Genomic DNA, 55,009 nt, shown 5'->3' on the forward strand with positions numbered 1-55,009 from the left:
TGCGATGCCCTACTCTAAAGAGGGCAATTTCCCCAGAGACGATGCGCACGATGACCGGCGAGATCAACCTTCCTCCACTGCCGCCAACCTCCGCACCCGGGCCCACTCCGCTGCCTGGGGCCGGCGCATTGCTCAAACTGCTGGAGCCGCAGGCCGGGTTGATCGACCCGGGGAAAACCGTGAACGCTGAGGTCATCGCGCTTAAACAAGGCGGCGAGGCCTTTCAGTTATTGCTCAAACTGACCCTCGCCGGCGGTCGCCAGACGCTGGTGCAGGCCAGCAGCTCCCAGCCCTTGCCCCTGGGCAGCAATGTGGCGGTGAGCCAGACGCCTGCGGGCAACCTGGCCCTTACCTTGCAGCAAGCCATGAGTGCCAACGTGGCCGCCCTCACCCGCCTCGACACTAACCAAATGCAGGTAGGTACGTTGTTGCAAGCCAAGGTGCTGACCACGCAGATGCTGCCCCAGGGCACGGCGCAACCGGCGATCTATCGCTCGCTGGTGAGTGTGCTCAATAACGCCCTGGCCGGTGCCACCCTGACCCTGGAAAGCCCTCAGCCGCTGAGGGTGGGCAGCTTGCTCAGCGCCGTGGTGCAGAACGCGCAGACCCTGAAATTCGTACCGCTAAGCGGCCTGAAGGACCAACTGGCCGTGACGCAGCAACTTGCCATTCAGCAAAGTCGCCAAGGCTCGCTGGATGCGGTGTTCACCGCCTTGCAAAACCTGCCCCGTGGCGACAGCACATCGGCCGAACTGCGGGCCGCCGCCGAGCGATTGTTGGCGGCCTTGCCCGATCTGGCACAGGTCAGCAATCCCAAGGTGCTGGCCCAGGTAGTGCAGAACAGCGGCGCCTTTCTGGAAGCCAAACTGCTCGCCGGCCAGAACCCGCAAATCCCACCGTTGGACATGAAAGGCGCGCTGTTACGCCTGGTCGCAGACCTGCTGCCCGCCCTGCCCGCCAGCACCAACCTGAATGCGATCCTCGCCGCCAATACCCTGGCCCAGGTGTTGCCGCACTTTGTGCGCAGCCCGCTGAACACCCTCGGCCAGGTCGGCGCCCGGCAGATACCCGCCGGCTTCCCGCTGCCCGAAAGACTGATGGCAAAACTGGAAGGTGAAGGCGACCTGGAAAACCTGCTACGCCTGGCCGCCGGGGCGATCTCGCGCTTGCAGAGCCATCAACTGTCGAGCCTGGAACAGACCGGCACCACCGCCGACGGACGCCTGCAAACGACCTGGCAGTTGGAGATTCCCATGCGCACCCTGCAAGACATCGTGCCGTTGCAGGTCAAGTTCCAACGCGAGGAGCCCGCGCCAGACAAGGACCAGCCCGAGCGCAAGGATAAAAAAGACCCGAAACAAATGCTTTGGCGCGTCGAACTGGCCTTTGACATGGAGCCGCTGGGGCCGTTGCAAGTTCAGGCGCAGCTGTCCCAGGGCAAACTGTCCAGCCAGCTATGGGCCAGCCGCCCTTTCACGGCCAGCCTGATCGAAAGCCACTTGGGCAGCCTGCGTGAGCGCCTGGTCTCATCCGGGCTCAACGTCGGCGACCTGGATTGCCATCTGGGCACCCCGCCACGCGGGCCAAAAACCGGACTGGAGCAACGCTGGGTGGACGAAACCGCATGAAAAACGCCGACCCGCCCCGCCAGGCCATCGCCCTCAAGTACGACGGCCAACAGGCCCCTACCCTGACAGCCAAAGGCGATGATGCCCTGGCCGAAGCCATCCTCAAGCTGGCACGGGAGAATGAAGTACCGATCTATGAAAACGCCGAGTTGGTGAAGCTGCTGGCGCGCATGGAACTGGGGGACAGCATTCCGGAAGAGTTGTACCGCACGATTGCCGAGATCATTGCGTTTGCCTGGACGTTGAAGGGCAAGTTCCCGGCCGGCTACGACCCGGAGGCGGGGCCGGTGGAGCGGGATGTCACTGAGCAGGGTGACGATTACTGATTGCTCATAGGGCACATACACATCCAAATGTGGGAGCCGGCTTGGCTGCGATAGCCATCGGTACCTACACAACTTCGGCGCGACGCTGGATCTGTGGCGAGGGAGCTTGCTCCCGTGACGGCCTACCAACCGACGCAAATCTCCCTGACGCACCACGATCCAAATGTGGGAGCGCGGGGCGGCAGGTAAATAAGCGTCGGCTGGTCGGTCGTCACGGTAGCGAGCTCCCTCGCCACAGGTTTTGCGTCGTTCAGAGGTTGTGTAAATACCTATGGCTATCGCAGGCCAACCAGCTCCCACATTTTTAGCGCGCGGTCAGTTAAGGACTTCGCTCAAAGGAATGAAGTTGACCCGGTCGCCGATGGCCAGCGTGGTCCCTTCCAGCACCTCCACAAAGCCTTCAGCCCACGCCGCACTGCGCAGCACCCCGGAGCTTTGGTTGCGGTAGATGATCGCCTTGCCCTGTTCGATCCGCCCGCGCAGGTACTCGCGGCGGTTGCCGGGCTTGGGCCAGACGAACCCTGCCGGCACTTCGAAGCGCAGCGGCTGCACCTCCTGCACCCCTTGACGGCGCAGCAGATACGGGCGCGCCAGCAGCGCAAAAGTCACCAGGGTCGAGGCCGGGTTTCCCGGCAGGCCGATCACCGGCACGCCACGAAAATGCCCGAAGGTCAGCGGCTTGCCCGGTTTGATCGCCAGCTTCCACAGCGCCAGCTCACCCTCTTCCCGCAAGGCAATGCCGAGGAAGTCCGCTTCGCCCACCGACACACCGCCGGTCGAGAGGATCAGGTCTACGCTGCCCAGCCCCGCCAGGCGCGCGCGGGTCTGTTCCAGGTCATCCGGAAGGATCCCGGCATCGATCACTTCGCAGCCCATGCGCACCAGCCAACTGCACAGCACGCGGCGGTTGCTGTTGTAGATCTGCCCAGGGCCGAGCGGCAACCCTGGCTCGATCAGTTCGTCGCCGGTCGACAACACGGCCACGCGTACGCGCCGCACCACCTCGAGTCGATCACGTCCAAGAGACGCGGCCAAACCGAGTTCGATAGGGCCCAGGCGGGTGCCGGCACTGAGTACGGTCTCACCGACCGTGGTCTCTTGGCCCTGAGGCCGGATGTTGTCGCCCATCTGCAATGGCTCGGTGAAACTCACGCGCTGGTCGGTATGCACCACGGCGTTTTCCTGCATCTGCACGCAGTCAGCGCCTTGGGGCACCGGCGCGCCGGTAAAGATGCGTGCACAGGTGCCGGCCGCCAAGGGTTCAGGGGCAGTGCCGGCGAAAATCCGCTGGCTCACCACCAAGGGCTCGCCGGTCCAGTCCGCCAGGCGCACGGCGTAGCCGTCCATGGCACTGTTGGGCCACGGTGGCAGGTCGAGTGTGGAGATCAGGTCCAGGGCCAATACCCGGCCATCACACTCAGCCAGAGGCAGTACTTCCTGCTCGCGGATCGGCGCGGCGGCGGCCATGTCGAGCAAACGCTGCAGGGCTGCTTCCACCGGCATCAGGGCGCCGGTCTTGCCGGGCTTATCCACGGGATTCACAAGGTTCGGCCTGCTTCAGATGCGGGACGAAGTTGCACGGGCGGTGACGGTTATCCAACTGCTCGGCGAGGATGCCGTCCCAACCGGTGCGCACGGCATTGGTGGACCCTGGCAGGCAGCACACAAGAGTGCCATTGGCCAACCCCGCCAAGGCGCGCGATTGCACGGTGGAGGTGCCGATATCGGCCACGGAGATCTGGCGGAACAGCTCGCCAAAACCATCGACCTGCTTGTCGAGCAGGCAGCTCACCGCTTCAGGGGTACTGTCGCGACCGGTGAAGCCGGTGCCGCCGGTAATCAGCACCACCTGCACCACGTCTTCGGCGATCCAGTGGGCCACCTGGGCGCGAATCTTGTAAAGGTCGTCCTTGAGCAGCACGCGCTCGGCCAGGCGGTGGCCGGCGGCGGCAAGACGATCGACGAAGACCTGGCCGGAGGTGTCGGTCTCCAGGGTGCGGGTGTCGCTGACCGTCAATACAGCAATATTCAGGGGTACAAAGGGCGCATCGGCCTTGGCTTTCATGGCACGGTCCGGTTGTCGAAGGAACAGCCCGATGTTATATCACAGGCCCCTGTTTCCCTGCCGCAGCGCAACCACCATGACGTTTGAATTTTCTTCCCTGCCGTGTTCGATCCTGTTGCTGGCCGGTGGTCGCGGCCAACGCATGGGCGGGCAGGACAAAGGGCTGCTGGAATGGCAAGGCCAGCCCTTGATCGCCCACCTGCACCAGTTGGCCCGGCCGCTCACCGATGACCTGATCATCTCGTGCAACCGCAACCATGAACGCTACGCGCTCTATGCCGACCAACAGGTGAGCGATGACAACCCGGGCTTCCCCGGCCCGCTGGCAGGTATCCGTGCAGGACTCTTCGCCGCACGCCATGAGCATCTGCTGATATTGCCTTGCGATGTGCCGCAGATCGATGCGCGACTGCTCGCCGACCTGCGTGCGACCGCACGACGCAATCGGCAGCTACCGGTGATGGTGCGCCAGGGTGACTTCTGGGAACCCTTGCTGTGCGTCATCCCCACTCGCCTGAAAAACCAGGTGGAACAGGCGTGGCAAGCGGGGGAGCGCAGCCCGCGCAAGCTGTGGCTGCAACTGGGTGCCGTGGCGCTGGAATGTCCGGCCGATGACCCGCGCCTGGCCAATCTTAATACGCCCGAGCTGTTGCACCCCGGGGCTGGCATGTCAGAATGAACCCTGCACAAGGAACTTTGCCGGCGTCCCGTACGTCACAAGGTCAGCAATTTAAAAGTATTCTCTCGGAGACAAACTCATGACTCAACGGACCATCGCCGCTCTCATGCTTGCACTGGGCCTCGCTACCCTCGCCGGTTGCGCTTCGCCAACAGTGATCACCCTGAATGACGGTCGCGAAATCCAGGCCGTCGACACCCCGAAGTACGATGAAGATTCGGGCTTCTACGAATTCGAACAACTGGACGGCAAGCACACCCGTATCAATAAAGATCAGGTTCGCACCGTTAAAGACCTGTAAGCCTCAGCGCTTGCACACAAGGCCCGCCTAGCGCGGGCCTTGTTGTTCCTGGGGTTTACCAGTCCAGGGTGATCTGGCTGCGAAAGCTGCGTTGTTCACCGCTTACCGGGTCGATAAAGCGCACGCCCTGGGCCAGTAGCTTGAGTGGCTTGGCGTAATCGTCCTCGGCATCCTTGATCACTTCGGGGTAGAACGGGTCATTACAGATGCTCGCCCCGAGCGCCGTCATATGCACGCGCAGCTGGTGCTTCTTGCCGGTCACCGGGAACAGGCCGTAGCGCCATAGATCAGCGTTTTTCTCGCGCACCTCTACCGCCGTCTCGGTGTTGCTGGCACCCGGCCCTTCCTGCATGCGAAAGAAAGGTTCGCCATCCACCAAACGGCTTTTGTGCACCAACGGGAAGCTGAGGTGCGGCAAGGCCGGAGCGATGGCTTCATAGAATTTGTCGATACGTCGCGTGGGAAACAATTGCTGATAGGCCGAACGGCTGTGCGGGTTGGCGGAGAACAGCACCAACCCCGCCGTATGTCGGTCGATGCGATGCAGGGGCACCAGGGCGGGATTGTCCAGGCGCCGGATCAAGCGTCGCAACAAGGTGTGCTCGACGTATTCGCCAGCGGGTGTCACTGGCAGGAAATGCGGTTTGTCCGCCACCACCAGGTGCTCATCCGCGTACAGGATGTTTTCCAGCACCGGAATCACTTTCTCGTTGGGCACTTCGCGAAAGTAATAGATGCACAAGCCTTCCTTGTAGCCCAGGCCCAGGCTGATCGGGCTGCCATTGACATCCAGCACCCGGCCGCGCGCAATGCGGTCCAACCATTGTTCGCGGTCGATGGCCGGAAAGTGTGCGCACAGGCAATCGAGCACCGTCACCCAGGAGCCCGGCGGCAAGTACAGGGTGCTGGCTTGGTGCTGGGAGGGGGAAAAAATGGAAGTGGGCATGCCGACGCTCAAAGCCTGGAAAACAGGCGGGCATTATCGCCCATGGCGCGCGATTGCCTAGGGCCTATCTCAGGCCTTGGCCAGTTGAGCTCGCAGCACCGGCGAGGCGCTTGCCGCCTCGGTGAATTCCTTGAGCCAGCGCAGCACGTCCACCGCATCCCAACGACCCGGGTCATACAACGCGTAGAGCAAGCCCTGATAACCCACCACATCCAGCTGCTTGTGATAACCGGCGCGCTGGAACAGCGCCTCGATTTCCGCGAAGCAGGTGTTGAAATGCACTTTGTTAAACGGCGTCTTGCCTTCCGTGACCAGGCCATCGAGGCGCAGTTCGTTCACCGCGTCACGCACCACATCGGCGGACATGCGATTGACGCTGCTTTTAAGTTGTTCAACATTCACCACGGGCGTTCCCTCTATTCAATCGCTGTACGAATATACAGTAACTTAATATTTGGAAAGCCGCCATCGCATAAATCTCAGCGCAGGAAGGTAACCACCTGCGCGGTGTCGAACGGCCAGTCCAGTTCCGCCCCGGTGTCCGTGCGGCGAAGCACCGGAATCCGCAGGCCGTAGATGTCTGTCAGGTCCTCCGGATCGGCGATATCCACCAACTCCACCAACAGCCCGTGTTCGACGAGCGGCATGACTTCGGCTTCGGCGATCTCACACAAATGGCAACCCAGGGTGCCGAACAGCTGGCATTCAGGAAGCATGATGAAAGGACTCGAACAAGAAACGAACATCCATTCTAATCCCAACAAGCCCCTGTAGGAGCGAGCTTGCTCGCGAAAAACTCCCGCGCGCCGCGTTCACTCAGGAACCCCGCGTTATCGTTGACGTTTTTCGCGAGCAAGCTCGCTCCTACGGCGCAAAAAGCCTGATCCAGATCACCATGGCCTATAACTGATTCAGCGATTCTTGCGGCTTTTTGCCGCTCGCCCTGCAACGGAGATGCCTGTGTTCGCCAACCTGCTGATTATTCTGGCCTCATCCCTGGTGGTGATTGCACTGTTTCGCCGGCTGCAGCTGCCGCCCGTGCTGGGCTACCTGTGCGTAGGCCTGGCAGTGGGCCCCACCGCGCTGGACTGGGTCAATGACAACGAAGACCTGCCGGACCTGGCCGAGATGGGTGTGGTGTTCCTGCTGTTTTCCCTGGGGCTTGAGTTTTCCCTGTCGAGAATGTTGGCGCTGCGCAGCGTGGTATTTGGCCTGGGCAGCCTGCAAGTGCTGGGGTGCGGGGCATTGCTGGGCGCGTTATTGATGAGCTTTGGCCTCGCACCTGGCGTCGCGTTGTTACTGGGCGCAGGGCTGGCGTTATCGTCCACCGCCATTGTCAGCAAGGAGTTGACCAGCCTGGGTGAAGTCTTCAGCAGTCATGGGCAGAATGCGATCGGCGTGTTGCTGTTCCAGGATGTCGTAGCGGTGTTGCTGCTGACATTGGTACCGGTATTTGCCGGCAGCAGCGACCAAGCCTGGTACTGGGCGCTGCCGCTGACCTTGGGCAAGACCGTGGTGCTGTTCGTGGGCCTGTTGTTCGCCAGCCGCTGGTTGCTGCCGCGCCTGTTCCGTGAAGTCGCCGCGTCTCATTCGGCGGAACTGTTTGTGCTGCTGGCGCTGGTGATTGTCTTGCTCACCGCCTGGCTCACCCACCTGCTGGGCCTGTCCCCTGCCCTCGGTGCATTCCTGGCCGGCATGCTGCTGGGGGAAAGTCATTACCGACACCAGATCGAAGCCGATATCCGCCCGTTTCGCGACATCCTGCTGGGGCTGTTTTTTGTCAGCATCGGCATGCTCATCGATCTGCAGTTGTTCGTCAGCCACAGCCTGTTGATCCTCGGCCTGACGCTCACGCTGATGCTGGTCAAAGGCAGCGTCGTCGCGGCGCTGGTCAAGTGGCGTAACAGTGACACCGAAACAGCCTGGCGCAGCGGTCTGGCGCTGGCCCAGGGCGGCGAGTTTTGTTTTGCGCTGATGGCGCAGATGCAGCAGAGCCGGTTGATTCCCGATGAGTTCAACGGCCTGCTACTGGCTGCCACCTTCTGCTCGATGCTGCTGACACCGCTGCTGTTACGTGCGGCACCGGCCATCGCGCTGCGCCTGCATCGCAAGCCCAACCAGCAAGTGCAACTGGAACACATCACCGCGCTCAACGCTCAATTGCACGGACACGTGGTGATTTGCGGGTATGGCCGGGTAGGCCAGTCCATCGGGCGCTTTATGCGCCGCGAACAACAGGCGTTTATCGCCCTGGATGATGACCCCGAACGGGTGCAGGAAGCCGCCACCGAGGACAGCAGTGTGCATTACGGCGACTGCCGCCGTGGTGCATTGCTCAGCGCCGTCGGCCTGGAACGGGCGCGGTTGGCGGTGATCGCGGTGGACAACAGCGATGTCGCCCTGGTGGTGCTCAAGGAGGCGCGGCAGATCAACCCAGACGTGCCGATCCTGGTGCGCACACGCGATGACAGCCAGTTGGCTGAACTCAAGGCCGCGGGCGCCAGCGAGGTGGTGCCCGAGTTGCTGGAGTCGAGCCTGATGCTCGCCTCCCACGCCCTGATCCTGCTGGGCCTGCCGGACCAACAGGTGCAGGCGCGAGTGAATGAAGTACGGCGCAACCACTATCGCCTGCTGCACGGTTTCTACCCACCGCCACACACTGACGAAGACGCGCCGATCAGTCCTGACTGACCGCGCCGATCTTGTGGATCGACAGGTCCGCACCGTAATACTCCTGTTCCTGGCTCAAGCGCAGCCCTTGCACGCGCTTGATCACGCCGTACACCAGCAAGCCGCCGCCAAATGCTACCGCCACGCCCAGCCCGGTGCCGATCAACTGGCTGATCAGGCTCACGCCGCCCAGTCCACCCAGGGCAGCCTGCCCGAAGATGCCGCAGGCAATGCCGCCCCACACGCCACACAAGCCATGCAACGGCCACACGCCCAGCACGTCGTCGATCTTCCAGCGCACCTGGGCAGCGATAAAGCACCACACGAACAAGCCGCCAGCGACCACGCCCGTGACCAGCGCGCCCACCGGATGCATCAGGTCGGAACCGGCGCAGACTGCCACCAACCCGGCCAACGGACCGTTGTGCAGAAAACCGGGATCGTTACGGCCAATTACCAGGGCAGCCACGGTGCCGCCGACCATGGCCATCAGCGAATTGACGGCCACCAGACCACTGACGCCATTGAGGGTTTGCGCGCTCATCACGTTAAAGCCGAACCAGCCCACGATCAGAATCCACGAGCCCAGCGCCAGGAAAGGAATGCTCGACGGCGCAAACGCCACCAGGCGCCCTTCACGATAACGCCCATTGCGCGGGCCCAGCAGCAACACCGCCGCCAGCGCCAGCCAGCCGCCCATGGCGTGAACAACCACGGAACCGGCAAAGTCGTGGAAGCTGGCGCCAAAGGTTGCGAGCAGCCATGCTTGCAGGCCAAGGTTGCCGTTCCATACCAGGCCTTCGAAGAACGGGTAGATAAACGCCACGATCAGCGCGGTGGCACACAGTTGCGGGGCAAACTTCGCACGCTCGGCAATCCCGCCGGAAATAATTGCCGGAATCGCCGCGGCAAACGTCAGCAGGAAGAAAAACTTCACCAGGCCGTAGCCATGATCGGCGCTGATCACCGCGGCCGGTTGCAGGAAGCTCACCCCGTAGGAGATCCAATAGCCTATAAAGAAATAGGCCAGCGTTGAAATCGCGAAATCACTGAGGATTTTCGACAAGGCGTTGACTTGGTTCTTCTGCCGTACCGTGCCAACTTCAAGGAAGGCAAAGCCGGCGTGCATGGCCAGCACCATGACCGCGCCAATCAGAATGAACAAGGTATTGGAGCTGTGGACGAGGGTGTCCACCGCGCTTTGCAAGTTTTCCATGGAGGTTGGCAGGCCTGCATCAAGGCAAAAAGCACCAAAGCGGTTCAAGCCAGGGTTAAGCGCACTAAATTGGCACCGCCGGCTCCGCCTTTCTTCAGAGGGCGTGAACCGCTTTAGCGCAGCGATCAACACAACAGGCCGTTGCCGAAAGGGTTTTTCCGCGAAATTAAGTGATTTAGGGTAAGGTTTTCCAAGGTTTTCACCTCGACCGCCCGGATTCAGCGCAGGCTCCAAGGCCTGCGCACCAAGGCAAAGCAAAAGCTGTACCACACAATTGCAATGAACCTTCAGCGAACGCCGCGACTCGAAACCACACGTACAGATCAGCTACCCACGGAGATAACCATGGCCGGTAAAACAGCAAAGACTGCTCAAGAGATACTGATGGAGGATTTTCAAACCCTGGTCAGCGATACCGAAAAGCTGCTGGACGACACTGCCGTGCTGGCCGGTGACCAGGCTGACGAGTTGCGCACCAAGATCCACGAGAGCCTGCTCAAGGCCCGCGAGACCCTGCAACTGACCGAAGACTCATTGCGCGAGCGCGGCCAGGCGGCAATCACCGCCACCGAAGACTACCTGCAAGCCAACCCATGGCAGTCAGTCGGCATTGCTGCCGGCGTAGGCTTTTTGATCGGTCTATTGGCTACAAGGCGCTAACCATGTCTATCGGCGAATCCAGCTCATCCACGAGCGCACATTCCTCAGCAAGCGGTTCAACTTCCCGACGCCTGGGCGCAGCTGTGCTGGGCTTGCTGCACAGTCATGTCGAGTTGTTCGGCATTGAATTACAAGAGCAAAAGGCCCGTACCGTCAGCCTTTTGCTATTTGCCGGCCTGGCATTGGTGTTTGCCCTGCTGTTGCTGGTGGGGTTGTCGACGCTGGTGATGATCCTGGTGTGGGACACGGGCTATCGCCTGACCGGCATCATCTGCCTCTGCGTGTTCTACAGCCTGGCCGCTGCGTTCTGCGGTGTGCGCTTGAAGGCGGCGGTATTCGATGAGTCCACGCCCTTCCACGCCACGCTCGAAGAACTGGCCAATGACCGGGAGCGCCTGCTGCCATGAGCATGACTGAAATCCCGCAAAATACTTCTCGCCGGGAAATGCGCAAAGCCTTGATTCGCCTGCGCATGGAAATGCACCGCCAGGAAATCCGTCATGAGTCCCAACAACTCATGGCGCCCCTGCACAAAATGCGCAACATGCGCCACAACTGGCAGGACAGCCTGGGCATCAAGCACGCGCCGTTGTGGGGTGTGGCGGCGGTTACGCTGATGGGCTTCTTTACCGGCAAGGGCGCCAAGGGCGGCAGTATCAGCAGCATCACGCGCCTGGTGCGGCTGGGTGCCGGCTTGATCCCCCTGATCAAGTTGGCCATGCAAGGCTCTTCGCGCAAAAGCTGACCCTCGTTAGCCGATGACCGCAATGACCAGACACCTGCTGGTCATTGCGGTTTTTTGCGCTGCCTGTTAATTGATACCGACGCGGCCGACCGCTGGATTCGCCTGCCCTTGAAGGCCGAACCGGGAAGCTGGAACTGTCATTCACACTACGGAGAGCCTGCGCCTTGGATTGGCCCACCCTGCTAACCCGCGAACGTCTTGGAAAACCCCTGCACAGCCCTGAAGAACTGGGCCGCAGCCCCTTCCACAAAGATCACGACCGCATTATTTTCTCCGGCGCATTCCGGCGCCTGGGACGCAAGACCCAAGTGCATCCGGTTTCGAGCAACGACCATATCCACACACGCTTGACCCACTCCCTGGAAGTCAGCTGCGTGGGGCGCTCACTCGGCATGCGCGTGGGCGAAACCCTGCGCAGCGCCCTGCCCGACTGGTGCGACCCCAGCGACCTGGGCATGGTGGTGCAATCGGCCTGCCTGGCCCATGACATCGGCAACCCGCCATTCGGGCATTCCGGCGAAGACGCCATTCGCCACTGGTTCCAACAGGCCGCCGGGCGAGGTTGGCTGGATGGCATGAGCAGCGCCGAACGCAATGACTTCCTTAACTTCGAAGGCAATGCCCAGGGCTTTCGGGTACTCACCCAACTTGAATACCACCAGTTCGACGGCGGCACGCGGCTGACCTACGCCACCTTGGGCACGTACCTCAAATACCCCTGGACTGCCCGTCACGCCGACTCGCTGGGCTACAAGAAACACAAGTTCGGCTGTTACCAGAGCGAGTTGCCAATTCTTGAGCAGATCGCCCACAAGCTTGGCTTGCCCCAGTTAGAGGAACAACGGTGGGCGCGTCACCCGCTCGTCTACCTGATGGAGGCAGCCGACGACATCTGCTACGCGTTGATCGACCTGGAAGATGGCCTGGAAATGGAGCTTCTGCAGTACAGCGAAGTGGAGTCGTTGTTGCTCGACCTGGTCGGTGATGACCTGCCACAAACCTATCGCCAGCTGGGCCCATTGGACTCTCGCCGACGCAAGCTGGCGATCCTGCGTGGCAAAGCCATCGAGCACCTGACCAATGCGGCTGCGCAGGCGTTTGTCGAACAGCAGGACGCCCTGCTGGCCGGCACGCTGCAGGGAGACCTGGTGGAGCATATGCACGGCCCGGCAAAGCGCTGCGTGCTGGATGCCAAAGACATGGCGCGCAAGAAAATTTTCCAGGACAAGCGCAAGACATTGCATGAAATCGGCGCTTACACCACCTTGGAAATCCTGCTGAACGCGTTCTGCGGCGCGGCCCTTGAACAACATGGCGGGCGAACACCGTCGTTCAAGAATCGGCGCATTCTCGATTTGCTGGGCAACAGCGCGCCGGACCCCGCCTGGCCACTGCACGCCTCGTTCCTGCGAATGATCGACTTCATTGCCGGTATGACCGACAGCTACGCCACCGAAATGGCACGGGAAATGACTGGGCGTTCCAGCCCTCAGTAACGCTTGCATCCGACCGCCTGTTCCCTGAAACGAATTGCCCTACGATGGGAACAGAGCGGACTGATCGAATTCGTACAAGCATCCGAAGAATAATCACGCGTTCCCAACCGACCGAGCAATTCTACTGCCCCCATCGACGCTTGCCTCACTGTGTGCTTTCTATGCCCAGATACTCTCTTCGTATTCTTTTGGTGGAGGATCACCCGTTTCAACTTCTGGCCACCCAATGCCTGCTCAACAGCTTCGGCTTCGATCAACTGACTGCGGTGGAAAACGCAGAGCAGGCCATACGCACAATGAGCCAGTCCGAACATCCCTTTGACCTGATGTTGTGCGACCAATGCCTGCCCGACCTGCCCGGACTTGAACTAGTGGAAATCGCCAGCCGTCGGCGCTTCATTACCAGCGCTATTCTGTTAAGCGGGTTACCCACGCCAGAACTGATGAGCCCGACAAAACAAGCCTCGCAACGAAGTCTTCCGTTTCTTGGCTATTTATCAAAACCGTTGAACAAGGACGAACTTGAAAAGTTAATCGGCTTAACTTTTACCCCCCCTACGTAGGACTTTAAACATCTTCTTCGACGAAATACGCTACGAAGCCCGCCGTAAAAACTCAAGCCTATCACCATGCCACGATTGCGTTTGAAACGCTCACATGCTCTGTCACGACTACCCATCAACTTGTAGGCGTATACCTTTTTAATTGTAGGAACTTTCCTGTTTTGCATCTACTGCTCGTGCGCTTCATGCCGTGCCCTTATCTTCTGAGCTAATGTGCCCGCTTTATTTGCACCTGCATGGAATGTGATTATGAACTCAGTTTTTATTATCGATGACCACCCCGTTATCCGGCTTGCTATTCGAATGTTGCTGGAGCACGAAGGTTACAAGGTCGTCGGCGAAACAGACAACGGGGGCGATGCCATACAAATGGTCCGTGAGTGCCTTCCAGACTTGGTGATTCTGGATATCAGCATCCCGAAACTCGACGGTCTCGAGGTGCTCTGCCGATTCAATGCCATGAACACCTCCATGAAGACCCTGGTGCTCACGGCCCAGTGCCCAACGCTATTTGCTACGCGGTGCATGCGTTCGGGCGCCGAAGGCTATGTGTGCAAGGAGGGTGACCTGAGCGAATTGCTGAGCGCCATTCGCGCTGTCCTGTCCGGCTACAACTACTTCCCCAGCCAGGCATTGAGTGGCCCCGGAGCCGAAGGCATGGATGTCCAGGAGCTGGAACTGTTCAAGTCAGTTAATGACCGAGAGTTGATGGTCCTGCAACTTTTTGCGCAAGGTCGCACTAACAAGGAAATTGCCAAAGGTATGTTTTTAAGCAACAAGACGGTCAGTACTTATAAAAAGAGACTCATGCAGAAACTCAAAGCCAAATCCTTGGTAGAACTCATCGAGATGGCAAAACGAAACGCGCTAGTGTGAGAAAGCGGATGCCCAGGCGTATAAAGGACTATCTGATTATATTAAGTGCCGGTTTGTACTTCAGCACTACCGTGCTGGCGGAGCACCAAACCAGCCCGGAACGTTTCACCCTCTTGAGTCGTGCGGGAGCTGTTCAACTGGACACTCATTTTGACAAGGCCCAGCGCCAGTGGCTGCAGAACAAACGTGAACTCACGCTGGGGACATCCACACCTGATTACCCGCCCTTCGACCTCACTTCCAGCGGCCATGACTACGAAGGCCTTACCGCCGACTACGCAGGATTACTGGCCAAGGCACTCTCCCTGCCAATCAATGTGATGCGCTACCCCTCCCGAGCGGCGGCCATTCGCGCCCTGGAAGACGGGGAAATTGACCTGCTGGGCTCCTCAAACGGGTTTGAAGCTGCGACGCCAAATCTTATCCTCTCCGAACCTTATGCCGTGGACCAGCCGGTGCTGGTCACGCGCGAGGGAGAAACCCGCAGCCTCAGCGAAGGCCTCGATGGGTTGCGCCTGAGCCTTGTCTATCACTACCTGCCGCTCAATGAGGTGGAGAAGCTGTACCCCAAGGCGAGCATCCGCGCCTACCCGTCCTATCAGAATGCCTTGAATGCAGTGGCCTTCGACCAGGCGGATGTGTTTCTCGGTGACACCATTTCCACCCATTACATGATCAACAAGGGCTATCTCAAGAACATTCGCATGGCCAACTTCGGCAAACATGAAGCTTATGGTTTCAGTTTTGCCGCGCGCCAGGACAACCGGATGCTCCTCAGCATTGTCGATTCAGCCCTGGCCTCAGTGCCCATCAACGAAAGGGACAGTATTGCCAAGCGCTGGAGCGCCGGCAGCGACATCCTGCTGACCGACAAGAAGCTGCAACTGACCCAGCGCGAAGAGCGCTGGCTCAAAGAGCATCCGGTGGTCACCGTGGTCGTCAACGAAACTTTCGCGCCCCTGACGTTCTTCGATGCAGACGGCAACTTTCGCGGCATCACCGCCGACTTGCTTGAGTTGATTCGCTTGCGCACCGGCCTGCGTTTTTCGGTGCAGCGCGGGCGCGATGTCAGCGCGATGATCGACCAGGTCGCGACCCAGAAAGTCGATATGATCGGTGCCATCGTGCCCAGCAACGAACGAGATTCGCAGCTTAATTTCAGCCGCCCCTACCTGGAAAACTCCTATGTATTGTTGACACGCAGAGAGCAAGGTGCCCCCTCGAACATGGAGCAGATGGCAGGAAAGCGTCTGGCAATCACCCGAGGCAACCCACTGGCCGCGACCTTGAGCAAAGACTTCCCGCAGGTTCAACTGGTGGAAACCAGTGATACGTTCAGAGCATCGGAGCTGCTAGCACAGGGACAAGTGGATGGGGCAGTGAATACCTTGGTGATCGCCAACTATTTCCTGTCATCCCAGGTCTTCCAGGATAAATTGCAAATAAGCGCCAGCATCGGCACGACCCCAGCGACCTTCTCTCTTGCTACCTCGCGCCAAGCCACGGAGTTGAGCTCGATACTCGACAAGGCGCTGCTCAGCATTGCCCCGGATGAAATGGGCGTAATCAACAGTCGCTGGCGTGGCTACACCGCCGCATCGGACAGCTACTGGCGTAATTACCATCAACTGATCGCGCGAATCATCATCGGCACCGGGCTGTTGCTGTTGATATCCCTAGCCTGGAACGCCTACATGCGTCGCCAGATCAAGCATCGAAAAATGGCCGAACGTGCCCTCAACGATCAGTTCGAGTTCATGCGTGCACTGGTCAATGAGACGCCCCATCCGATCTACGTGCGCGACCGCAATGGGTTGTTGCAGACCTGTAACGACAGCTACCTGCAGGTGTTCGACGTCAAGCGCGAAGAGGTGATCGGCAAAAGCGTGACCCAGATGACCATGGCGCTGGCGTCGGAGGCAGCCCAGTATCATGCTGACTATCTGCGTGTGGTGGCCGAGGGTAACCCGCTGATCCTCGATCGCAGCCTGCATATCCACGACAAGAAACTGACCATCTATCACTGGATCCTTCCCTACCGCGACTCTACGGGTGAAGTCCAGGGCATCATCGGTGGCTGGATCGATATCAGTGACCGACGCCAGCTATTCGATGAACTACGCGCTGCCAAGGAGCGCGCCGACGAAGCCAACCGCGCCAAGAGCACGTTCCTGGCTACCATGAGCCACGAGATTCGTACCCCGATGAACGCTGTGATCGGCATGCTCGAACTGACGCTCAAGCGCGCCGACCAAGGACACCTTGACCGTCCGGCGATCGAGGTGGCGTACAACTCGGCCAGAGACCTGCTGGAGCTGATCGGTGACATTCTCGACATCGCGCGTATCGAGTCCGGCCGCCTCAGCCTGGCGCCGGAGCGCGTCAACCTGCGGGAGGTAATTGAATCAGTGGTGCGCGTCTTCGACGGTCTCGCACGGCAGAAAACCCTCAGCCTGCTGCTGGAGTTCAAACCCGACCTGAACGATATCGAGGTGCTGATAGACCCGCTGCGCTTCAAGCAGGTGCTATCGAACCTTGTGAGCAACGCGATCAAGTTCACCGAACAAGGGCAGGTCAAGATCAAGGTCGAGCTGCAGCCTACCCAGGCCCCGGAGCAGATCGAGCTGAAACTGGTGGTGGAAGACACCGGCATCGGCATCAGCCGGGATGACCAACAACGCCTGTTCGAACCCTTTGCCCAGGCGGACAACTCAGGGCAACTGGCGCGCAGTGGCGCGGGCCTGGGTCTGGTGATCTGCCGCAGCCTGTGCGCGATGATGGGCGGCCAATTGAGCCTGAGCAGCGTGCCCATGGTCGGCACCCAGGTGCACGTCAACCTGAGCATGCCTCGCCTGCAAGCGATCCAGGCGGTGGGTGAACACACGCCGCCAACGCCGGCCACCGCACGGGTGCTTAACGTACTGGTGGTAGACGACCATCCGGCGAATCGCCTGCTGATGTGCCAGCAATTGGGCTACCTGGGGCATAAATTCATCGCTGCCGAGCACGGAGCCGCAGGGTTCCAGGCCTGGCGTAAAGAGCATTTCGACCTGGTAATTGCCGACTGCAACATGCCCATCATGAATGGCTACGAACTGAGTCGTTCAATCCGTGAATATGAGCAACGCGAACAATTGGTGCCCTGCGTGGTACTGGGCTTTACCGCCAACGCCCAGCCGGAGGAAAGGCAACGGTGCGTGCAAGCCGGCATGGATGACTGCCTGTTCAAACCCATCAGCCTTACCGTATTAGAGCGCCAACTGGCACATATCGCCCCTGAAACCGTGCCCCAACGGCTGGACCTCGAATGCCTGGAAGCGCTGACCGGCGGTGATCCACAGTTGAGCCGACGCTTGCTGGAGGAGCTGCTGAGCAGCAGCCTTCACGACCGCAAGGTCCTTATCGAACTGCGGGATCGACACGCGCCCCCCTCGGACATCATTGAGCAAGCCCACAAGATCAAGGGTGCCGCCCGCATCGTTCAAGCCCATTCGTTGGCGGGGCAATGCGAAGCCTTGGAGCAAACCTGTTCTCGCAATGAGGAGTGGGCCGTGATCGAAAGCGGCATCAGGGCCCTGGAACAGCTCATGCTGGAATTGGAGAAGATGCTGCGGGTTCAACTCGATGAACTGCAAGCCCCATAGCACCAGGGCCCGTCGTGGCGGGAGCGAGCAAATGCGCTCCTACCGCGACCAGCATAAGTACCCACTGCTTCAGCAGTCGGTCAACTGCAGGAAAATCTCCGCCAGCCGCTCAATCCCCTCCTGGTCCTGAGGGGTAAAGCGGCCCAGCAATGGGCTGTCGAGGTCAAGGACACCAATCAGTTGGCCGTCCTTGACCAATGGCACCACCAATTCACTGTTCGAAGCGCTGTCGCAGGCGATATGGCCTGGGAACGCGTGCACGTCCTCCACGCGCTGGGTTTTCCGTGAGGCCGCAGCCGCACCACACACGCCGCGACCAAACGGAATGCGCACACAGGCGATCTGCCCCTGAAAGGGCCCAAGCACCAGCTCTTCGTTACGATTGAGATAAAAGCCAGCCCAGTTCAAGTCATCCAACTGGTTGAACAGGAACGCGGAAAACTGCGCACTGTTGGCAATAAAATCGCGCTCATCAGCCAGCAATGACTCCAGTTGCGCGCAGAGCATGGCATAGCCATCAAGGCCGCTGCCGGCCTGTTGTAAATCGATCATGGTTGACGTTCCAGCAATTTAAGACCCACCCAGTAACGGGCGAATTGATAGGCGCACCGGCCATTGCGGTTGCCGCGCCCAGTGGCCCAACGCACCGCGAGAACGTCAAGCTGCTCATCGCGCTGCCACTGCAAGCCGGCCTTGCTGGCCAACTCACCGATCCAGTGTTCCACCACATCCAGGAAATGCTCCTGGGTAAAGGGGTAGAACGACAACCACAAGCCAAAACGATCCGATAAGGCAATCTTGTCTTCAACCGCCTCGCTCGGGTGCAATTCGCCGTCCACGCGTTTCCAGTTGTCATTGTCGCTCTGGTTTTCCGGCACAAGGTGGCGACGGTTGGACGTGGCGTACAGCAGCACGTTTTCCGGCGCCTGTTCCAGGGAACCATCCAGCACGCTCTTGAGCACGCGATAGTCACCTTCGCCGGCCTCGAACGATAGGTCATCGCAAAACAAAATGAAGCGTTGTGGTAGCTTGACCAGTTGCTCGACCACCCGCGGCAGGTCAGCCAGGTGGTCACGCTCGATCTCGATAAGACGCAGGCCGGCGTTAGCGTGCTGGGCGAGCAAGGCCCGGACCATGGAAGACTTGCCGGTGCCACGCGAACCCCATAACAGGGCGTGGTTGGCGGGTAACCCATCAAGGAACTGTTGGGTGTTGCGCGCCAGTTGTTCACGTTGTTTGTCGACACCGATCAGGTCCGACAGGCGCATGTCCAGGCTCACTTCCAACGGTAACAGGAAGCCATTGCGACCTTCGCGCTGCCAGCGGGCGGCCAGGCATTGGTGCCAGTCGATCGCCTGGCGTGGGGCGGGTAACAACGGTTCCAGGCGAGCCAGCACCGCATCGGCGCGCTCAAGAAAGGCATTCAATCGAGAATCCACAGCTATTCCTCTGGCAACTTCTTGCAAAAGATGGCGTATTGGCAACCCTGCGGCAAACTGTAGGGCTGCATCAAACAAACGATTCATGCCGGGCGAGCCAAAGCTTGTGGATGTTCAGCTATGCTTGCCGGGCGAAGGGAAACGCTAAGTGGTTCAACACTCGATGGATATCAAGTTCGCCCACCGCTTGTCTTATAAACAAGCCAGATTGACTGTGCTGGTCGGTTTCGTCTTGGGAACCCTGCTCAGTCTGATCCAAATCGGCATTGATTATGCCAGTGAAGACGCATCCATCAACCGTGAAATACGCTCACTGATTGAAATCAGCCATAACCCGGCGTCAAGAATCGCCTACAACATCGATGCCGAACTCGCCCAGGAACTGACCTTGGGCCTGCTGCACTCCCCCGCCATCATCCGCGCGCAGTTGATCGACAACAATGGCGTGGTGCTGGCCGACGTCAACCGTCCGCGCAAGGAAAGCAACTATCGGCCGGTCAGCGATTTTCTGTTTGGTGCCAATCGCCAATTCGAAGACCGACTGTTTCTCAGCCATATGCCCAACGACTCCCTTGGTGTGCTACGCCTGGACGTCGATACTTATGCCTTTGGCAGCCGTTTCCTGCATCGCGCCGAGATCACTCTGCTCAACGGCTTCGCCCGCAGCCTGCTGCTCACCGGGATTTTGCTCGGCCTGTTCTACGTAATGCTCACCCAACCGCTGGTGCGCATTATCCGCGAGCTGAGCACACGCAAACAGGCGCGCCTGGATTGCCCACCGGGGCATGAACACGATGAAATCGGCGTGCTGGTCAGCGTCGCCAACCAACAATTCGAAAACATGGAAACCGAGATCCAGCAACGGCGCCATGCCGAAGATCGCCTCACGGAGTATCTGGGGCAACTGGAAAATATCGTTTCTGCGCGCACCCTCGAACTCAAGGCCAGCAACCAACGCTTGAGCCAGTCCAACGATGAGCTGGAGGCGGCGAAAATGACTGCGCTGGGCATGGCTCAGGCACGGGCAGCATTCCTGGCCAATATGAGCCATGAAATTCGCACGCCGCTCAATGGGTTGCTGGGCATGATTGCCCTCTCACTGGATAGCCCGCTGACCGCCGAACAGCGCCAGCAACTGTCCATTGCCCATGACTCAGGCAAAGTGCTGGTGGAGTTGCTCAACGATATTCTTGACCTGTCCAAGTTCGACGCCGGCCAGCTGGAACTGGAGCATATCCCGTTCGACCTGGGTTCATTGGTGGAAGATACCGCCAACCTGCTCTCGCAAAATGCCGCTCCGAGCGTGGAGCTGACCTGCCTGATCGACCCGCAATTTCCCGCCCAGGTGGTCGGCGACCCTACCCGTGTGCGGCAGATCGTCAGTAACTTGCTCTCCAACGCCTTGAAGTTCACCCGCTTTGGCCGCGTCGATGTGCGCCTGCGCGCCCTAGACGGCCGGGTCAGCATTGAAGTGTGCGATACCGGCATTGGCATCGCCCAGGAAGCCCAGGTGAAAATCTTCCAGCCGTTCACCCAGGCCGGCGCTGGCATTACCCGCCAGTTTGGCGGGACGGGATTGGGCCTGGCGTTGACTCATAACCTGTGCGAAGCCATGCAAGGCCGCTTGAGTATCAGCTCGGAGGTGGGCTTTGGCAGCCAGTTCTGCGCCGACCTCCCACTGCCCGCGCATTTGCCTGCCATGCGCTATGCACCGCTCACGGGCAAGGTGATCGCCATCACCAACGCCGGCGGCGGGCTGACGGAGCTGCTCACCACGCTATTGCCCTCTTGGGGGCTGACACCGCGCTGCTATTCCCAGGACGATGATTTGAGCGGGCTGGCGCCCGACCTGTTGATCACCGACTGCCCTGAATGCTTGTTCCGCTTGCGCCCGGGCATCAGCGCGCCGATTCTGCTGGTTACCGCCTATGGCAACTTTTTGCCCAGCGAAGAAGTCACGGCCCTGGCGCCGCTGCAGCAACAAGCGCGCCCATTGAGCCGCAACGCGCTGTACCAGATCCTGCAACGCAACCTGCGCAGCGGCGCGCAACTGGTGCTCGACCCGGTCCAGATAGAAACCGCTCCGCTTGCGCACCGCGCGCGCATCCTGCTGGTGGAGGACAACGCGGTCAATCAACTGGTGGCCAAGGGCATGCTCAGCAAGCTCGGGTGTGAGGTGATCGTCGCGGCCCATGGCGGCGAAGCCCTCAAGCTTCTGGAGGACCAGCGCTTCGACTTGGTGTTGATGGACTGCAACATGCCTGTGATGGATGGCTATGAGGCCAGCCGACAAATTCGCCGGAGCGGGCGTTGGCCGGACTTGCCCATTGTTGCCTTGACCGCCAACGCGATGGCCGAAGAACGCGAGCGTTGCCGGGCCGCTGGAATGAACGATTACCTGGCCAAGCCGTTTCGCCGTGAAGAACTCAACGCCTTACTGGAACTGTGGGTACCGAAGACAACCAGCCTCTGATGGGTACCCGCAATATTGCGGTCATTTGAGCAGGGCTTCGATCTCCTGGGTCAAGTCCTGGGGCTTGGTGGTTGGCGCAAAACGCTTGACCTGCTTGCCATCACGGCCAATGAGAAACTTGGTGAAGTTCCACTTGATGTTCTTGGAACCTAGCAGCCCCGGGGCCTGTTTTTTCAACTGCACAAACAACGGGTGGGCATCGCTGCCATTGACGTCGATTTTCTTGAACAGCGGAAAACTGACACCGAAGTTCAGCTCGCAGAACTCGGATATCGCGCCTTCATTGCCGGGTTCCTGCTTGCCGAACTGGTTGCAGGGAAAGCCGAGCACCACCAGGCCCTGGTCCTTGTATTGCTGCCAAAGTTGCTCGAGGCCCTTGTACTGCGGTGTGAAGCCGCATTTGCTCGCGGTGTTGACCACCAGAATGGCCTTGCCGGCAAAGTCGGCCAAGGTCTTTTGCTCACCCTTGATGGTGGTGCAAGGGATGCTCAGCAGGGAGTCGCTCATGGCAATGCCTCAAGTCAGGGAAAGAAGAGCCTTATTTGTAGGAGCGAGCTTGCTCGCGAAAAACTATCAGACGCCGCGTTCATTCAGGAAACCCGCCGTATCGTTGACGTTTTTCGCGAGCAAGCTCGCTCCTACAGGGACCATGCAAGCCTAGCGCGGCACCAGCTCCAGGCATACCGAATTGATGCAGTAGCGCAGGCCCGTCGGCGGTGGGCCGTCCGGGAACACATGCCCCAAGTGTGCATCACACTTGGCGCAGGTGACTTCGGTGCGAATCATGCCGTGGCTGACATCGCGGATCTCGACCATCGCGCTGTCGGCGATCGGCTCATAGAAACTGGGCCAGCCACAGCCGGAATCAAACTTCGCCTTGGAATCGAACAGCGGCTCGTTGCAGCAGATGCAGTGGTAGACGCCGTCGGTCTTGGTGGCGTTGTACTTGCCGCTGAACGGTCGCTCGGTACCCTTGAGACGGCACACGTTGTACTGCTCCGGATCGAGCATCGCCTTCCATTCATCTACAGTTTTCTGCAACTTATCCATCGGTACACCTCGGCAACTGAAAAACCCTGATCTGTGTCTTTTCCATGGATCAGGCGGCACGTATGATTGCGCCTCTTCAAAACGCCAGTCTGGCACCCGCGCCATCGGCATTCAAACGTATTTATGGGTGCGGGCCGTGCAGGCTTCACCCTACGGTAGTGCCTACGCCGTCGGGATCGTTCATTTTCAGGATCACATCGCCATGCAGGTCAGCAAATCGAACAAGCTCGCCAACGTCTGCTATGACATTCGCGGCCCGGTGCTCAAGCACGCCAAACGCCTGGAAGAGGAAGGCCATCGCATCCTCAAGCTGAACATTGGCAACCCGGCGCCGTTTGGTTTCGAAGCGCCGGACGAAATCCTTCAGGATGTGATCCGCAACCTGCCGACCGCCCAGGGTTACAGCGACTCCAAGGGCCTGTTCAGCGCGCGCAAGGCGGTGATGCAGTACTACCAGCAGAAGCAGGTCGAAGGCGTCGGCATCGAGGACATCTACCTGGGCAACGGCGTGTCCGAGCTGATCGTGATGTCCATGCAGGCGTTGCTCAACAATGGCGATGAAGTCCTGGTGCCAGCCCCGGATTACCCGCTGTGGACCGCCGCCGTGACCTTGGCGGGCGGCCACCCGGTGCATTACCTGTGTGATGAGGGCGCCGACTGGTTCCCGGACCTGGCCGACATCAAGGCCAAGATCACGCCCAACACCAAGGCCCTGGTGATCATCAACCCGAACAACCCCACTGGCGCCGTGTACTCCAGGGAAGTATTGCTGGGCATGCTGGAACTGGCGCGTCAGCACAACCTGGTGGTGTTCTCCGACGAGATCTACGACAAGATCCTCTACGATGACGCCGTGCATATCTGCACCGCCTCCCTGGCCCCGGACCTGCTGTGCCTGACCTTCAATGGCCTGTCCAAGTCCTACCGCGTGGCGGGTTTCCGCTCCGGCTGGATCGCCATCTCCGGCCCCAAGCACAATGCGCAAAGCTACATCGAAGGCATCGACATGCTGGCCAACATGCGCCTGTGCGCCAACGTACCGAGCCAGCACGCGATCCAGACCGCCCTCGGCGGCTACCAGAGCATCAACGACCTGATCCTGCCCCAAGGTCGCCTGCTGGAGCAACGTAACCGCACTTGGGAGCTGCTCAACGCTATCCCCGGCGTGAGCTGTGTGAAGCCCATGGGCGCGCTTTACGCGTTCCCGCGGATCGACCCGAAAGTCTGCCCGATCCTCAACGACGAGAAGTTCGTGCTCGACCTGCTGCTGTCAGAAAAACTGCTGGTCGTGCAAGGTACCGCCTTCAACTGGCCATGGCCGGATCACTTCCGCGTGGTGACATTGCCACGTGTGGATGACCTGGAGATGGCGATTGGTCGCATCGGTAACTTCCTGAAGTCCTATCGCCAGTAAGGCAATTGACGCTGTACGACTCTCAAAGGGTCGTACAGCGATTATCTGGCAACACTTCTGTGTCACTTACTTGCGGTTGTACTTCATTTGGCCCCTGCCTATGACGTGCCCCCTATAATCACGGGGCGACAGGGTAGCATCGGGTCGAGCAAGGCTGACAATACAGGTCGGAAAATCCCTTCAAGGCCCTACGCCAACGGTGTAGGACACAGTTTGAAATAGTCCCCCGGTTGAATCACCCCATGCCGCACCTTATATACCCCGCAGTGAGCGACATATTAAGCATGAGGAGAATTCTACAACCATGATGCGCATCCTGCTGTTCTTGGCCACTAACCTGGCAGTCGTACTGATTGCCAGCGTCACCCTGAGCCTTTTTGGCTTCAACGGGTTCATGGCGGCCAATGGGGTTGATCTGAACCTCAATCAGCTGCTGATTTTCTGTGCAGTCTTTGGTTTTGCCGGTTCGCTGTTCTCGCTGTTCATCTCCAAGTGGATGGCAAAGATGAGCACCAGCACCCAGATCATCACGCAACCACGCACTCGCCATGAACAATGGCTGATGCAAACCGTGGAGCAGTTGTCTCAAGAAGCAGGCATCAAAATGCCCGAAGTCGGGATTTTCCCGGCTTATGAGGCCAACGCCTTTGCGACCGGCTGGAACAAGAACGACGCGCTGGTGGCCGTGAGCCAGGGCCTGCTGGAGCGGTTTTCGCCCGACGAAGTCAAGGCGGTGCTGGCCCACGAGATCGGGCACGTGGCCAACGGTGACATGGTCACCCTGGCGCTGGTACAGGGCGTGGTGAACACCTTCGTGATGTTCTTTGCGCGGATCATCGGCAACTTCGTCGACAAGGTCATCTTCAAGAACGAAGAAGGCCGTGGTATTGCCTACTTCGTGGCGACCATTTTCGCCGAGCTGGTCCTGGGCTTCCTGGCCAGCGCCATCGTGATGTGGTTCTCGCGCAAACGCGAGTTCCGCGCAGATGAAGCCGGCGCACGCCTGGCGGGCACCAGCGCAATGATCGGCGCGCTGCAACGCTTGCGCTCCGAACAGGGCCTGCCGGTGCATATGCCCGACAGCCTGACCGCCTTCGGCATCAACGGCGGCATCAAGCAGGGCCTGGCTCGCCTGTTCATGAGCCACCCGCCGCTGGAAGAGCGGATTGACGCACTGCGTCGCCGGGGCTGATAGCGGATGACTCGACAAGGGGCGATCTGATCGCCCCTTTTTTGTGCCTGCTGATTTCACCGCTCTCTGTAGGAGCGAGCTTGCTCGCGAAAAACTCGCAGGCGCCGCGTTCATTTAGCAAGCACGCGTTATCGTTGACGTCTTTCGCGAGCAAGCTCGCTCCTACAAAAGGAAAAACCCTTTCAGCGCCTGGTCAGCCGATAAGCACGCTCTTCAAGGCGGCTAACACCGTCCTGCACGAACTTCCAACTCTCCCCCAGGATGTCTCGCTCCTCCAACTGCTCCAACGCCCAATACGATCCCAGCAGCACCTGCACTTCATTGTCCGTGACAGCAAAGGGTGGGCCGGCCTTCTGCCTCTGGTCGTAATCGAGGGTAATCAGCAAACCCTGGCAGCCTGAGGGCAGCAAGGCATTCAGGTGCTCGGCGTATTGCGCACGCATCAGCGGAGGCAATGCGATCAACGCGGCACGATCATATATGCCGCGGCAACCGACCAGCGCCTGCGCATTCAGGCTGAAGAAATCGCCACACCACAGTTCGATCTGGCCCGCCTGATAGACCTTGAAGGCGCCCTGCTGACTGACGTGCGGCACAAGTCCCTGCTCGCTGAAGAACGCCTCAACCGCCTGCTCCGATAGCTCCACGCCCATTACCGGGTACCCCTGGCTCTCGAGCCATACCAAGTCCAGGCTTTTGCCACACAACGGTACCAGCACCTTTGCCCCCTCGGGCAACCCCAGCACGGGCCAGTGCCGTTGCAAATAGGGATTGACCTCGCGCTGATGGAAGCCGATCTGATTGCTCGCCCAGCGGTCCTGCCAAAATTCAGGCTGCATGAATCACTCCGAAAATTCGATCAAAAGGCGCTAAAACTTATATTAGATTTAGATCGATGATCTGATTGAAGATGACTCCATCTTAACCCTCAGGACCCTGCTCATGCTCCCCAGCCTGTTTATCTCCCACGGCTCGCCCATGCTGGCCTTGCAACCCGGTGCCAGCGGTCCTGCGCTGCAGCGCCTGGCTGCCGAACTGCCAAGGCCCAAAGCCATTGTGGTGGTGTCGGCGCATTGGGAAAGCCCGGACCTGCTGGTCAGCGGCAGTGCTGCCCCCGAAACCTGGCACGACTTCGGTGGCTTTCCGCGCGAGCTGTTTGCGGTGCAATACCCCGCGCCGGGTGACCCGCAGTTGGCCAGTGAGATCGTCGAACTGCTGCACGCCGACGGCCTGGCTGCACGTATTGACGAGCAACGCCCCTTCGACCACGGCACCTGGGTCCCGCTGTCGCTGATGTACCCGGCAGCGGACATCCCGGTGGTACAAGTGTCCTTGCCCAGCCGCCTGGGCCCGGCTTTGCAGACTCGAGTCGGGCATGCACTCGCGAGCCTGCGCGAACAGGGTGTGCTGCTGATCGGCTCCGGCAGCATCACCCACAACCTGGGCGAACTGGATTGGCGCGCCGGGCCGGAGACGATCACACCGTGGGCCCGGGAATTTCGTGACTGGGTGGTCGACAGACTCGCGGCCAATGACGACGCCGCCTTGCATGACTATCGCCGCCAGGCGCCACATGCCGTGCGCAGCCATCCCAGCGATGAACATTTGCTGCCGCTGTACTTTGCGCGGGGTGCGGGCGCAGATTTCAGCGTTGCGCACCAAGGCTTCACACTGGGTGCCTTGGGCATGGATATCTATCGCTTTGGCTGAAACCGTTATACCTGTGGGAGCTGGCTTGCCTGCTCTCACAGTTGATCGCGTCGGAGCCTAAAACATGAGGCGAAAAAAAATCCCCGAACCAGTCGGGGATTTTTTATGTGCGATCAATCAGCCCAAGGGCGGATCAATCTTCGCGGTAGCGACGCAGCTTGAGCTGCTTACCGGCAACGCGAGTGTCTTTGAGCTTGGCCAGCAGTTTTTCCAGGCCGTCTTCCGGCAACTCCACCAGGGAGAAGCTATCACGCACCTGGATGCGACCGATGGCTTCACGTGCCAGGCCACCCTCGTTGAGGATAGCGCCCAGCAGGTTCTTGGCAGCGATACCATCACGCGCACCCAGCGCGGTACGGCAACGAGCACGGCCTTCAGCCAATGGCACTGGAGCACGACGCTCACGGTCACCACGGTCTGGACGGTCACCGGAACGCTCTGGACGATCACCGCGTGGCGCGCTGTTCGGAACCAGTGGACGTTCTTTTTCGATGGCTGCCAGGGTCAGGGCCTGACCATTGGTAGCTTTGCGCAGCAGGGCTGCAGCCAGGGCACGCGGGGTGCAACCGATATCGGCGGTCAGGCGGTCCAGCAGGTCGCCGTGGGTCGATTCAGCGTCAGCCACCAGTGGCGCCAGGCTGTTGGTCAGTTTCTTGATGCGCGCATCGAGAACGGCCTGGGCATCCGGCAGGCGGACTTCGGCAACTTTCTGGCCGGTAACACGCTCGATCACTTGCAGCATGCGGCGCTCACGTGGAGTCACCAGCAGCAATGCACGACCTTCGCGACCGGCACGGCCAGTACGGCCGATACGGTGAACGTAGGACTCTGGATCGTAAGGCATGTCAACGTTGAACACGTGGGTGATACGTGGAACGTCGAGGCCACGGGCAGCAACGTCGGTCGCCACAACGATGTCCAGACGGCCATCCTTGAGGGAGTCGATCACGCGCTCACGCTGGTTCTGGGCAATGTCACCGTTCAGCGCAGCGGCTTTGTAGCCTTTGGCTTCCAGGGCGCTGGCCAGGTCCAGGGTCGCTTGCTTGGTGCGCACGAACATGATCAGGGCGTCGAAGTCTTCGACTTCCAGCAGGCTCAATACAGCCGAGGTCTTCTGGTCAGCGTGAACCAACAGGTGAGCCTGTTCGATCGCGGTGACGGTCTGGGTCTTGGTCTGGATCTTCACGTGCTCCGGATCGCGCAGGTGGCGTTCGGCAATGGCACGGATGGACTGCGGCAGGGTAGCCGAGAACAGTACGGTCTGACGGGTCGCTGGCAGCGCCTTGAAGATGACTTCCAGGTCATCCATGAAGCCCAGCTTCAACATTTCGTCAGCTTCGTCCAGAACCAGGTGGTTCACGGTCGACAGGACTTTTTCGTCACGACGCAGGTGGTCGCACAGACGGCCCGGAGTGGCGACAACGATCTGTGCGCCATTGCGGATTGCCTTGAGTTGTGGGCCCATAGGCGCGCCGCCGTAAACGGCCACAACAGTTACACCCGGCATTTGCTTGGCGTAGGTTTCAAAGGCGGTTGCTACTTGCAGCGCCAACTCACGGGTTGGCGCCAGGATCAGGGCTTGCGGCTCGCGCTTGGCAGGATCGATGCAATGCAGAATAGGCAGGGCGAACGCGGCGGTTTTACCGGTACCGGTTTGCGCCTGGCCAATCATGTCCTTACCGGCCATGATGATCGGGATCGATTGCTGCTGAATCGCCGAAGGTTCTTCGTAGCCGGTCGCTGCGACGGCTGCAAGAATATTCGGGTTAAGATTAAAAGCGGCGAAGCCGCCGGTTTCCTGGGTCATGGGTCTGCCTCTAAGTGCATCCGCAAAGACCCATGCTCCAAAGCTGCGCATGCCGTGTTGAGACTCAAGAGTCGCCCTGGCTGCTTTGTCGGCGGGGATTTGCGAAAACGAATGAATGAAAAAGATTCGTCAAGGAAGAGTCCGCTGTGCGGACGTGCAGCCGAAGCTGACTTCGGGGAATTGCGCTACCTAAACGCGGCCCGGTTAAAGGCCGGCGCGCACTATACCGGAAATAGCTGAAAAAGGGAGCTTTTTTTATCGCCAGGCGCCGATAAACCGCACTGGGTCACGCGCTTTGCAGATCCATGCGCCAGGGTCTATTTTTCAAAGGCCCGGCCCTGTTGGTTATCGAGCTTAAACGGTTCACCCACCCATTGAGACCCTTTGGTCTGAAACCTCACCTGCGCCCCGAGGGCACACCCGATGAATCAAGCCAGCAGTAGCCGTGTCAGCCGCGCACTTGAGGGCCATGTTCTATTGCTAGGCCTGGACCGCGTGGCCAAGCGCAACGCCTTTGACCTGGATTTGCTCAATGAACTGAGCCTGGCCTATGGCGAATTTGATCGAAACGATGACGCACGGGTGGCCGTGGTGTTTGCCCATGGCGATCACTTCACCGCAGGACTGGACCTGGCCAATGTCAGCGGCGTAATGGCCGGCGGCTGGCAACCGCCGCTGGGAGGGTGCGACCCGTGGGGGGTGTTTGCCGGCCCGCGCGTGAGCAAGCCGGTGATCGTCGCCGCCCAAGGTTACTGCCTGACCATTGGTATCGAGTTGATGCTGGCGGCGGATATCAACCTCTGCGCCAGCAATACCCGCTTTGCCCAGATGGAGGTGCAACGCGGCATCTTTCCGTTTGGCGGCGCGACATTGCGCTTTCATCAGATTGCCGGCTGGGGCAATGCGATGCGCTGGCTGCTCACCGGCGACGAATTCGACGCCCATGAGGCCCTGCGCCTGGGGTTGGTGCAGGAAGTGATGGCCAGTGAAGACCTGTTGCCCCGTGCCATTGAATTGGCCAACCGCATTGCCCGCCAGGCGCCGCTGGGTGTGCAGGCAACGTTGATGTCGGCACGCCTGGCGCGCATGGAGGGTGAGGCCGTCGCAGCCGCCGCGCTGCCGCCCATGGTGGATAAACTGCTCAACAGTGAGGACGCCAAGGAGGGTGTTCGGGCGATGGTCGAGAAGCGGCCCGGGGTGTTCAAGGGGATTTGAACAAACTGAATTAGCCGTCGCCAGTGAGAGCCTCTTCGCGGGTAAGCCCGCTCCCACAGGGGATTGCATTTCAACACAGAGTGCAACTCGACTGTGGGCTTGCCCGCGAAAGCGTCCGAACTGACAACTAAGTTGCTGGCCGAATCGCCTTGATCAACGACTGCAACGAATACCCCAATCGCGGCGCCAAGGCTTCGGCGCGGGCTGACAGCGCATCCAGGTCCAACACCTGATCCAGCTCCGAAGGCACCAATAGAATCACATTGCCCTCCTTCACCGGCAGCTCCCAGTAATGCCGGTGGTACAACCCACGCAGCAACGCCGCCCCCAGCGGCTTGCCGTCATCGGTGGCCCACTGGTTGATCACCAGCCAGCCGCCGGGGTTGAGTTTCTTCTGACAGTTTTCCAGGAAGGTCCAGGCCAGATGCCCCACGCCCGGGCCGACATCGGTGTAGAGGTCGACGAAAATCAAATCGGCCGATTCAGCACTGTCGAGCAATTGCAGCGCGTCACCAATGCGGATGTACAAGCGCGGATCGTCATCCAGCCCCAGATATTCAATCGCCAGGCGCGGCACATCGGGGCGCAGCTCAATGGCTTCAACATCCTCCAGCGCCAGGAACTTGAGGCATGCCTGGGTCAACGTGCCCGCGCCCAGGCCGAGGAACAACGCACTTTCCGGCTGTTCATGGCACAACGCGCCGATCAGCATCGCGCGGGTGTAGTCGTACTCCAGCCAGCTCGGGTCAGCAGTGAACACACAGCTTTGCTCGATGGCGTCGCCAAATTCGAGAAAGCGGTAATCAGCCACTTCAAGCACACGGATCATGCCGAATTCATCATGGACTTCGGCCAGCAGGCGCTCGACACGCTCCTCGCTCATCACTACTCCTAAAGGGTTTACCGCACGACAAAGGCGCGATTGTCGGCCAAGCGGCAACCACAGGTCACGCACTAATTGCTGCTAACATTGACGCCCTAACATCCACCTGCAAACGAGTTCATGATGAGCCACCCCTGGAGTCCCGATAGCTGGCGAGCCCTGCCGATCCAGCAGCAACCCCGATACCCGGACGCCGCGCACTTGGAGCAAGTGGAGCAGAGCCTGGCGAGCTACCCGCCCCTGGTGTTTGCCGGCGAAGCCCGCGAATTGCGCCGTCAGTTTGCCGAAGTGACCCAGGGTCGTGCCTTCCTGCTGCAAGGTGGCGATTGCGCCGAGAGCTTCGCCGAGTTTTCCGCCGCGAAGATCCGCGACACCTTCAAGGTGCTGCTGCAGATGGCCATTGTCATGACCTTCGCCGCCGGTTGCCCGGTGGTGAAAGTCGGGCGCATGGCCGGCCAGTTCGCCAAGCCACGTTCGGCCAACGATGAAACCATCGACGGCATCACCCTGCCCGCCTACCGTGGCGATATCGTCAACGGCATCGGCTTCGACGAAAAAAGCCGCGTGCCAGACCCGGACCGCCTGTTGCAGTCCTACCACCAGTCCACCGCCACCCTCAACCTGCTGCGCGCCTTTGCCCAGGGCGGTTTTGCCGACCTGCACCAAGTGCACAAATGGAACCTGGATTTCATCGCCAACTCCGCCCTCGCCGAAAAGTACAGCCAACTGGCCGACCGCATCGACGAAACCCTGGCCTTCATGCGCGCCTGTGGCATGGACAGCTCGCCGCAATTGCGCGAAACCAGCTTCTTCACCGCCCACGAAGCGTTGCTGCTCAACTATGAACAAGCCTTCGTGCGCCGCGACAGCCTGACCAACGATTACTACGACTGCTCGGCGCATATGCTGTGGATCGGCGACCGTACCCGTCAATTGGACGGCGCCCATGTCGAGTTCCTGCGCGGGGTGAACAACCCGATCGGCGTGAAAGTCGGACCGAGCATGAACCCGGAGGACCTGATCCGCCTGATCGACATCCTCAACCCGGATAACGACCCTGGCCGCCTCAACCTCATTGCCCGTATGGGTGCAGGCAAGGTCGGCGACCATTTGCCCAACCTGATCCGTGCCGTGCAGCGCGAGGGCAAGCAGGTGCTGTGGAGTTGCGACCCAATGCACGGCAATACCATCAAGGCCAGCAGTGGCTACAAGACCCGCGACTTTGCGCAGATCCTTGGCGAAGTGAAGGATTTCTTCCAGGTGCACCAGGCAGAAGGCAGCTATGCCGGCGGGATCCATATCGAGATGACCGGGCAGAACGTCACCGAATGCATCGGCGGCGCACGACCGATCACCGAAGATGGCCTGTCAGACCGCTACCACACGCATTGCGACCCACGGATGAATGCCGATCAGTCGCTGGAGTTGGCGTTCCTGATTGCCGAGACCTTGAAACAGGTAAAGCGCTGACGTTTTATCGACGGGGATGACGCCATCGCGGGCAAGCCCGGCTCCCACAGAAAAACGCGTTCAAATGTGGGAGCCGGGCTTGCCCGCGATAGAGCCTTAAAGGCTGACATCCCGGTTCAGCATCGCAGCCCTCAACCGGGCAGCACTGGGCCGCTGGCAATTGAGCTGGATCTGTTCCAGCCCTAGCCAGTCGGCCATCTTTCGCAGGTTCAAGGCCAGCGCCAACATACCTTCCTCATCCAGCCCAGGTTCTTCCTCGTGCACGGCATGCACGGCCAGGCGCCCATGGGCACGCTCGGCCCGCAGGTCGACGCGTGCGGCAATGCGTTCGTTGTGGAGAAACGGTAGGACGTAATAGCCGTACACGCGTCTTTCTTGCGGCGTGTAGATCTCCAGGCGATAGCGAAAGTCGAACAAGCGCTCGGTGCGGCTGCGCTCCCATATCAGCGAATCGAACGGCGACAACAATGCACTGGCCGGCACGTTGCGCGGCAGTTTGGGCGCCGCCAGGCAATACGCCGGTTGTTTCCAGCCCCGCACCTGGCACGCCAGCAGTTGCCCATCCTCAACCAGCTCGGCCAAGCGGTTGCGGCTGTCGGCGGGGTCGAGGCGGAAATAATCGCGCAGGTCTTTTTCGGTGGCGACACCCAATGCAGTCGCACTGTGCAACAGCAAGCCACGCTGCGCTTCACCTTCACTCATGGAGACCCTGAGCACCTCTGCGGGAATAACACGCTCGGGCAGATCATAAAGCCGCTCAAACCCTCGACGACCGGCAACCGTGACCAGGCCAGCGGCGAACAGCCATTCCAGCGCGTGCTTTTCATCACTCCAATCCCACCAGGGACCGGCACGCTCCTCGCGGGTCGACAAGCTACCCGCCCCCACGGCGCCCTGCTGTTCGACGGTGCGCAACACGCGCTGAATCGTCGCCTGCTGCTCACGGCCAAAACGTGCCATCTGCGAATAGATCCCCTGCCCTTGCCGGGCGCGCTCCATACGCCAACCCATCAACGGGTACAGCGCCAAGGGCAGCAGCGACGCCTCATGCCCCCAGTATTCAAACAGAGAACGCCGCCGCCCCAGGCTCCAGGCCGCCTGCTCAAGAATCGATGGGGAATAAGAACCAAGGCGAGAAAACACGGGCAGGTAGTGGGAACGCACCAGCGCATTGACCGAGTCGATCTGTAAAACGCCCAGGCGCTCGATCAAGCGGTTGAGGTGCGTGGCCTTTATCTGTGCAGGCGCCTGGCGCCCGGAAAACCCCTGGGCAGCCAGCGCCATGCGTCGAGCTTGCTTGAGTGAAATACACAGGTCGGCGGGCATGGCGATCTCCATTGAGGCTCGCGCCCTACCCTACTGCATCCGGGCTTATTTTCGCAGCGGGTCTTCCCAGAAATGCCGATGGCTTTCCTGCGCGACGTCTGCGCGATTGAGCCCGATGTCCTTGAGTGCGTCATCGCTCAAGGTCGCCAGCATCTGCCGCTCCTGATGCAACAGTTGCCAACGCGCGAATGTGTGAAACAGCCCGGAAAACGGCCAGTTATCCGTCGATATGAAACCTTTTTGACCTTTCATCTTCTCGCCCTCCAGTGGGGATGACGACAGTGTGTGCCTGGCATTATGATCAATCCAACGAATGTTTCTTATGCATTACATCTCGGAAATTGATCAGTTGTCCGCCTATCCCAGCATCGACACAGACGTGCTGCGCACCTTCGTCGCCATTGCCGACCAGGGCGGTTTCACCCGTGCCGGCGAGACGGTCAATCGCACTCAATCGGCGGTCAGCATGCAGATGAAGCGTCTGGAAGAAGACGTGTTGCAGCGCAAACTGTTCGAGCGCGATGGCCGGCAGGTACGGCTCACGCCCGAAGGCCAGGTGCTGCTGGGTTATGCGCGGCGCATCCTGAAATTGCACAGTGAAGTGTTCAATACCCTGCGCGAGCCGCATATGGTGGGATTGGTGCGCATCGGCACGCCGGATGACTATCTGATGCGCTTTCTGCCAGGGATCCTGAAACAGTTCTCCAAAGCCTACCCACTGATTCAAATCGAAATGCACTGCGAAGCATCGACCGTATTGATGCAACGGCGGGACTTGGCGCTGACCGTGATCAGCCGCGAGCCCGGCAATGATCTGGGTGAGTTGTTGCGTACCGAACGCATGGTATGGGCAGCATCACCGTGCTTTTGTGTGGAGGAGCACGATGCCCTGCCTCTGGCGGTGTCCGGCGACGAGTGCCTGTACACCCATTGGGCACGTGCGGCATTGGACGCGGCCGGGCGAGATTATCGCCTGGCCTATCACAGCTCTAACGGAGCAGCGATCCTGGCGGTGGTGAGTGCGGGCCTGGCGGCGATGGTCAGCATGGAAAGCCTGGTCACCGACGACCTGCGAGTGCTCGGCAGCGACGAAGGCTTCCCGCCTTTGCCGTCGATGAACCTGCGCTTGCTGCGTAACCCGCAGATGACCTCGCCGATCACCGAGTGCCTGGCGGACTACATCGTCGAAGGCTTCAAACTTTAAAGGTAAGCATCACCGCGCACACCACCAAAAAGCCACAGAACAGGCCGCGCAACAGGCGCTCCGGCAAGGCATGAGCCACTTTCACGCCCCAACTGATACTCAGCAGGCCACCCACCGCCAGCGGTAGGCCGATCATCCAGTCCACCTCGTGGTGCCAGGCATAGGTGACCAGGGTCACACCGGTACTGGGCAACGCCAAGGCCAACGACAACCCTTGGGCAACCACTTGAGTAGTGCCGAACACACTGGTGAGTACCGGTGTGGCCACCACCGCGCCGCCGACCCCGAACAGCCCGCCCATGGAGCCGGATGCCGCGCCCAAGACGCCAAGCCAGGGCCAGGAATAACGCATTTGCGTGGTGGGCGGCGCGTTGCGGGTGAACATGCGCAGCAGGTTGTAGGCAGACAGCGCCACCAAGAACGCAATAAAACCAATGCGCATGGCGCCCGCATCCAGCCCCACCGCCCAGATCGATCCCAGCCAGGCAAAGCAAAAGCCGGTCACACCCAAGGGTAAGGCGTGACGCAACTCGATGCGGTTACGTTGGTGATAGCGCCACAGGGCGAGCATCACGTTCGGCACGACCATGACCAAAGCGGTGCCCTGGGCAATTTGCTGATCCAGCCCGAACAACACGCCGAGTACCGGGATAGCAATCAGCCCGCCGCCGATGCCAAACAGCCCACCCACGGTGCCCAACGCCGCACCCAATGCCAGGTACATCACTAGATCCCACACCGCTCGCTACTCCGCAATTCCAAGCTTTGCATGCTACGCAGTCGGCTCTGGCGCGGAAACGCACAGCAACGCACAATGGCTGTGCCAATCTCGCATAAGCGTCGAGCCATGAACCCCAACACCTTGACCGACCAACTCAGCCTGTTTCTGGATGTGCTGGAAGCCGGCAGCTTTTCCGCCGCCGCGCGCCGCCATCCGCTGACACCTTCCGCCGTGGCCCGGCGTATCGACAGCCTGGAGAACTCAGTGGGCAGCCGCCTGTTCCAACGCAGCACCCATGCAGTAGTGCCCACCTCGGCGGGCCTGGCCTTTGCCGAGCGGGCACGACGGATTGTCAACGAGTTGCAGCTGGCGCGGGCTGAAGCGGTCTCGCTGAGCCATGCGCCGGAGGGGTTGATCCGGGTCGATGCGCCCGCAGCATTCGGCCGCCGGCATCTGGCGCCGGTCATTGCGGACTTTTTAAACCTGTACCCAGGACTGGACGTGCACCTGCACTTGATCGACAGCTTTGTCGATATGCAGGGCGCGCATCTGGGCAAGGTCGATCTGGTTCTGCGCGCTGGGCATATTGTCGATACCCGGCTGGTCGCTACGCCGTTGGCGAGCATTGTGCGTATCGCCTGCGCCAGCCCCGCGTACCTGAAAAGCCGTGGCACGCCGGCCCATCCTCGAGAGCTGAGCGAACATGATGGCCTGGACTGGGACGGGCTGGCGCCAATGTTCGCCTGGCGCTTCGAACTGGACGGGCGTCGCACCACCTATCGCCCCCGGCGCATCCGCATGAGCGCCAACAATGCCGAAGCCCTGCTTTCGGGTGCACTGGCCGGGCTGGGCATCGCTCACCTGCCGACCTGGTTGGCCAGTGAATACCTGGTACGCGGTGAACTGTTGCCGCTGTTTTGTGAAGACGGTTTGCCGAGCCCGGAAACCGCCGGCATTTATGCGCTGCGCCTGGAGCAACAGCCCAATGCGCGCAGCCGATTGTTGCTTGAATATCTCAAATCCCGTTTCAGCCCGGTGCCGCCTTGGGATCTGGCATTGCAAAGTGGCTTGGTCTGACGCCTCCGGCAAAAATTACCTGGCGCATTAAAGATTTGCCCGCTAGATTCCAGCCCAGACATGCTTTTTCGAGACGCCACCATGAGCAAAAACCCTGATCCTTGCGAATCGCTGTTGCTGGACAACCAGCTGTGCTTCGCCCTGCACTCTACTTCATTGCTGATGACCAAGGTCTACAAGCCGCTGCTCCAAGCCATCGGCCTGACCTACCCGCAATACCTGGCCATGATGGTGCTGTGGGAAGAGGATGAATTGACCGTCAGCGAAATCAGCAGCCGCCTACTGACGGACCCAGGCTCCATGACGCCACTGCTCAAGCGCCTGGAAGCCGAGGGCCTGCTCAGCCGTACCCGCAGCCGCGAAGATGAACGAGTGGTAGTCGTGGAACTGACCGACACCGGGCGCGCCTTGCAGGAGAAGGCCAAGGATGTTCCACAATGCATCCTGGGCGCCAGCGGGATGGCGCTGGAGCAATTGCGCAAGCTGCAAGGAGACCTGATCGCGTTGCGCGCCAATCTGCAAACCAGCCTCTGACGCAACGCACACCTAAAAAGTGGGAGCTGGTTTGCCTGCGATGGCCATAGGTATCTACACAACTTCGGCACGACGCTAAATCTGTGGCGAGGGAGCTTGCTCCCGTGACGGCCTGGCAGCCGACACAGATATAACTGATGCCCCCGCGATCCAAGGTGGGAGCTGGCTTGCCTGCGAAGACGGCCTGACAGTCAACACAGTTGGACCGTGTACATATCCATTCCTGCGGTAACGGCCACTTAGGGTTCCGCTTTTACAGCGGCTCACTTTTGAAAAGCCGGAATGCCGGCCCAGACAAAAGTAAGCAAAACGCTCTTGCCCCACCACTCGGCACCTCGCCCAGGCTCGGTGTGCCCGTAATCCGCCAGCGTGGTTTAACGGGGCGCCTAAGATCAAAGCAGATCAAGATAAAGAGCGGCTCGCTTCGCATCGTGGTTACCGTTGAGCTAACAGAGTTATGTAGATACCTATGCTGCGATTGCGGTACATCATTCAACAATGCATTGACTGACACACCGCAATCGCAGGCAAGCCAGCTCCCACTTTTTGCTCTGCGGTGCCCTCAAATTTTTCAATCAGCCAAAAAACTGAAAAATTAACTTGCGCACTAAACATTAGCGCTATACATTCGCCTCACCAACTACTTAGCGCGCAAATGTTTAGCGCTAAACATACAGAGGAACGCCCCATGCAAACGCTCTATACCGCAGTAGCCACCGCCACTGGCGGCCGTGATGGTCGCGCCGTTTCCAGCGACAATATCCTCGACGTCAAACTGTCGACTCCCAAGGAGTTGGGTGGCGCCGGTGGCCAGGCCACTAACCCCGAGCAATTGTTTGCTGCCGGCTACTCCGCCTGCTTTATCGGCGCACTGAAATTCGTTGCCAGCCAGACCAAACGCAAAATCCCGGATGACGCTTCGATCACGGCCCACGTTGGCATCGGCCAGATCCCTGGCGGCTTCGGCCTGGATATCGACCTGCATGTCAGCCTGCCGGGCCTGGCCCAGGATGACGCGCAAAGCCTGGTCGACGCCGCGCACCAGGTCTGCCCGTACTCCAACGCCACCCGTGGCAACGTTGATGTGCGCTTGCATGTAACGGTCTGAAAAACAGACGCCCATGAAAAAGCCCGACTCAAAGTCGGGCTTTTTTCGTATCGCCGGGGCCAGAATTACTTCTTGGCGCGACCTTTGTACGAACCACCTTCACGGGTGTCGATCTCGATCATGTCGCCGATTTCGATGAAGTCTGCAACGCTCAGCTCGGTACCGTTCTTCAGTTTGGCAGGCTTCATCACCTTGCCGGAAGTGTCACCGCGAGCGGAACCTTCGGTGTAGTCAACCTGACGCACGATGGTGGTCGGCAGCTCTACGGAAACCAGGCGATCTTCGAAGAAGATAGCTTCGCAGACGTCTTCCATGCCTTCTTCGATGAACGGCAGAACGGCTTCGATATCTTCAGCGTTCAGCTCGTACATGGTGTAGTCGGTAGTGTCCATGAACGTGTAGGTGTCGCCGCTGATGAAGGACAGGGTCGCTTCTTTGCGGTCGAGGATTACGTCGTCCAGTTTGTCATCGGCGCTATAGACGATCTCGGTCTTGTAACCGGTCAGCAGGTTCTTCAGCTTGGTCTTCATGATTGCGCTGTTACGACCAGACTTGGTGAACTCAGCTTTCTGAACCAGCCAAGGGTCGTTTTCGAGACGGATCACTGTACCGGGTTTCAGTTCTTTACCAGTTTTCATTGCGTATATCCGAAATTTGGATGGGATTGACAAAAATCAAGGTGGCGTATCATATCCAACTTTCATAAAACTGTACCAGCGCCGTCGCAAGATCGGCCTGCAAGCCTTGTTCCAGACACCACTTCTCAGCGTGCTGGGTGACCTCGGGCCAGTGTTCCAGCAGCATTTTCCAGGACTGTGCCATATCGCCATCAGCGTTCCAGGCTTGCCAGAGCGTGACGACGGCAGCCTTGGCGGCCGGTGAAAGTGCGGCAGTGTACAGTTCCAGGAAGGCATCGAGCTTGTCCAGGTGGATGTCTTCGTCCTGGCGGTAGATGTGCCATAGCATTGGCCTCCCCGCCCACTGGGCACGCACGAACGAGTCTTCGCCCCGTACGGCGTTGAATTCGCAGCACCATAGCAATCGGTCATATTGCTCCTGACGCACGAATGCAATGACCTGAACGGTCAGCGCGCCGCGCACCTGAATGTCTCCCGCCGACAAACTGCTCACCCCCAGCCAGCGTTGCACATCCCCCAGAATGCGCCCTTCCGGCACCAGCAAGTGCGTCCCACGCCCATCGGCTGCCAGCACGTCCAGCCAACCGGGCAACCCGTCATTCTCATAGGCAAACAGCGACATCAAACGCGCGCCGGCCGTCGGAGCAACACCCAGGCTTTGCAGGAACTGTTGCTGCGCGGCGGCGTCCTGCTGAAATGCCCGGCGTCGCTCCAACAAGCCGGCTTCACGCAACAGGCCGCCGGTGCCAGGGCGAAACCCGGGGAAGAAAAAGTATTTCTGCACGCCTTTGTACTTCACCGAAGGCAAGCGATGACAACCCACCACCCAGTCTTCAGCGCTGAGGTAATCCAGGTTCATCCACAATGGCACACGCTCACGCTCGGCCATGCAGTCCATGTACTCAGGCGGTAGCTGGCAGGCGAACGCAGCAATCACCACATCGGCCGGGTGCGCGCCTGGCCATTCGGCCGGCCAGTGACGCACTTCGACGCCCTCTTGCCATTGCTGGCCCACCTGCACATCAATGTCCGGGCACATGCGTTCGAAGGCCCGCAGGTCATCGACCCACAAGCGCACGTCACAGCCATGCTCCACCACCAACTGCCGGGCCAAGCGCCAGGTCACGCCGATGTCGCCGTAGTTGTCGACGACACTGCAAAAAATATCCCAGCGGGCTTTCATTCCGGGCTCCATCAATCAAAGGTTCGATTGTCCGCATAAATGCGTGGATGCAGAAGGCTTGATCGCGATTATTCTGCACGGAGGCTGTGCGACAATCACCGTCATGCCGTCAATGCCTGCCAGGAGGCTCTTATGTCTGACCGTCCGTTATCGCTGCTCAAACTCTGCATCGCGATTGCCGCAGGCGTGTGGCTAGGGTTTATCGCCATTGCGCTGACCACCTGGCTGGCGTCTCGCTACCTGTTCCCCCAGAGCCTGGCGCCGGTGGCACAGGCGGTTCAGCAATTGGGCAAACCGGCGATGGTTGAGCCGCAGCCACCGAACCGTCTGTTCGAACAGTACCAACAAAACCTGCAAAAACAGGCACAACAACAGGCCCTGGACCAGGCCCGAAGCAACGCGCGTAACCTGTCCAACCCCAAATGCCAGTTCTGGCTGCAACAAGACCAGAACGCCCCCAATGAAAAGACGCGGGCCAATGTCCTGCAATTCTGCGATTGATGCCAAATACCGCCATGAATAAACACGCCGTGCTCCAGTTGATCCTGGAAAAGCTCACCGTCGACCTCGACATCGTCCAACGCGCCGCGCAGACCGCCTACGAAACCGCGACCCACGAAGAAAACATTGCCGAGAACAAATACGACACCCTCGGCCTGGAGGCTTCGTACCTGGCCACCGGGCAAGCCCGGCGAGTGGAGGAGATCAAGCAATCGCTGGTGCTGTGCCAGCAACTGCAGCTACGTGCATACGATGATCGACGCGGGATAGAGATCGGCACGCTGGTGGGCCTGGAAGACGAGGACGGCCGCCAGCAATGGCTGTTCCTGGCGCCGGATGCAGCGGGTTTGAAAGTGGATGTGGTCGGGCAACCGGTGACTGTCATCACGCCGCGCTCGCCGTTGGGTAAAGGTCTGTTGGGCAAGCGTATCGATGAAGAGGTGGAGATTCTGGTGGCCGGCGCTCGGCAGTACTTTACGGTTACCGAGGCCAGATAACCTGCAGCTTCCCTGTAGGAGCGAGCTTGCTCGCGAAGGAACGCAAGGGCGCCACATACAACCTGGCACCCCGCGTTAACGTTGGCGATCTTCGCGAGCAAGCTCGCTCCTACAAGGTCACCGCGGTCAGTGGACGGGCAATTCAACGCCGTCAAACAACTCTTCCAGCTCTTGCTTGTTGTGGCACTGGATCGCCTTGGCCATCACTTCACGGGTCAGGTGCGGTGCGAACTTCTCGATGAAGTCGCACATGAAGCCGCGCAGGAAGGTACCGCGGCGGAAACCGATCTTGGTCACGCTGGACTCGAACAGTTCGCTGGCATCCAGCACCACCAGGTCTTTGTCGAGGTTGGTGTCGACCGCCATCTTGGCGACGATCCCGACGCCCAGGCCCAGGCGCACATAGGTCTTGATCACGTCGGCATCGGCAGCGGTGAACACCACCTTGGGCGTGAGGCCGCGATGGCTGAACGCTTCGTCGAGCTTGGAACGCCCGGTAAAGCCGAACACGTAGGTCACGATCGGGTATTCAGCCAAGGCTTCCAGGGTCAGCTTCGGCAGCTTGGCCAAAGGGTGCCCCTGGGGCACAACCACGCAGCGGTTCCAACGGTAGCAGGGCATCATTACCAGGTCGCCGAACAATTCCAGGGCCTCGGTGGCGATGGCAAAATCGACAGTGCCGTCAGCGGCCATCTCGGCAATCTGCATCGGCGAACCCTGGTGCATGTGCAGCGCTACGTCCGGGTATTGCTTGATGAAATCACGGATCACCGGCGGCAATGCATAGCGCGCCTGGGTGTGAGTGGTGGCGATCGACAAGGTGCCTTTCTTCTCGTTGGAGAACTCCTGGGCGATCTGCTTGATGCTTTCGACTTTACGCAGGATCTCGCCGGCGGTGGTGATGATGCGCTCGCCGGCTGGAGTGACGCGGGTCAAGTGTTTGCCGCTGCGTGCGAAGACTTCGACGCCCAACTCGTCTTCGAGCAGGCGGATCTGCTTGCTGATACCAGGCTGCGAGGTATAGAGGCTTTGAGCGGTAGCGGAAACGTTGAGGTCGTGGTGCGCCACTTCCCAGATGTAGCGCAGTTGTTGAAGCTTCATATGAATCCCTCAAAGCAGATAGACGCCACGGTATCAGCGACGGTATATAACTATATTAAAGGTTTAACGGATAAATCTAGAACTTTTTATCGTTTTTACCGATCAACTATCGTCACTGCGCCGACGCTGCAGCGACGGCACCAGGTAAACCGGCACCGGGGACAACTGCAACACCCGTGCGGCGGTACGCCCAAGGGGGACGGCCACGCCGGTCGCCTGGCTATGACTGCCTACGACCAGCAAGTCGACGGACAGTTTTCGCAACTGGTCGAGAATCACCTCGCAAGGGTCCCCCTGGATAACCTTGACCGAGCGAATCCATTGCAGGTCCTGCTCCCCTTCCTCCCACTCCTCGCGAAAGCTGTCCAGCACGCGCTGTTCAATCGTCGCCATCACCGTGCTCAGCCCCTTGCTCTGCCATTCGCTCAAGGCGGTTTCATCAAGGTAGCTCTGCAACACCGATTCGGCGAACAAGCCAATGGGCTCGACCACGTGGATCACATACAGGTCAGCCTTGAACGTTCGCGCCAGCGCCACTGCATGTTGCATCACATAGGGTGCATACAGACCGAGGTCCGTGGCAAACAGCATCGAGCGAATCATAAAACCTCCTGGACTGCCAGGATGGCGGGAATTGAATGAGCTTAGCAGCTAGCTCTCGGTCTGGATTCTCAACTCATTGCTGATGCCATGGGGCACGTGCCCGGTGGCCACTACCTCCCTGGCTTTCTCGCAATGGCCGGCCTGGTCATCGAAAAACACATCGGCGGCAAAGGCTTCCAGAAACGCGGATTTTTCCAGGCCACCGAGGAACAGCGACTCGTCCAGGCGGATATCCCACTCGCGCAACGTGCGGATCACGCGTTCATGGGACGGTGCCGAACGTGCGGTGACCAACGCGGTACGGATCGGGCAGGCCTCATCGGCAAACTCGCGTTGCAACAGGTTCAGTGCCGCCAGGAAGCCCTTGAACGGACCTCCGTGCAAAGGCTGGCGCGCCGACTCTCGCTCGCTGGCCTGGAAGGCTGCCAGCCCGCCGGCCTGGTAGACACGCTCGGACTCATCGGAGAACAGCACGGCATCGCCATCGAATGCGATGCGCAGCTCTTCGCTGGAAGCGCGGCGCGGGCCGCCGGACAAAATCGTCGCGGCCGCAAACCCGGCATCGAGGGCGCTGCGCACATCTTCAGCATGGGTGGAGAGAAACAGATGACAACCGAAGGCGGCCAAATAGGGATAGGGACTACGCCCGCCTACGAAAGCGGCGCGGGAAATATCCAGGCCGTAATGCTGGATCGAGTTGAACACCCGCAGGCCGGTATCGGCACTGTTGCGCGACACCAACACCACCTCGACCCGCGCACGCCCCAGGCTGGCATTCAGGCTCAGCAGCTTCTTGACCAGCGGGAAGGCATCGCCAGGCTCGAGGGTTTCTTCCTCGTGCTCGATCTGGTATTTGCGGTAAGCCTCGACCCCTTCAGCCAGATAAACCTTGTGGCTGTCACTCAGGTCGAACAGCGCTCGTGAGGAAATCGCCAGCACCAGTTTGTCAGCCAATCCCTTCACCATGGTAGTTCCCCCCAATCAGCGGTTGTGCCGATCAATAAAACTCAAGGCCTGATAGAGCGCCTGCATGCGTGGCAGTTCGCAACCGGCCGCTTTGGCAGCGGCCAAGGGGCGGGCGTAGATGGCCGCCAGCTCCAGCGGCCGCTTGTGCAGATGGTCGTGGTACATGCTGGGCAGGTAGTCGTCCATGGTTTCTGTCATGGCGAACATCTGCCCAGCGTAACTGGCAGGAATTTCATGCCCGCAGGCATGAGCGCCCTGCACCACCTCGGCCATCAGCGCCTGGATCAACTCGCGGCTGGACTCATCGGCCATCATGGCCGTGGTGCCCGTGCCCAGCAACACAGAGAGGCCGTTGAACGGCACGTTCCAGACCAGCTTGTGCCAACGCGCCAGATGCACATTGGCCATGGCCTGGGACTCGATGCCAGCTTGATGAAACAGCCCGGCGCCGGCTTCGACAATCGCCTGTTGCCGCACCTCATCGTTGGCCGCCGTGCCACTGTGATAGCCCAGGTTGACCCGGCCCAGCGCCTGATGCTCGACCACACCGGGGGCCGAGCGGTGCACACCGATGTAGCACAGGCCGCCCAACAGATGTAGCGACGGCGGCAGGTGTTCACGCAGGCTGTCTTCCACATCGAGGCCGTTTTGCAAGAGCACCACTTTGGCGTCCGGCGCCGCCACCTGGGCGATGGTTGGCGCCAAGTCCACATTGCCGGTGGACTTGGTGCCCACCAGTAGCCAGTCGCACGGCGGCATGTCGGCGGCGCTGGCATAGGCCTGCACCGGATGCAGGTGCAGTTGCCCATGCACCGTACTGTTGACGTGCAGGCCATGCCTGCTCACCGCGGCATATTCGCTGCGCAACAGGAAATGCACATCGAAGCCGGCACGCGCCAGCATCAGTCCGTAGTAACCACCAATGGCACCGGTACCGATAATGCCAATGCGTGGCGACGGGGCTGCAACTGCTGTCATGGCAAATCCTCTGGTATTCGATTGAGCGCCTGGTTTACGCATTCAGCGAGGTCGGATGCTGTAAGACGTGCCTGTAATTGCCCAAGGAATTGACCCTCGCACACCAAGAACAACGCCGGCAAATGAAAGATCTGGTAGCGTTCCACCGCACCGCCGTTGTGCCCGGCATCCACCCAGCACACGCGGTCCACCGGCAAGTGCCAGCCAGGCAACTGCTGGCGTGCCCAGCGGCAACTGGCACAACCGACACTGGTGAACACTACCAGCGAAATACCTGGCAATCCCAGCAATTGCTGGTCAATATCCAGGTCGGTCAATTCCAGTTCCTTCACTATACTGCTGCCATTGCCGTCAACTGGACGGCGCTCGGAGTCCGTGTACATGGGTCGTTTTTTACCTCACCCTGATGATGTCGCTGTCGAGTTGATCCAACGTCCCTCTCCCGCCCTGCCCCGCCAACGCCTGCACACTATCGGCCGCGGCGGCGTCGCCTGCAATTGGCCACGTGCCTGGCGCGCCGGCACGGCGGTTGATCTGCATATCCCTTCCCTGGGGCCCAGCGCCCGTTATCCGGGCTATGTCGCCTGGTGCCGCAAAGTCGAACAGGGCTATCGCATCGGTATTTGCTTTACCGATGAACACGCCTTGTTCGGTGCGCGAATGGGTGAGCAAGTGTGCCAGATCGAGCGTTACTGCCGCCTGCACGAAGATGCCGAGCCAACGCCTGCGCAACTTGAAGCCATGGCCCGTGACTGGGTGTCGCGCCATGCTGGCGAGTTCTCCCATGAGGCGATTGTGCAGCCAGCGCTGGATTAAACCGGGCTTTGCCCATTGTCGCGGGCCCGTGTTACGCGCTAAGGTTCCTCCCCCCTGCATTCAAATCATGCTGTGCCCGCCGCACGGGGATAGCTGGCGGCCGGCACCCGTGACCCTGGCGAGTAACACGATGGCTGATTTACCGATCAATGACCTTAACGTTGAATCCAACGAGACCCTGATCACCCCCGATCAGCTCAAGCGCGAAATCCCCCTGAGCGACGCTGCCCTGCAGACCGTCACCAAGGGCCGCGAAGTCATCCGTGACATTCTCGACGGCACCGACCACCGCCTGTTCGTGGTGATCGGGCCCTGCTCTATCCACGACCTCAAGGCCGCCCACGAATATGCCGAGCGCCTCAAGGTGCTGGCGGCAGAGGTGTCCGACACCTTGTACCTGGTCATGCGCGTGTATTTCGAGAAACCGCGTACCACCGTCGGCTGGAAAGGCTTGATCAACGACCCATACCTGGACGACTCCTTCAAAATCCAGGATGGCTTGCACATCGGTCGCAAGCTGCTGCTGGACCTGGCTGAAATGGGCCTGCCCACCGCAACCGAAGCCCTCGACCCGATCTCCCCGCAATACCTGCAGGACCTGATCAGTTGGTCGGCCATCGGCGCACGTACCACCGAATCCCAGACCCACCGCGAAATGGCGTCCGGCCTGTCCTCGGCCGTAGGCTTCAAGAACGGCACCGACGGCGGCCTGACCGTGGCGATCAATGCGCTGCAATCGGTCTCCAGCCCTCACCGTTTCCTGGGTATCAACCAGGAAGGCGGCGTGTCCATCGTGACGACCAAGGGCAACGCCTACGGTCACGTGGTGCTGCGTGGCGGCAATGGCAAGCCGAACTATGACTCGGTCAGCGTCGCATTGTGCGAACAGGCACTGAACAAGGCCAAGATCAAGCCAAACATCATGGTTGACTGCAGCCACGCCAACTCCAACAAAGACCCGGCGTTGCAGCCGCTGGTGATGGAGAACGTTGCCAACCAGATCCTGGAGGGCAACCAGTCGATCATCGGCTTGATGGTCGAGAGCCATTTGAACTGGGGTTGCCAGGCAATTCCAAAAGACTTGGCCGATTTGCAATACGGCGTGTCGATCACCGATGCCTGCATCGACTGGTCGGCCACTGAGACCACCCTGCGCAGCATGCATGCCAAACTCAAGGACGTGTTGCCCCAGCGCAAACGCACCTGAGCCAATACCTGTTTCGCGCACACAAAAACGCCGGGCCAAGCCCGGCGTTTTTTATTGGCAACTGGTCAGTTACAACTTCGCAGCATGGCGCTGGTGGCGCTCCATATAGCGTTCGACATAGGAGCATGAGGGGATCACCGTGTAGCCAGCCTCTTCGGCAAACTTCAAGGCTTCCTCGGTCAATGCAGCCGCAATGCCTCGCCCCCGCAGTGCGTTGGGCACGAAGGTGCGATAGATATCCAGGGTCTGCTTCCCGAGGTCCATGTAGGTCAGGTAGGCACGATGACCGTCCACATTGGTCTCGAACTGATGACCAGCCTGGTCATGGTGGATGGACAACGACTCGCTCATCACTACTCCTCGCGGGTCTGAATTAACGACCCTACCTTACCGATGTTTTTCCGGCGAAGGAACATCTACGCCACCCCGTGCCGGTTTCGACAGCGAGAAAACCGTGAGCGCTCACAACCAGCACATAGGGAATAGTAGGCACCAATCCTGAAATTGCTCAAGGCGCACTCGTCATCCCCTGCCGCTGGTGGATATAGAAAGGGCCTCGATCAACCGGTGACCGATAGCCTGAACATTGCCGGCAGTTGAACCTTGAGACGAACTGGCGCACTTAAAGTCACCTCTAGATGCGCGAAAGATGCCTTGCGCAGTAAAGCCAAGCGCAACCAAAGTGCCCCGCTTCGTTATATAAAATTTCATCTGTTTACAAGGCTTAACACATGCGGGCCGGCCCTTTCAGCCTGGATCCAATGTTCGTCGAGGTGCAAAAATCTGGACAGTTTTCATACAGACCGCCAAAAGATTAGCCAAAATAGATTCGGCACAAGAATTTTTTTTGCTTCTTGCGCAACGTCAGTTTACTTACTACAAGTAATGGGTAGTATGTACGCCGGCTATTAGCTCACTCTGAGAAAGTAGCCATTAAATTGAAAGTCCTTGAAGGGGAACACGATGAACAACGTTCTGAAATTCTCTGCTCTGGCTCTGGCCGCAGTTCTGGCTACCGGTTGCAGCAGCGTCTCCAAAGAAACCGAAGCTCGTCTGACTGCAACTGAAGACGCAGCAGCTCGCTCCCAGGCCCGTGCAGACGAAGCCTACCGTAAAGCTGATGAAGCTCTGGCTGCTGCTCAAAAAGCACAACAGACTGCTGACGAAGCTAACGAGCGCGCTCTGCGCATGCTTGAAAAAGCAAGCCGCAAGTAATAATCCTTCGGGGTTGTTATCAAGCCGATCCATTTATGGGTCGGCTTTTTTTTGCCTTTGATTTGGCATGTGGGAGCGGGCTTGCTCGCGAAAGCGGTGGATCAGTCAACATCAATGTTTGCTGGGCCGACGTCTTCGCGAGCAAGCCCGCTCCCACAGGGATATTCGCTCAGGCTTATTATTGAAGATCGAGCGGGGTGCTGGACGCCACAGGTGCGCCGCCTGGCACTCCAATTTCAGTCGGCAAGCCATCCTCGGCGGCGACCACATCACGCACCTGGTCCCAGTTGACGCGCAGGTTATTGGACAGGTCTTCGCGCTTGAGCAACGCATTGATGACAGCGGTGTGCTTGTCGACCACCGATGGCGTACCGTCATCGTTCAACGGCGTGTGAGCCTCAAGGTAAACCTTGCCACCACTGCTGCCGAACTTGTACGCGTCATTGATGATGCGCACTGACGTGCCTACCGGCACCATGCCCGCCATTTCCAACACGTTGTTATTGAACATGCGGAAGCAGCCGTGGCTGGTGCGCGTGCCGATACCAAACTTCATGTTGGAGCCGTGAATCAGGTAACCCGGCGTGCCCAGGGTGAACTTGAAGGGCCCCAGCGGGTTGTCCGGGCCGGCAGGCACCACGTTGGGCAGCGGGTCACCGTTGGCGGCGTGCTCGGCCTTGATCGAGGCCGGTGGCGTCCAGGTCGGGTTCGGCGTCTTGGCGATGATACTGGTATGGGCGATCGGCGAACCCCAGCCTTCCCGGCCAATGCCCAAGGGGAAGGTATAGACGACGTTTTGGCCTTTGGGATAGTAGTAGAGCCGGTATTCCGCCAGGTTGATCACAATGCCTTCCCGCGGCCCGGGCGGCAGGATAAAGCGTGTCGGCAGCACAATCTCGGTGCCCGCACCTGGCAACCAGGCATCGACACCCGGGTTGGCCGCAACCATTTCCGAATAGCCCAGGTCGTAGGTGGTACCAAGGTCGGCAAAGGTGTCTTCGTACTTGGCCTTGATCACTTGGACCTGGCCAACAATGTCCTCACCGGGCGGCGGCAAGGGCAACTGCAAGGCCGCCGCCGAACCCGCCGCACAAAGCGCAGCAAGAGACAGGCAGCAGGTGACGACGGAAAGGCGCGACAACATCCGGAAAATCCTTCGCAAGACGACGGGTGGGGAAAAATTGATTGTATACGGCTTCGCAGTGCCAAGCTTCAAGCTGTTTTACAGCTCGAAGCGCAGCTCCGGCCAGATCGGAGGCGTGCCGCGCTTTTGCGATTCGAGAATTGCCCGGCATAACGGGCAGAGTCGCTGGTCTTGGAAAATCGAGCGGTTGACCGATGACCAGCGTGGCTGTGCCGGCAATAGAGTGCCGCAGAGCGTGCGATCGATCGAGCCGCCCAGTTCCAATTGACGCGCCACCAAATGCACCCGCACTTCCTGGCAGGCGAACAGGTCCAACTGCTCGTCCGGCTCGATCAGTTGGTAGTTAAACAGGGACCAGGCAGGGCGCGACATCGAGGGCTCCAAATCGGGGGGGCGCCACCTTAGCCGAAAGCCTGCCGGTAGAAAAGCGTCATAACAGCGGTTTTAGCGTTGGCCAGACATTTTCCAGCAACTTGTCTTGCGCCGCGACTGCCGGGTGTAGCCCGTCAGCCTGCATCAACTCCGGATGGCCACCCACGCCCTCGAGGAAAAACGGCACAAACGGCACCTTTTCTTTCTGTGCCACATCACCGAATACCTTGGCAAAGGCTTCGACATAGCGCTTGCCGTAATTGGGCGGAATCTGCATGCCCAACAGCAGCACCTTGGCGCCGCTGTCCCGGGACTGCTGGATCATCGAAGCAAGATTTTGTTGCAATTGCGCAGGCGGCTGGCCGCGCAACCCATCGTTGCCACCCAACTCGATCACCACAACGTCCGGTTTGTGCGTTGCAAGCGCCGCGGGCAGCCGCGCGAGGCCTCCCGCGCTGGTGTCGCCACTGATGGAAGCATTGACCACCTTATCTTCAAAACCCTCCTGCTTGAGCCGTTGTTCCAGCAACGCGACCCACCCTTTGCGGGTATCCAGGCCGAAACCGGCACTGATACTATCGCCAACGATCAGGACTGTACCCGCCGCTGCGTTCTGGGCCATGCACATCAAGGCCAGGCCAGCACTCAAAAACCACACTCGCATCGGATTCTCCATGGGCGCAAGCATTCTCACCGCGCGAAACCTTAGCAAAGTGGTTCCCAGCGCGGAAGGTGAACTGACTATCCTGCACGAACTGAGCCTGGAACTGAACAAGGGCGATAGCCTGGCTATCGTCGGCAGCTCCGGTTCCGGCAAATCCACGCTACTGGGCCTGCTGGCCGGCCTCGACTTGCCCAGCAGCGGCGAAGTCACCCTGGCCGGGCAAGCCCTGAGCACCCTCGACGAAGACCAGCGCGCACGCATCCGTGCCGAACATGTGGGCTTCGTATTCCAATCCTTCCAATTGCTCGACAGCTTGAATGCACTGGAAAACGTGATGCTGCCGCTGGAGCTGGACGGTCGCCAGGACGCCCGCGAGCGAGCCAAACACCTGCTGGAGCGCGTAGGCCTGGGCCAGCGCCTGACCCACTCGCCCCGTCAGCTGTCCGGTGGCGAACAACAACGCGTGGCGATAGCCCGCGCGTTTGCCGCCGAACCGGACGTGCTGTTTGCCGACGAGCCCACCGGCAACCTCGACAGCCATACTGGCGAGCGCATCAGCGATCTGCTGTTCGAGTTGAATAAAGAGAGCGGTACGACCCTGGTACTGGTCACCCACGACGAGCGCCTGGCCCACCGTTGCCGACGCCTGATCCGCCTTGAAGCCGGCCTGATGGTCGCGCCCCTGGAGCCTTGATGGCACGTTTGCCGCTATTGCGTCTGTTCAGCCTTGCCATGCGTCAGTTACTGCGCGATGCCCGCGCCGGCGAATTGCGCGTGCTGTTCTTTGCCCTGCTGGTGGCCGTGGCTGCAAGCACCGCCATCGGCTACTTTGGTGCGCGCCTCAACGGCGCCATGCTGCTGCGCGCCACCGAATTCCTCGGCGCCGACCTGGTGCTCGAAGGCAGCTCGCCGGCCCGTACCGAGCAAATCAAATCCGGGACCGAACTGGGCCTGGATCACGCTCGTATCGTGGAGTTCTCCAGCGTTATCGCCACCGATAATGGCATCCAGCTCTCCAGCATCAAGGCGGTCAACGAGCAGTACCCCTTGCGCGGCGAGCTTAAAAGCAGCACCGAGCCATTCGGTACGCAAACCCCTGGCGGTGGTCCCAAACCCGGTGACGCCTGGGTGGAAGCACGATTGCTGACGGCGCTGGGCCTGAAAATCGGCGACAGCATCGATGTCGGCATGAAGACCCTGCGCCTGGCGCGCATCCTGACCTACGAGCCCGACCGGGCCGGGAACTTCTACAGCCTCACGCCCAGGGTCATGATCAACCTGGCGGACCTGGACGCCACCGGTGTCGTCCAGCCAGGCAGCCGTGTGAGCTACCGCGAACTATGGCGTGCGCCACAAGGCAGCACTGCGCTGCAAACCTATCGCGACCTGGTCAAACCGGGCCTGGCTGCCAACCAGCGGCTGCAGGACTCCCGCGATGGCAACCAGCAAATCGGCGGCGCGCTGGGCAAGGCCGAACGTTACCTGAACATGGCCAGCCTGGTGGCCGTGCTGCTGGCTGGCGTGGCCGTGGCGCTGTCGGCCAACCGATTCGCCAGTCGACGTTTCGATGCCAGCGCGTTGTTGCGCTGCCTGGGCCTGTCGCGCCGTGAAGCCATGCTGCTGTTCAGCCTGCAACTGAGCGTGCTGGGCTTGCTGGCAAGCCTGGCCGGCGCCCTGCTCGGCTGGCTGGCGCAATTTGGCCTGTTCTACTTCCTGCACGACCTGCTGCCCGCCGACGTACCGCCAGGCGGGTTGCTGCCGGCTGTCGCCGGGATCGGCACCGGGCTGGTGGCCCTCGCCGGCTTCGCCCTCCCGCCGCTGGCCGCACTGGGGCGGGTACCACCGCTGCGGGTATTGCGCCGCGATTTGCTGCCTATTCCTTCAAGTACTTGGATGGTCTACGGCGCGGCACTGTTTGCCTTGGGCCTGATCATGTGGCGCCTGAGCCTGGACCTGGTATTGACCTTCGCATTACTCGGCGGCGGTGTAGTCGCTGCGCTGCTCCTGGGTGGCTTGCTGCTGTTGTTGCTACAGAGCCTGCGGCGGTTACTGGCTCGCGCCTCCCTGCCGTGGCGCCTGGGCCTGGGCCAATTGTTGCGTCACCCGTTGGCGGCAGCGGGCCAATCCCTGGCCTTTGGCTTGATCCTGTTGTCCATGGGGTTGATCGCGCTGTTGCGGGGCGAATTGCTCGACACCTGGCAAAACCAGTTGCCCAAGGATGCGCCCAACTACTTCGCCCTGAATATCCTGCCAGCCGACAAGGACGCCTTTGGCGCCCGCCTGCTGGACGTCCAGGCACAAGCAGCGCCGCTCTACCCGGTGGTGCCAGGGCGCCTGATCAGCATCAATGGCGAACCCGTGCAGGAGATTGTCAGCAAGGACTCCAGTGGCGACCGTGCCACTCAACGTGACCTGAGCCTGACTTGGGCGGCCGACTTGCCAGCGGGTAACGTCCTGACGGCAGGTACCTGGTGGTCGGCGCAACCCACTGACGGGGTTCCTGGCGTGTCGGTGGAAGCCAAAGTGGCCGAGAGCTTGAAGCTCAAGCTCAACGACCATCTGTTGTTCACCATCGGCGGGGAAAATCGTGAAGCGCGGGTCACCAGCCTGCGTACCATCAACTGGGATAACTTCCAGCCCAACTTCTTCATGATTTTCCAACCGGGCACCTTGAAGGATCTGCCAGCGACCTACCTGACCAGCTTCTACTTGGCTCCCGGCCATGACCAACAGATCGTCGACCTGTCACGGGCCTTCCCGGCGGTCACTATCCTGCAGGTCGAGGCCCTGCTGGAGCAGTTGCGCAGCATCCTTGCCCAAGTAACGCTGGCAGTCGAATACGTGCTGTTGTTTGTCCTCGCGGCGGGCATGGCGGTGTTGTTCTCTGGCCTGCAGGCCACCCTGGATGAACGAATCCGCCAAGGTGCATTGCTACGCGCCTTGGGTGCCGAGCGTAAGTTGCTGGTCAAGGCCCGACGCATTGAGTTCGGCCTGCTGGGCGCCGTCAGCGGCTTGTTGGCGGCACTGGGCACCGAACTGGTGACCTGGGTGCTGTACCGCTATGCATTTGACCTGGCGTGGCATCCCCACCCGTGGTTGTTACTGCTGCCCGTAATCGGTGCCTTGCTGATTGGCGCTGCCGGGGTATTTGGCACGCGCCGCGCACTGAATGCCAGCCCGCTGACCGTTCTGCGCGAAAGCTGACCCCCGATGGCGCGTACTCTGCCAAGGGTACGTGCCATCAGGCCGGCTTTACATATTCGATCTTGGTGATCCACCAGCACACCTCTCCGCCTGGGGTCTGTACGACTGCCTCGTCATCCACCTCCTTGCGCAGCAGGGCCCGTGCCATGGGTGAGTCGATGGAGATGTAATCCATACGGTCGTAGATCTCGTCATAACCCACGATGCGAAAACGCTTGGCCTCGCCCTGTTCGTTTTCGATTTCGACCCATGCGCCGAAAAACACCTTGCCCTCCTGCTCGGGCATGTACTCCACCACCCGCATGTCTTCCAGGCGTTTGCGCAGGTAACGCACCCGTCGGTCGATCTCGCGCAGCAGCTTCTTGTTGTACTGGTAATCGGCGTTTTCACTGCGATCTCCCAGGGAGGCTGCCCAGGTCACTTTGCGCGTGGTATCCGGACGTTTTTCACGCCATAGGTAATCCAGCTCTTTTTTCAGCGCTTCATGACCCTCTTTGGTAATCAGCTTGGTACTCAAACGCTCACATCCCCAGGCAATGTCTAATTATGCCGATACGCCAGGGCATCATGCCCAGGCAGCGGCTGGCTGGGACTGATGATAAATGAACCCTGGAAAGTATCCAGGCCGGCGCCCCCTGTAACCTCACCCATGGCCCTCCAGGACTTGATCCAACTCAAGCAGCATGCCCTGCATGCGCTGGCGCATGCCGGACAACTGCAACATCATCATTGTCAGCTTTTCGGCTTTCTGACTGACCTCCAACCCCTGCTTCTGCAAATAGGTATGGCGCTGCTCAAGTTCACGGCCTTTTTCATCCAGTTGGCTCTGCTGCTGTTGCAGGGACGCCTGCCACTGTTCAAGCATTTGTTCTTTCTCGAGGACGGCGCATTTTTTTTGCGTCAACTCTTGGGCGACCTTGGCCAGATTGCTCAGCGCGCTGTCCATTTCAAGCAAAGAGGTATGTTCCAGGTGGGCAGGCGGGTCCAAGTGGTCGGGCTCGGGTGGCTCCAGCCGCAGGTTGTTTGGCTCAAACTGACTGTCATTTTGTTCATCCGGGACAGGCGGCGCACTGGTCTTGACCTGCAACTGCGGTATCGCGGCCAGCGACTGCGCCGGCTCTTCAAAGGTGTCTTCATCCACAGGCTGCGGCACAGCCGTGGGTGCGCGCGGATTTCGGGGCGGCGCAACCATTTGCGACGAAAAGCGAATGGACGGCACGATCACTGCGCTGCTTTCGATCGCAGGCAACGCCGGCGCAGACATACCCAAGGTGATCACCTTCATGACCAATGCCTTCTTGATGATCACCGAGTGATGATCCTCGGGCCTGGCAGGCGGCAGCCGGCAGCCCTTCAAGTCAATAAAGTGAAAGGGAACCTCAGCGTCGCCAATCGAGCTTGCCTTCGAACCTGACGCGGCCGCCATCATCAGGATCTGCTTGAAGACCTGCATCGCTGATTGCAGGTCCTCTTTTGAATCAA

58 protein-coding genes (1 of these 58 cut by a window edge) are annotated in these 55,009 nt (G+C 59.9%); 29 read left to right on the forward strand and 29 right to left on the reverse strand.

From position 1 onward, the window contains the following. Positions 1-50: 50 nt before the first annotated feature. Together FXO12_RS08880 and FXO12_RS08885 are read left to right on the forward strand one after the other, a co-directional pair. Entirely contained in the window at positions 51-1,628 is a 1,578-nt protein-coding gene (locus FXO12_RS08880) for a flagellar hook-length control protein FliK (RefSeq protein ID WP_057976689.1), read from the forward strand. Next, a complete protein-coding gene (locus FXO12_RS08885; protein WP_034127170.1) occupies positions 1,625-1,954 on the forward strand; it encodes an EscU/YscU/HrcU family type III secretion system export apparatus switch protein in 330 nt (109 codons plus the stop codon). Before FXO12_RS08880 ends, FXO12_RS08885 begins: the two co-directional genes overlap by 4 nt. 315 nt (positions 1,955-2,269) lie before the next feature. Here FXO12_RS08885 and glp read toward each other — a convergent pair whose 3' ends face one another. Both glp and moaB read right to left on the reverse strand, forming a co-directional pair. After that, complete coding sequence (gene glp, locus FXO12_RS08890; RefSeq protein ID WP_057976687.1) at positions 2,270-3,496, reverse strand: gephyrin-like molybdotransferase Glp; 1,227 nt, start codon at positions 3,494-3,496, stop codon at positions 2,270-2,272. Next, on the reverse strand, positions 3,480-4,019 hold the full coding sequence (gene moaB, locus FXO12_RS08895; RefSeq protein ID WP_057976686.1) for a molybdenum cofactor biosynthesis protein B: 540 nt from the start codon (positions 4,017-4,019) through the stop codon (positions 3,480-3,482). Before moaB ends, glp begins: the two co-directional genes overlap by 17 nt. A 76-nt stretch (positions 4,020-4,095) precedes the next feature. Here moaB and mobA point away from each other — a divergent pair, with 76 nt between their 5' ends. Both mobA and FXO12_RS08905 read left to right on the forward strand, forming a co-directional pair. Further along, complete coding sequence (gene mobA, locus FXO12_RS08900) at positions 4,096-4,698, forward strand: molybdenum cofactor guanylyltransferase MobA (RefSeq protein ID WP_057976736.1); 603 nt, start codon at positions 4,096-4,098, stop codon at positions 4,696-4,698. Positions 4,699-4,777: 79 nt separating this feature from the next. Continuing rightward, positions 4,778-4,999, forward strand: a complete 222-nt coding sequence (locus FXO12_RS08905) for a YgdI/YgdR family lipoprotein (RefSeq protein WP_003189935.1) — start codon at positions 4,778-4,780, stop codon at positions 4,997-4,999. Between the two features lie 55 nt (positions 5,000-5,054). Here the strand turns inward: FXO12_RS08905 and FXO12_RS08910 are convergent, their stop codons facing one another. The 3 genes from FXO12_RS08910 to FXO12_RS08920 form a co-directional block, all read right to left on the reverse strand. Further along, positions 5,055-5,945, reverse strand: a complete 891-nt coding sequence (locus FXO12_RS08910; protein ID WP_057976684.1) for a pseudouridine synthase — start codon at positions 5,943-5,945, stop codon at positions 5,055-5,057. Positions 5,946-6,014: 69 nt separating this feature from the next. Beyond that, a complete protein-coding gene (locus tag FXO12_RS08915; RefSeq protein ID WP_057976682.1) occupies positions 6,015-6,350 on the reverse strand; it encodes a hypothetical protein in 336 nt (111 codons plus the stop codon). Positions 6,351-6,424: 74 nt separating this feature from the next. Then, positions 6,425-6,661, reverse strand: coding sequence for a glutaredoxin family protein (locus FXO12_RS08920; RefSeq protein ID WP_057976679.1), 237 nt, complete (start codon positions 6,659-6,661; stop codon positions 6,425-6,427). A 238-nt stretch (positions 6,662-6,899) separates the two neighbouring features. Here FXO12_RS08920 and FXO12_RS08925 point away from each other — a divergent pair, with 238 nt between their 5' ends. Then, positions 6,900-8,636: a monovalent cation:proton antiporter-2 (CPA2) family protein gene (locus tag FXO12_RS08925; RefSeq protein WP_034127165.1), complete on the forward strand. Its 1,737-nt coding sequence runs from the start codon at positions 6,900-6,902 to the stop codon at positions 8,634-8,636. Here the strand turns inward: FXO12_RS08925 and FXO12_RS08930 are convergent. Next, positions 8,623-9,831 carry an ammonium transporter gene (locus tag FXO12_RS08930; RefSeq protein WP_057976677.1) on the reverse strand — a complete coding sequence of 403 codons (1,209 nt, stop codon included), beginning with the start codon at positions 9,829-9,831 and terminating at the stop codon, positions 8,623-8,625. The genes FXO12_RS08925 and FXO12_RS08930 overlap by 14 nt on opposite strands. A gap of 345 nt (positions 9,832-10,176) precedes the next feature. Between FXO12_RS08930 and FXO12_RS08935 the strand changes: the two genes are divergently transcribed. The 7 genes from FXO12_RS08935 (at position 10,177) to FXO12_RS08965 (ending at position 17,815) form a co-directional block, all read left to right on the forward strand. After that, positions 10,177-10,491 carry a YqjD family protein gene (locus FXO12_RS08935; RefSeq protein ID WP_057976675.1) on the forward strand — a complete coding sequence of 105 codons (315 nt, stop codon included), beginning with the start codon at positions 10,177-10,179 and terminating at the stop codon, positions 10,489-10,491. Between the two features lie 2 nt (positions 10,492-10,493). Further along, positions 10,494-10,898, forward strand: a complete 405-nt coding sequence (locus FXO12_RS08940; protein WP_005786473.1) for a phage holin family protein — start codon at positions 10,494-10,496, stop codon at positions 10,896-10,898. Beyond that, positions 10,895-11,236, forward strand: a complete 342-nt coding sequence (locus FXO12_RS08945) for a hypothetical protein (RefSeq protein ID WP_034127163.1) — start codon at positions 10,895-10,897, stop codon at positions 11,234-11,236. The genes FXO12_RS08940 and FXO12_RS08945 overlap by 4 nt, the downstream gene beginning before the upstream one ends. A 164-nt stretch (positions 11,237-11,400) precedes the next feature. Beyond that, positions 11,401-12,732 carry a deoxyguanosinetriphosphate triphosphohydrolase gene (locus tag FXO12_RS08950; protein WP_034127162.1) on the forward strand — a complete coding sequence of 444 codons (1,332 nt, stop codon included), beginning with the start codon at positions 11,401-11,403 and terminating at the stop codon, positions 12,730-12,732. A gap of 161 nt (positions 12,733-12,893) precedes the next feature. Then, positions 12,894-13,295, forward strand: a complete 402-nt coding sequence (locus tag FXO12_RS08955; protein ID WP_160049604.1) for a response regulator — start codon at positions 12,894-12,896, stop codon at positions 13,293-13,295. Between the two features lie 249 nt (positions 13,296-13,544). Further along, entirely contained in the window at positions 13,545-14,171 is a 627-nt protein-coding gene (locus FXO12_RS08960; protein WP_057976672.1) for a response regulator transcription factor, read from the forward strand. Between the two features lie 8 nt (positions 14,172-14,179). Next, a complete protein-coding gene (locus tag FXO12_RS08965; RefSeq protein ID WP_060772680.1) occupies positions 14,180-17,815 on the forward strand; it encodes a transporter substrate-binding domain-containing protein in 3,636 nt (1,211 codons plus the stop codon). A 69-nt stretch (positions 17,816-17,884) separates the two neighbouring features. Here FXO12_RS08965 and FXO12_RS08970 read toward each other — a convergent pair whose 3' ends face one another. Further along, a complete protein-coding gene (locus tag FXO12_RS08970) occupies positions 17,885-18,367 on the reverse strand; it encodes a GAF domain-containing protein (protein WP_054897893.1) in 483 nt (160 codons plus the stop codon). After that, the gene (locus tag FXO12_RS08975; RefSeq protein ID WP_034127157.1) at positions 18,364-19,254 is read right to left on the reverse strand and encodes an ATP-binding protein; all 891 of its coding nucleotides are present in this window, start codon (positions 19,252-19,254) and stop codon (positions 18,364-18,366) included. Before FXO12_RS08975 ends, FXO12_RS08970 begins: the two co-directional genes overlap by 4 nt. Positions 19,255-19,417: 163 nt before the next feature. Between FXO12_RS08975 and FXO12_RS08980 the strand changes: the two genes are divergently transcribed. Continuing rightward, positions 19,418-21,727 carry a response regulator gene (locus tag FXO12_RS08980; protein WP_057976657.1) on the forward strand — a complete coding sequence of 770 codons (2,310 nt, stop codon included), beginning with the start codon at positions 19,418-19,420 and terminating at the stop codon, positions 21,725-21,727. Between the two features lie 21 nt (positions 21,728-21,748). Here FXO12_RS08980 and FXO12_RS08985 read toward each other — a convergent pair whose 3' ends face one another. Continuing rightward, entirely contained in the window at positions 21,749-22,234 is a 486-nt protein-coding gene (locus FXO12_RS08985; RefSeq protein ID WP_034127155.1) for a glutathione peroxidase, read from the reverse strand. A gap of 150 nt (positions 22,235-22,384) precedes the next feature. Further along, on the reverse strand, positions 22,385-22,777 hold the full coding sequence (gene msrB, locus FXO12_RS08990) for a peptide-methionine (R)-S-oxide reductase MsrB (RefSeq protein ID WP_034127154.1): 393 nt from the start codon (positions 22,775-22,777) through the stop codon (positions 22,385-22,387). Positions 22,778-22,979: 202 nt separating this feature from the next. On the opposite strand from msrB, the gene FXO12_RS08995 reads away from it, so the two are divergent. Together FXO12_RS08995 and htpX are read left to right on the forward strand one after the other, a co-directional pair. Further along, positions 22,980-24,191 carry a pyridoxal phosphate-dependent aminotransferase gene (locus FXO12_RS08995; RefSeq protein WP_044273990.1) on the forward strand — a complete coding sequence of 404 codons (1,212 nt, stop codon included), beginning with the start codon at positions 22,980-22,982 and terminating at the stop codon, positions 24,189-24,191. Between the two features lie 304 nt (positions 24,192-24,495). After that, positions 24,496-25,383 (forward strand): protease HtpX, encoded by an 888-nt coding sequence (gene htpX, locus FXO12_RS09000; protein ID WP_003189904.1) that lies wholly within the window; start codon positions 24,496-24,498, stop codon positions 25,381-25,383. A gap of 182 nt (positions 25,384-25,565) precedes the next feature. Here the strand turns inward: htpX and FXO12_RS09005 are convergent, their stop codons facing one another. Then, positions 25,566-26,222, reverse strand: coding sequence for a thiopurine S-methyltransferase (locus FXO12_RS09005; protein ID WP_057976655.1), 657 nt, complete (start codon positions 26,220-26,222; stop codon positions 25,566-25,568). Between the two features lie 103 nt (positions 26,223-26,325). On the opposite strand from FXO12_RS09005, the gene FXO12_RS09010 reads away from it, so the two are divergent. Further along, positions 26,326-27,093: a class III extradiol ring-cleavage dioxygenase gene (locus FXO12_RS09010; protein ID WP_057976653.1), complete on the forward strand. Its 768-nt coding sequence runs from the start codon at positions 26,326-26,328 to the stop codon at positions 27,091-27,093. Positions 27,094-27,226: 133 nt separating this feature from the next. On the opposite strand, the gene FXO12_RS09015 is transcribed toward FXO12_RS09010, so the two are convergent. After that, positions 27,227-28,900: a DEAD/DEAH box helicase gene (locus tag FXO12_RS09015; protein WP_014717677.1), complete on the reverse strand. Its 1,674-nt coding sequence runs from the start codon at positions 28,898-28,900 to the stop codon at positions 27,227-27,229. Between the two features lie 423 nt (positions 28,901-29,323). Between FXO12_RS09015 and FXO12_RS09020 the strand changes: the two genes are divergently transcribed. Then, entirely contained in the window at positions 29,324-30,115 is a 792-nt protein-coding gene (locus FXO12_RS09020) for a crotonase/enoyl-CoA hydratase family protein (protein ID WP_034127150.1), read from the forward strand. A 127-nt stretch (positions 30,116-30,242) separates the two neighbouring features. On the opposite strand, the gene FXO12_RS09025 is transcribed toward FXO12_RS09020, so the two are convergent. After that, positions 30,243-30,998, reverse strand: a complete 756-nt coding sequence (locus FXO12_RS09025) for a spermidine synthase (RefSeq protein WP_054897896.1) — start codon at positions 30,996-30,998, stop codon at positions 30,243-30,245. Between the two features lie 123 nt (positions 30,999-31,121). Between FXO12_RS09025 and FXO12_RS09030 the strand changes: the two genes are divergently transcribed. Beyond that, a complete protein-coding gene (locus tag FXO12_RS09030) occupies positions 31,122-32,468 on the forward strand; it encodes a class II 3-deoxy-7-phosphoheptulonate synthase (RefSeq protein ID WP_054897897.1) in 1,347 nt (448 codons plus the stop codon). 96 nt (positions 32,469-32,564) lie between these two features. Here FXO12_RS09030 and FXO12_RS09035 read toward each other — a convergent pair whose 3' ends face one another. Further along, positions 32,565-33,794 (reverse strand): winged helix-turn-helix domain-containing protein, encoded by a 1,230-nt coding sequence (locus FXO12_RS09035; protein ID WP_054897898.1) that lies wholly within the window; start codon positions 33,792-33,794, stop codon positions 32,565-32,567. A 45-nt stretch (positions 33,795-33,839) separates the two neighbouring features. Further along, positions 33,840-34,046: a DUF1127 domain-containing protein gene (locus tag FXO12_RS09040; protein WP_034127146.1), complete on the reverse strand. Its 207-nt coding sequence runs from the start codon at positions 34,044-34,046 to the stop codon at positions 33,840-33,842. A 70-nt stretch (positions 34,047-34,116) separates the two neighbouring features. Here FXO12_RS09040 and FXO12_RS09045 point away from each other — a divergent pair, with 70 nt between their 5' ends. Beyond that, positions 34,117-34,998 (forward strand): LysR family transcriptional regulator, encoded by an 882-nt coding sequence (locus tag FXO12_RS09045; RefSeq protein WP_054920153.1) that lies wholly within the window; start codon positions 34,117-34,119, stop codon positions 34,996-34,998. On the opposite strand, the gene FXO12_RS09050 is transcribed toward FXO12_RS09045, so the two are convergent. Next, positions 34,988-35,737: a sulfite exporter TauE/SafE family protein gene (locus FXO12_RS09050; protein WP_034127144.1), complete on the reverse strand. Its 750-nt coding sequence runs from the start codon at positions 35,735-35,737 to the stop codon at positions 34,988-34,990. The genes FXO12_RS09045 and FXO12_RS09050 overlap by 11 nt on opposite strands. 108 nt (positions 35,738-35,845) lie before the next feature. On the opposite strand from FXO12_RS09050, the gene FXO12_RS09055 reads away from it, so the two are divergent. The 3 genes from FXO12_RS09055 (at position 35,846) to FXO12_RS09065 (ending at position 38,438) form a co-directional block, all read left to right on the forward strand. After that, positions 35,846-36,796 (forward strand): LysR family transcriptional regulator, encoded by a 951-nt coding sequence (locus FXO12_RS09055; RefSeq protein WP_054920154.1) that lies wholly within the window; start codon positions 35,846-35,848, stop codon positions 36,794-36,796. A gap of 81 nt (positions 36,797-36,877) precedes the next feature. Next, on the forward strand, positions 36,878-37,330 hold the full coding sequence (locus FXO12_RS09060) for a MarR family winged helix-turn-helix transcriptional regulator (protein WP_034127142.1): 453 nt from the start codon (positions 36,878-36,880) through the stop codon (positions 37,328-37,330). Positions 37,331-38,018: 688 nt separating this feature from the next. Then, complete coding sequence (locus FXO12_RS09065) at positions 38,019-38,438, forward strand: organic hydroperoxide resistance protein (protein WP_034126737.1); 420 nt, start codon at positions 38,019-38,021, stop codon at positions 38,436-38,438. A 65-nt stretch (positions 38,439-38,503) separates the two neighbouring features. Here FXO12_RS09065 and FXO12_RS09070 read toward each other — a convergent pair whose 3' ends face one another. Beyond that, positions 38,504-39,076, reverse strand: coding sequence for an elongation factor P (locus tag FXO12_RS09070; protein ID WP_032892737.1), 573 nt, complete (start codon positions 39,074-39,076; stop codon positions 38,504-38,506). A gap of 49 nt (positions 39,077-39,125) precedes the next feature. Further along, positions 39,126-40,259, reverse strand: coding sequence for an elongation factor P maturation arginine rhamnosyltransferase EarP (gene earP / locus FXO12_RS09075; RefSeq protein ID WP_054920155.1), 1,134 nt, complete (start codon positions 40,257-40,259; stop codon positions 39,126-39,128). A 132-nt stretch (positions 40,260-40,391) separates the two neighbouring features. On the opposite strand from earP, the gene FXO12_RS09080 reads away from it, so the two are divergent. Together FXO12_RS09080 and FXO12_RS09085 are read left to right on the forward strand one after the other, a co-directional pair. Then, positions 40,392-40,760 (forward strand): hypothetical protein, encoded by a 369-nt coding sequence (locus tag FXO12_RS09080; RefSeq protein WP_054920156.1) that lies wholly within the window; start codon positions 40,392-40,394, stop codon positions 40,758-40,760. A 14-nt stretch (positions 40,761-40,774) separates the two neighbouring features. Continuing rightward, positions 40,775-41,257, forward strand: a complete 483-nt coding sequence (locus tag FXO12_RS09085) for a GreA/GreB family elongation factor (RefSeq protein ID WP_057976734.1) — start codon at positions 40,775-40,777, stop codon at positions 41,255-41,257. A gap of 126 nt (positions 41,258-41,383) precedes the next feature. On the opposite strand, the gene cysB is transcribed toward FXO12_RS09085, so the two are convergent. The 5 genes from cysB to FXO12_RS09110 all read right to left on the reverse strand — a co-directional run bounded on the left by cysB (position 41,384) and on the right by FXO12_RS09110 (position 45,288). After that, positions 41,384-42,358 (reverse strand): HTH-type transcriptional regulator CysB, encoded by a 975-nt coding sequence (gene cysB / locus FXO12_RS09090; RefSeq protein ID WP_003189876.1) that lies wholly within the window; start codon positions 42,356-42,358, stop codon positions 41,384-41,386. A 102-nt stretch (positions 42,359-42,460) separates the two neighbouring features. After that, positions 42,461-42,961 carry a universal stress protein gene (locus FXO12_RS09095; RefSeq protein WP_034126733.1) on the reverse strand — a complete coding sequence of 167 codons (501 nt, stop codon included), beginning with the start codon at positions 42,959-42,961 and terminating at the stop codon, positions 42,461-42,463. 48 nt (positions 42,962-43,009) lie between these two features. Continuing rightward, complete coding sequence (locus FXO12_RS09100) at positions 43,010-43,927, reverse strand: 5'-nucleotidase (RefSeq protein WP_034126732.1); 918 nt, start codon at positions 43,925-43,927, stop codon at positions 43,010-43,012. Positions 43,928-43,942: 15 nt separating this feature from the next. After that, complete coding sequence (locus FXO12_RS09105; RefSeq protein ID WP_057976649.1) at positions 43,943-44,905, reverse strand: putative 2-dehydropantoate 2-reductase; 963 nt, start codon at positions 44,903-44,905, stop codon at positions 43,943-43,945. After that, positions 44,902-45,288, reverse strand: a complete 387-nt coding sequence (locus FXO12_RS09110; RefSeq protein WP_034126730.1) for a hypothetical protein — start codon at positions 45,286-45,288, stop codon at positions 44,902-44,904. Before FXO12_RS09110 ends, FXO12_RS09105 begins: the two co-directional genes overlap by 4 nt. Between FXO12_RS09110 and FXO12_RS09115 the strand changes: the two genes are divergently transcribed. Both FXO12_RS09115 and FXO12_RS09120 read left to right on the forward strand, forming a co-directional pair. Beyond that, positions 45,287-45,721 carry a hypothetical protein gene (locus tag FXO12_RS09115; RefSeq protein WP_057976648.1) on the forward strand — a complete coding sequence of 145 codons (435 nt, stop codon included), beginning with the start codon at positions 45,287-45,289 and terminating at the stop codon, positions 45,719-45,721. The two genes, FXO12_RS09110 and FXO12_RS09115, sit on opposite strands and share 2 nt — an antisense overlap. A 130-nt stretch (positions 45,722-45,851) precedes the next feature. Further along, complete coding sequence (locus tag FXO12_RS09120; protein ID WP_003189871.1) at positions 45,852-46,928, forward strand: 3-deoxy-7-phosphoheptulonate synthase; 1,077 nt, start codon at positions 45,852-45,854, stop codon at positions 46,926-46,928. A 69-nt stretch (positions 46,929-46,997) separates the two neighbouring features. Here the strand turns inward: FXO12_RS09120 and FXO12_RS09125 are convergent, their stop codons facing one another. Beyond that, complete coding sequence (locus FXO12_RS09125) at positions 46,998-47,279, reverse strand: GNAT family N-acetyltransferase (RefSeq protein WP_160049605.1); 282 nt, start codon at positions 47,277-47,279, stop codon at positions 46,998-47,000. Between the two features lie 612 nt (positions 47,280-47,891). Between FXO12_RS09125 and oprI the strand changes: the two genes are divergently transcribed. Next, the gene (oprI, locus tag FXO12_RS09130; protein ID WP_003172710.1) at positions 47,892-48,143 is read left to right on the forward strand and encodes an outer membrane lipoprotei OprI; all 252 of its coding nucleotides are present in this window, start codon (positions 47,892-47,894) and stop codon (positions 48,141-48,143) included. Positions 48,144-48,321: 178 nt separating this feature from the next. Here the strand turns inward: oprI and FXO12_RS09135 are convergent, their stop codons facing one another. From FXO12_RS09135 to FXO12_RS09145, 3 genes are all read right to left on the reverse strand, one after another. Continuing rightward, complete coding sequence (locus FXO12_RS09135) at positions 48,322-49,287, reverse strand: L,D-transpeptidase family protein (RefSeq protein WP_019820319.1); 966 nt, start codon at positions 49,285-49,287, stop codon at positions 48,322-48,324. Between the two features lie 78 nt (positions 49,288-49,365). Next, the gene (locus tag FXO12_RS09140; RefSeq protein ID WP_003189866.1) at positions 49,366-49,659 is read right to left on the reverse strand and encodes a hypothetical protein; all 294 of its coding nucleotides are present in this window, start codon (positions 49,657-49,659) and stop codon (positions 49,366-49,368) included. Between the two features lie 58 nt (positions 49,660-49,717). Next, on the reverse strand, positions 49,718-50,323 hold the full coding sequence (locus FXO12_RS09145; RefSeq protein WP_057976646.1) for an arylesterase: 606 nt from the start codon (positions 50,321-50,323) through the stop codon (positions 49,718-49,720). Between the two features lie 10 nt (positions 50,324-50,333). Here FXO12_RS09145 and FXO12_RS09150 point away from each other — a divergent pair, with 10 nt between their 5' ends. Both FXO12_RS09150 and FXO12_RS09155 read left to right on the forward strand, forming a co-directional pair. Further along, a complete protein-coding gene (locus FXO12_RS09150; RefSeq protein WP_003189864.1) occupies positions 50,334-51,017 on the forward strand; it encodes an ABC transporter ATP-binding protein in 684 nt (227 codons plus the stop codon). Beyond that, on the forward strand, positions 51,017-53,527 hold the full coding sequence (locus FXO12_RS09155) for an ABC transporter permease (RefSeq protein ID WP_057976644.1): 2,511 nt from the start codon (positions 51,017-51,019) through the stop codon (positions 53,525-53,527). Before FXO12_RS09150 ends, FXO12_RS09155 begins: the two co-directional genes overlap by 1 nt. A 37-nt stretch (positions 53,528-53,564) precedes the next feature. On the opposite strand, the gene greB is transcribed toward FXO12_RS09155, so the two are convergent. Beyond that, a complete protein-coding gene (greB, locus tag FXO12_RS09160; RefSeq protein ID WP_054897905.1) occupies positions 53,565-54,044 on the reverse strand; it encodes a transcription elongation factor GreB in 480 nt (159 codons plus the stop codon). Between the two features lie 126 nt (positions 54,045-54,170). Beyond that, on the reverse strand, positions 54,171-55,009 hold the 3' portion of the coding sequence (locus FXO12_RS09165; RefSeq protein WP_054897906.1) for a hypothetical protein. Its footprint extends 202 nt past the window's final position; only the last 839 of its 1,041 coding nucleotides appear in the window; its start codon lies beyond the right edge, outside the window; it ends in the stop codon at positions 54,171-54,173.

Source organism: Pseudomonas sp. J380, assembly GCF_009827115.1.
GTDB classification, from domain to species: Bacteria; Pseudomonadota; Gammaproteobacteria; order Pseudomonadales; family Pseudomonadaceae; genus Aquipseudomonas; species Aquipseudomonas paracarnis.

Excerpts from the sequence above, each read along its gene's own strand:
- FXO12_RS09030 (WP_054897897.1), top strand. The coding sequence starts at position 31,122 with ATGAGCCACCCCTGGAGTCCCGATAGCTGGCGAGCCCTGCCGATCCAG.
- FXO12_RS08885 (WP_034127170.1), top strand. The coding sequence starts at position 1,625 with ATGAAAAACGCCGACCCGCCCCGCCAGGCCATCGCCCTCAAGTACGAC.
- FXO12_RS09060 (WP_034127142.1), top strand. The coding sequence starts at position 36,878 with ATGAGCAAAAACCCTGATCCTTGCGAATCGCTGTTGCTGGACAACCAG.
- FXO12_RS08980 (WP_057976657.1), top strand. The coding sequence starts at position 19,418 with ATGGATATCAAGTTCGCCCACCGCTTGTCTTATAAACAAGCCAGATTG.
- FXO12_RS08935 (WP_057976675.1), top strand. The coding sequence starts at position 10,177 with ATGGCCGGTAAAACAGCAAAGACTGCTCAAGAGATACTGATGGAGGAT.
- FXO12_RS08910 (WP_057976684.1), bottom strand. The coding sequence starts at position 5,945 with ATGCCCACTTCCATTTTTTCCCCCTCCCAGCACCAAGCCAGCACCCTG.
- FXO12_RS08970 (WP_054897893.1), bottom strand. The coding sequence starts at position 18,367 with ATGATCGATTTACAACAGGCCGGCAGCGGCCTTGATGGCTATGCCATG.
- FXO12_RS09095 (WP_034126733.1), bottom strand. The coding sequence starts at position 42,961 with ATGATTCGCTCGATGCTGTTTGCCACGGACCTCGGTCTGTATGCACCC.
- FXO12_RS09010 (WP_057976653.1), top strand. The coding sequence starts at position 26,326 with ATGCTCCCCAGCCTGTTTATCTCCCACGGCTCGCCCATGCTGGCCTTG.
- FXO12_RS08880 (WP_057976689.1), top strand. The coding sequence starts at position 51 with ATGACCGGCGAGATCAACCTTCCTCCACTGCCGCCAACCTCCGCACCC.
- FXO12_RS08960 (WP_057976672.1), top strand. The coding sequence starts at position 13,545 with ATGAACTCAGTTTTTATTATCGATGACCACCCCGTTATCCGGCTTGCT.
- FXO12_RS08965 (WP_060772680.1), top strand. The coding sequence starts at position 14,180 with ATGCCCAGGCGTATAAAGGACTATCTGATTATATTAAGTGCCGGTTTG.
- FXO12_RS09005 (WP_057976655.1), bottom strand. The coding sequence starts at position 26,222 with ATGCAGCCTGAATTTTGGCAGGACCGCTGGGCGAGCAATCAGATCGGC.
- htpX (WP_003189904.1), top strand. The coding sequence starts at position 24,496 with ATGATGCGCATCCTGCTGTTCTTGGCCACTAACCTGGCAGTCGTACTG.
- FXO12_RS09065 (WP_034126737.1), top strand. The coding sequence starts at position 38,019 with ATGCAAACGCTCTATACCGCAGTAGCCACCGCCACTGGCGGCCGTGAT.
- FXO12_RS08925 (WP_034127165.1), top strand. The coding sequence starts at position 6,900 with ATGCCTGTGTTCGCCAACCTGCTGATTATTCTGGCCTCATCCCTGGTG.
- FXO12_RS09155 (WP_057976644.1), top strand. The coding sequence starts at position 51,017 with ATGGCACGTTTGCCGCTATTGCGTCTGTTCAGCCTTGCCATGCGTCAG.
- FXO12_RS08930 (WP_057976677.1), bottom strand. The coding sequence starts at position 9,831 with ATGGAAAACTTGCAAAGCGCGGTGGACACCCTCGTCCACAGCTCCAAT.
- FXO12_RS09145 (WP_057976646.1), bottom strand. The coding sequence starts at position 50,323 with ATGCGAGTGTGGTTTTTGAGTGCTGGCCTGGCCTTGATGTGCATGGCC.
- FXO12_RS08945 (WP_034127163.1), top strand. The coding sequence starts at position 10,895 with ATGAGCATGACTGAAATCCCGCAAAATACTTCTCGCCGGGAAATGCGC.
- FXO12_RS08905 (WP_003189935.1), top strand. The coding sequence starts at position 4,778 with ATGACTCAACGGACCATCGCCGCTCTCATGCTTGCACTGGGCCTCGCT.
- FXO12_RS09100 (WP_034126732.1), bottom strand. The coding sequence starts at position 43,927 with ATGGTGAAGGGATTGGCTGACAAACTGGTGCTGGCGATTTCCTCACGA.
- FXO12_RS09120 (WP_003189871.1), top strand. The coding sequence starts at position 45,852 with ATGGCTGATTTACCGATCAATGACCTTAACGTTGAATCCAACGAGACC.
- FXO12_RS09025 (WP_054897896.1), bottom strand. The coding sequence starts at position 30,998 with ATGAGCGAGGAGCGTGTCGAGCGCCTGCTGGCCGAAGTCCATGATGAA.
- oprI (WP_003172710.1), top strand. The coding sequence starts at position 47,892 with ATGAACAACGTTCTGAAATTCTCTGCTCTGGCTCTGGCCGCAGTTCTG.
- FXO12_RS08995 (WP_044273990.1), top strand. The coding sequence starts at position 22,980 with ATGCAGGTCAGCAAATCGAACAAGCTCGCCAACGTCTGCTATGACATT.
- earP (WP_054920155.1), bottom strand. The coding sequence starts at position 40,259 with ATGAAAGCCCGCTGGGATATTTTTTGCAGTGTCGTCGACAACTACGGC.
- FXO12_RS08920 (WP_057976679.1), bottom strand. The coding sequence starts at position 6,661 with ATGCTTCCTGAATGCCAGCTGTTCGGCACCCTGGGTTGCCATTTGTGT.
- mobA (WP_057976736.1), top strand. The coding sequence starts at position 4,096 with ATGACGTTTGAATTTTCTTCCCTGCCGTGTTCGATCCTGTTGCTGGCC.
- FXO12_RS09135 (WP_019820319.1), bottom strand. The coding sequence starts at position 49,287 with ATGTTGTCGCGCCTTTCCGTCGTCACCTGCTGCCTGTCTCTTGCTGCG.
- msrB (WP_034127154.1), bottom strand. The coding sequence starts at position 22,777 with ATGGATAAGTTGCAGAAAACTGTAGATGAATGGAAGGCGATGCTCGAT.
- FXO12_RS09040 (WP_034127146.1), bottom strand. The coding sequence starts at position 34,046 with ATGAAAGGTCAAAAAGGTTTCATATCGACGGATAACTGGCCGTTTTCC.
- FXO12_RS08955 (WP_160049604.1), top strand. The coding sequence starts at position 12,894 with ATGCCCAGATACTCTCTTCGTATTCTTTTGGTGGAGGATCACCCGTTT.
- FXO12_RS09055 (WP_054920154.1), top strand. The coding sequence starts at position 35,846 with ATGAACCCCAACACCTTGACCGACCAACTCAGCCTGTTTCTGGATGTG.
- cysB (WP_003189876.1), bottom strand. The coding sequence starts at position 42,358 with ATGAAGCTTCAACAACTGCGCTACATCTGGGAAGTGGCGCACCACGAC.
- FXO12_RS09115 (WP_057976648.1), top strand. The coding sequence starts at position 45,287 with ATGGGTCGTTTTTTACCTCACCCTGATGATGTCGCTGTCGAGTTGATC.
- FXO12_RS09150 (WP_003189864.1), top strand. The coding sequence starts at position 50,334 with ATGGGCGCAAGCATTCTCACCGCGCGAAACCTTAGCAAAGTGGTTCCC.
- FXO12_RS09105 (WP_057976649.1), bottom strand. The coding sequence starts at position 44,905 with ATGACAGCAGTTGCAGCCCCGTCGCCACGCATTGGCATTATCGGTACC.
- FXO12_RS09020 (WP_034127150.1), top strand. The coding sequence starts at position 29,324 with ATGAATCAAGCCAGCAGTAGCCGTGTCAGCCGCGCACTTGAGGGCCAT.
- FXO12_RS08985 (WP_034127155.1), bottom strand. The coding sequence starts at position 22,234 with ATGAGCGACTCCCTGCTGAGCATCCCTTGCACCACCATCAAGGGTGAG.
- FXO12_RS09045 (WP_054920153.1), top strand. The coding sequence starts at position 34,117 with ATGCATTACATCTCGGAAATTGATCAGTTGTCCGCCTATCCCAGCATC.
- FXO12_RS09035 (WP_054897898.1), bottom strand. The coding sequence starts at position 33,794 with ATGCCCGCCGACCTGTGTATTTCACTCAAGCAAGCTCGACGCATGGCG.
- FXO12_RS09015 (WP_014717677.1), bottom strand. The coding sequence starts at position 28,900 with ATGACCCAGGAAACCGGCGGCTTCGCCGCTTTTAATCTTAACCCGAAT.
- moaB (WP_057976686.1), bottom strand. The coding sequence starts at position 4,019 with ATGAAAGCCAAGGCCGATGCGCCCTTTGTACCCCTGAATATTGCTGTA.
- FXO12_RS09110 (WP_034126730.1), bottom strand. The coding sequence starts at position 45,288 with ATGTACACGGACTCCGAGCGCCGTCCAGTTGACGGCAATGGCAGCAGT.
- FXO12_RS08940 (WP_005786473.1), top strand. The coding sequence starts at position 10,494 with ATGTCTATCGGCGAATCCAGCTCATCCACGAGCGCACATTCCTCAGCA.
- FXO12_RS09085 (WP_057976734.1), top strand. The coding sequence starts at position 40,775 with ATGAATAAACACGCCGTGCTCCAGTTGATCCTGGAAAAGCTCACCGTC.
- FXO12_RS09125 (WP_160049605.1), bottom strand. The coding sequence starts at position 47,279 with ATGAGCGAGTCGTTGTCCATCCACCATGACCAGGCTGGTCATCAGTTC.
- FXO12_RS09080 (WP_054920156.1), top strand. The coding sequence starts at position 40,392 with ATGTCTGACCGTCCGTTATCGCTGCTCAAACTCTGCATCGCGATTGCC.
- FXO12_RS09140 (WP_003189866.1), bottom strand. The coding sequence starts at position 49,659 with ATGTCGCGCCCTGCCTGGTCCCTGTTTAACTACCAACTGATCGAGCCG.
- FXO12_RS09070 (WP_032892737.1), bottom strand. The coding sequence starts at position 39,076 with ATGAAAACTGGTAAAGAACTGAAACCCGGTACAGTGATCCGTCTCGAA.